Below are 54,740 nucleotides of genomic sequence, written 5' to 3'. Positions count from 1 at the left end.
ATGGACTGCGTGGATTCGAGCCCGGTCTCGCCCGGGTTGCCGTCGTAGAGGACGTGGGCGGCGTCGATGCGGTCGGCGCGGCGGGCCTTGATCTCGGTGATGATCTCGGCCGGGCTGATGAAGGGCTGGCGGGCGGCAACGGCGATGACGGCACGGCGGGCGTCGTCGACGTCGTATGGGGCGAGGATTTCGCCCCAGACGTCCGGGGTGAACTCGCCGAACTTCTGCGCGGGGCAGGCGGCAGCGACGTACTCGGCGATCTGGATCGCTTCTTCTTCGGTCACTGGGGTGCTCCTTCCTTGCGGGCGGCGGCGCGGGCCTTGGCGCGGGCGAAGAGATCACCGGGCTGTGGCGGGCTGGGGCGCTGCGGGGCCGAGGCGGCGTTCAGGACTTCGTTTACGACGCTGGCGAGCGTCGAGGGGTGGAGGCGCTTCGTCATCCAGAGCGCGATGCCGCGGCGGATGGTGTCGGGGTGGATGCGGTCCTCATCGAGGAGGACGCGGATCTCTCGGGACATCTGGCCGATGACGCGGGACGGCGGGCGGGCGTCGCACCGGTCAAGCCACTCGCCGACGATCGTCTGCGCGGTGACCGGCTCCGGCACCTCGTGCTCGTCGATCACTTCGGCGTCGATCACGTCGTCGGGTGCGGCTTGTGCGTCAGCCGATGACGACGGGTCGTGAGAAGAGAGAGGTCTTGTAGAGAGAGGAGAGAGAGTAGGCGTCTGGGATTCCCGGACACTGACGTCCGGTGTTTCCGGACACTGAGATTCGTCAGTGTCCGGATTCTGCGGACACTGGGCTTCCGGCTCAGTGTCCGGGAAATCCGGACTCTGAGACTGGTCAGTGTCCGGGAAATCCGGACTCTGAGAATCGGGGTCAGTGTCCGGGAACCCCGGAGACTGAGCGTCGTCAGTGTCCGCAGAATCCGGACCCTGGTCGCTGTCACCCGTGTCCGGAAGTTCCGGACACTGAAGCGGGAGAATCCGGTACTTCGCCGTGCCGTTCTTCTGGCCGGCCGAGACCTTCTCCAGACAGCCCTTCTTGATCAGGGCCTTGATCACTTCGTAGACCTGCGGACGCGACACCTGCGCCCGGCGCAAGATCTTCTCGGACTCGACACTGGACCAAGTGATCCGAGTCGTGTCTCGGGCGTCGTCTGCCAGCACCGAGAGCGCGAGCTTCTCGCGGTGCGTCAGCGTCGTCGGTGCATAGTCGAGCACCTCGACGTACAGGCGGCCGCCCACAGGTCTCCTTCGGGGTTGTGCGGGGTGCGGCCGGCCGGGGTGACCGGCCGCACCAGGGGGTAGATCAGCGGGACGTCGGGGCGCCGTTCAGCACGGCCATCGGAACGTCGGAGTCGATGAGAGTCCGGATATCGCCGAAGGCCGCGGTGAGAATGTCCTCGGGGCGCTCGATCTTGAAGCCGAGGCGGAGTTCGCCCTTCTGCCGGTCGAGGCGGTACCGGAACCGGGCGGTCACCCGGTACGGCTCGGCCCCCTCGAAGGGCCGCAGCGCGAGCGTCAGCGTGGCCGGGATGACGATGTCGCCCTTGTGGCCGGCCTTCGCCTGGACGTCCTCGACGTACGAGAACTTCCGCTGGCCAGAGTCGAGCCGCTGGCTGGACTGGAACTCGGCAGACGTGGTGGCCTCGAAGGACTGGGCGAGCTCCAGCATGGTGGCGGAGTCCGGCTCGACCAGGTCGACGAGGTTGTTCTCGATGAACTCGGCGAACGTGGCTTGCGTCATCAGCTGGTTGTCCGCGTCAGTCCAGGCCCGCCAAGCGGGGGTTGCCCGCAGGCGGAGCTCCAGGCGGTGGCTGGCCCAGCGGGCGCTCTCAGCAGTGTGGGCGTCCAGGACCGCGGTGATTGTGCGGGCGTCGGCGTCGGCGTACACCTCGGTGTTGTCGTCGCCGTGCTTGTCGAAGTACGCGAGGAAGCTGTCGACGTCGCGGACCAGGGTGGTGCCGGACTTCCGCGGCGGCTGGCCGGTGAACTCGGGTCCGGTCAGGTCGACGCGGTGCGCCCGGTTGTCCGGGGTGACGAGCGAGTACACCTTGCCGGGTGCCAGCTCGAAGGGCTGGGTCGCGCGGGTGGCCACGTTGATGATGGCCTGGGTACCGTCGGCCTTGCCCTCGATGACGGTTTCGAGCTTCTGGGTGTGCGAGGGGTACGACATCAGTTGGCGCTCCTGAGCTGGGTCTTCTGGGTGGTGGACTCGACCTCGCGGAGGCCCGTGATGACGGGCTGGCGCGGGTCGGTGCGCGAGAGGTTGCCGTCGTCCGTCGCGAAGAAGATGGACTTCGGGCGCTCGACCTTCGGGAGCCGGGCGGCGACGGCGTCCGTGACGGTGAGGGTCCGACCGTCCGTACCGGCGATCGGCTTGATGTCGATCTTCAGCGAGATCGATCCGGCCTTGCCGGTCTCACGGATCGCCTCGATCAACTCGTGCAACTTCGTGCTGAGCTCGTCGTGCAGCTGGCCGCCGGACTGCTCCTGAAGGAATGCGGCGAACGGCCGGACAACCTGCTCGTCGGGCTCGGCGGTGGACTTGTCGGTCATGACTTCCTTTCGCGGACTGCTTGCTGTGCTGCGCGGTAGACGTGGGGGGAGGACCGGCGCTTGCCGGACGCCACCGCGCGGTGGTCGAAGAGCGCAGACGCGCTCTGAGGGGATGGGGTGGACCATGCGGAGGCCGGCCAGCCCGGCCCAGGCGGCGGCTCCGGCAGGCCGCGGAGAGCAGCGGGTGTGTGGAGCGGGCACCGGAGGCCGGTCAGGTACGGACGGACCTCGTCGACGGCGCGGCAGTACCGGCGGTCAGCGCCGATCCAGTGCCTGCACTCGGGCGGAGTCTTCTCCGTCACCAGCGGTCCTCTCGGGGGTGGTGGGTGGTGGCCTGGTGCGCGGACGGTGTGGGGCGTCACGGCCGCGCACCAGGAGTCAGGCGGCGCGCTGCTGCTTCGGCTGCGCACCGGGACGGCGGGTCATCTCGTACCGCTGCCTCGGGGACTTGCCACCGCGGATCCCGAACCGGCTGGCCTCGCCCTGCCCTGCTCCTCGGCCAGTGCCGAGTCCAGGCAGCCGGGACGGATCGGGCACCGGGTGCAGGTCTCCTTGGCCTCGGCGCGGTCGGCGTTCGCCTCGGCGCTGAGGCCGGTGACGAACCACTTCTCGCGGTCGCAGCCGAGGCAGAGCGCCTTCGACCAGTTGACGTCGCTCATGCGGCCACCGCCGTCACTGAGTCGACCCAGGCCAGGGCCTCGCAATCGAGGACCTGGCGGGCACGGGTCACCGCGACGTACGCCAGGCGCCCCTCCTCTCGGGGCAGGAGGATGTGACCTGTGGTCGGATCCGGCTTCGGGGCCCGAAAGTCCGAGTGGATCCGGACAGTCGGCCACTCCCGGCCCTTCGCCTTGTGCGTGGTACTGACCACCAGCTCGGCCTGGTGCTCGGCTGCGAGGGCATCGGCTGCTTCGACGATTCGCTGAGTGCCGTGCTCATCGATGAGCTTCACAAGGACGTCGAGCGAGCCGTCTTCCTCCCGCGCGTACTCCCGCACCGCGTCCCACGACGGGAAGCCCATGAGCTCGGGGTGGTCGGTGGGCTGGCCAGACTGGAGTGCCTCGGCAGCCCAGGCGAGGGCCTTGATGTCGCCGCCACCACCGACGAGGGCGACCTTCCGGCCGGCGGCGAGGCCCTCCATCACGATCCCCATTGCGCCGGAGTTGGTGCGGCAGAGAATCGCGTCCGGCTCATCAACCGGGCCGATGCTGGACTCGGCCTGGTCGAAGCCGCGCAGGCGGAGCGGGGCGCCGATGACGTGCAGCCACCGGTTCGCCTCCTCGGCGATCGCCGGTCCGAACCGGAACGACTGGCTGAGCGTCAGCTCGGGGGCGCCGAGCGTGCGGACGAACTTCTGCAGGGCATCGTTCGCGCCGCGCCAGCTGTAGATCTGCTGCGCCGAGTCCCCGACCGCGATGCGCTGCGCGTGCTCTTGGTCCAGAAGCACCGCGCTGAGCACGTCGTTGGTGTCCTGGGCTTCGTCGAGGAGCACCACGTCGGTGGCGAGCTTCGGCCCGGACAGCGCCCACATCTTGAGGTAGTGGTCGTGGCTGAGCTTCAGCACACCGGTCTCGTCGGTCAGGTCGGCCCACGCCGCGAGCGCGACGGGCAGGACCAGGGCGAGGAGCGCGGTTCGCGGCCCCTCCTTGGTGAGGCCGTCGTACTGCGGCACGTGCTTGGCGCGGATCTCCGGGTCGGAGCTGTGGCACCACCGGGTGATGGTGTCGAGCGCCGCCCGCATGATCAGCTTCCCGGTCATCGCCTTCGGCGTACCGAGGTCGGTCGGGATGGCGGGGGTCGAGCCGATGATGCCGAGGATCTGCTTCACGCCGATGGCCTGGGACGCGGCGTGTGCGGTCTGGCGCGGCATGTTCAGGCGGGGCAGGTGCCGGGGGTCGAACGCGAGGGCGTGGCCGGTCTTGCAGAGCACGGTTCCGGGGAAGCTGCGCGATGCGTCGGCGGCGATCGCCTTGTTGTAGGCGACGTACGTCATCCGGCGGCGCGGGTCCGACTTCGCGATCATCTTCAGCGTCGAGCTCTTACCGCATCCGGCGCCGGCCTGGAGCACGAGGTCGATGCCGTCGCCGTACGTCGCGATGGCATCGAGCTGCTCGGGGGTGGGGTCCACCACTGTGGTGTCCTCCTCTCTGGGATGGTGCGGGCCCGGCCGGGGGGTGGCGGCCGGGCCCGCGGTCAGTGGTGGATCAGGCGGCGGTGAGCTGGTCTTCGAGGCCCTGGACCATGGCGGCGAACTCGTCTGCCGGGTTGTCGCGCTCGCCGAAGGCGCTGAGCGTGTCCAGGAGGGTCGCGGCCTCGTCGAAGGTGAGCTCGTTCGCGGTGGCGACCTGGCGGTCGATGATGAGGCCGATCGCGCGGAGCCGCTCCTCGCGCGCTTCCTTCGCGCCGAGGCCGACCTTGGCGAAGCAGGCGTGCATCATCCGCATCTGCGGAGCCGTTACTGGCGACGTCCCGGACGGGGCGTCAGGCTCCTGGGGCTTCCCTGCGGGAGCGGTGCTCAGCGCGGCCTCGGACGGTGCCGGGGCGGCGGGCTTCGGCTTGAGCGCGGTTCCGTACTCCGCGATCAGTGCGCCGATCGTCGTCGGCGTCGCGGTCTTCGGGTGCAGCTGCTCCGTCGCCAGCAGGCCCCGAGCCTTCGCCCGCGCATGCAGCGCGAGCGCACCGTCATAGGTGAGGTCTTCGGCCGCGAGCGCGTCCATCAGGACCTGGACCGGGTCGATGCCCTGCCCCAGCTGTTCGAGGATGATCTCCGCCAGGTCCTCGCCGGGGTGGTGGAGTGTCAGGCCCTCCAGCGGCTCGTACCGGGTCTTGGTCACCGTTCCGGTGCCCTCGACCATGTCGAGGATCAGGCCGAGCTCGTACTCGGCCCCCTCGCGCTGTACTGCTTTGACCCCGACCTTGGTGACCTTCTTGCCTTCGATCACGTAGTCGCCCTTGGTACGCATGGTGGCGATGACGTGGCCCGGGTAGTTCAAGAGCGCGTCCAACATGTCCTGTTCGATCGGGTTGCCCTCGCGCCAGCCACCGAAGGAACCGCCCGCGCCGGGCTTCCGGCCGGCCTCTTCCACGATGGTGAGGAGACCGCCTCGCCCGTTCCAGAAGTGGGACCAGGAGTCGACGATGAGGACAGCGATGCTGGCGGCGCGGGCGGCGGCGATGGCCTGGATGAGGTGTCGGGGGTCGTGGGTGTCCATCGGCATGTGGCCGAACTCGTGGCCGCCGAGCTCGGGCTTACCCGGGACGGGGGCGTAGGTGAGAGCAGAGCCGCGCTCGGTGTCGATGACGCCGATGGAGCCGCCCTGGGCGAGGCCCTCGGCGATGCGGAGGGCGGACTTGGTCTTGCCGGACCCGGCCGGGCCCTGGAGACCGATGCGGGCCTTGGCGGCTTCGCGGGTGGCGGGGGCGAAAGTGAACGTGCTCACGTGGTGCTCCGGTTGGTGCGCTGGTGCGGGGTGGTGGTGAGTCGGCCGGTGGCAGTCGCCTCGGCGATCCAGGCCGCTGCGTCTCGTACGGCTCCGAACCGGGCCGTGCGGCGGCGCTGCACCGAGTGGGAGTCGGTCGGCTTGGCGCCGTACCTCTCGGCGGACCGTGCGAGGAGGCCGGCGGACAGCTCTTCGCCGGTCTCGGAACGGAGCTCGGCGAGGAGGTTGGCGGCCTCGGTGGCGGACATACCGCCTGCGACGAGGCCCCGGTACGCCTTGGAGTACGCGCTCATCGGCTCTCGCCCCGCTTCGGCGGCTTGACGCCAGCGGCCTGGTACCACTCGTGGAACTCGCCCGACCCCATGCCCGGCTCGGAGCCGTCAACGGCGGCCTGCATGGCGGTCGCGGCGGTGAGGGCGAGCGTCGCGTGAACCTGCGCCTCGGCGGCGAGCGCGTGCCCGACGACCGGGTCGCCGCCGTCGCCGTAGGTGAAGTGGTGAGCGCGGTTGGCGAGGCGCTCGGCCTCGCGGTAGTGCTCGGGTCCGTTCATCAGGCACCGCCGACGCGGAGCTCGGCGAGCGCGGACCCGTACGCGGCGCAGTCCCAGGAGCAGAACAACCTCTTCGGCTCCGTGGACCCGACGACCTCGATCACGACCCAGCCGGTGATGCGGCGCACCCCGCCGGGCTGGGCACCGCAGCCGTCCGTCTTGCACCGGCTGGTCGTCTCGATCGTCCGGCCCGGTGTCGGAGTGCTGGTCTTCCCCTTGTTCCATTCCTTCTGCGTCTTCGTGGCAGCCATCAGGCACCGTCCTTCTGAGCGAGGAGGAAGTAACGGCCGTCGTCGGGGCCGTGGACCGTGAGGAGGCCGTGGGCGGCGAGCGCGTGCAGGTCCTCGCGGGCGTGGTGCCGTCGGCCACGCTTCGGGTAGCCGAGATCGGCGAAAACCTTCTCGGCCCGGCCGGTGGTCCACCGGGTGCCGGGAGCCTCCCGGACGTGCGCAAGCAGCTGCTGCGCGCGGTAACTGAGCTTTCCCGCTGCCGGTGCTGCTTCAGGCTTCGGGTCGAGCGGCGCGGGCAGCTTCCCGGTCTCGCGCAGCGTGTCCAGCCAGGTGGCCGGGTACCTCGCGTGCAGCCACTGGATCTTCATGAAGCGTCGCGGGCCGCCATACCCCTTCGTGTGGACCTCAACGTTCACGCCCTGGGTGACGTCGGGGATACCCGGCAGCTCGGCGCGCACCATGTGGTTGGTGCCGTGCTCGATCGAGGCCGGTGCCCAGCCCTCCGGCAGCCAGCCACCGATCTGGATGTAGCTGTGGCCGTAGTAGTCCGGGGCCAGCTCGACGAGGGACCAGTCGGTGAGGGTGACTGTTCCGTCGGCCAGCTCGACGGTGGCGGGCATCCGGGCGACGAGTTCGGCGCGCTCGTCGGCGGCGTCCGCGCACTGCACGCACAACCACCCATCGCCGCACCGCTCCCAGCCACGCTCGGCCGCCTTCGCCGACCACTCCCCGCGGGAACAACGAGGGGCGGAGCAACCGATGAACTCACCGAGTTCGGGAGTGGACTCGCCCTCACGGGTGTCCTTCTCCTGATCGATATCGAGGGCAGAGGCGATGCGGTCCGCGAGACCATCGGCCGTACCGGACCACGTGTCCCGCGCGCTGTACCCGACTCGGGACCGGGCGTACTCGATCGTCACCACAGTGGTGTCCGCTGTGGCGCCCGGCAGCGTCGCAAGGATCGCCGCCCGAATCCGATTGCTGAGGTTCGTCACGCGCGCTCACCAGCCTCGGCAAGGGAGACGACGGTGTCGGCTGCGGGCTTGCCTGCCTGGTCCCGGATCGGGAGCAGCGGGCCGACCAGGTCGACGACGGAGGCGAGCATGCACCGCTCGGGCCGGCCGTCCATCGACAGCAGCGGCATGCCCTCGGCGGTCTCCCCCTGGAAGTACCAGCGGTCTCCGGCGGTGTCCTCGTGCGGGAAGGCCAGGTCGTAGAGAATCCCGGCGTGCCGGTACGGGCGCCGGGCACGAGCCTTCTCAGCGAGCTGGAGCTCCGGTACGTCGTACGCGAGGACGCTGAGCGGGACTCCGTCCCAGGACGTCCGCCCGCACACCAGGTAGTCCAGACCGGTCAGCTGGTGCTCAGTGACACCGAGAGTGGACATCCACCCGGCCCAGCGCGACAGGTCGGTCACGTACAGGCTGACGACCACGGTGTCGCGGTCAGCCCGGACGCCAGCGACATCGGGCTCGGACGCGTACGTGGTGGCCATGACGGCGGCGAGCTGGCGGGCCCGGTCGCACGCGGCGTCCCAGTCGCTGGCCTGCTGCTCCAGCTCGGTCGGCGCGGCGGCCGGTGCGCACTGCGTGGCCGGCGCCACAGGGGCCCAGCCCTGCGGCGTTCGGCGGAGCACTGTGCCGTACGTACGCTCCGGGTCGACGAGCAGGCCCCGACGGTCGAGGGCGTGAGCAACCGCCAGCGCAACGTCGCCCGTACCGCCCAGCAACTCCCGGATCGTCGTGATCGCAGAGGGAAGATTCTTGTTCACGCCCCGGCCCTCGCGATCTCGCACCGCGCGAGGACCGTCCAGAGCCCCACCTGAACGTCGCCGAAGGGGATGGTCAGCTTCAAGATCTGCTGCGGCCTGGAGAAATCGCAGGTGACGTCGGCGATCGGGACGCCGAGGGCCTCCCGCCACGCCTCGAAGTCGGCCGGGCCATCCAGGAGCAGAGCGGTGTCGCCGCCAGCGGTGCAGGTGACGTATCCGCCCGGCAGGCCCGGGTGGCGCGTGGTCAGCGACAGAAGCGCCGCGAAGTGCGCGGCCTGGGTGCTGATCGGAGGAGAAGAGATCACGCTGCCACCGCCAAACGGGCCCGGAGCGAGACCATGGCGCGGAAGGTGAGGAGACGGACGGATCCGATCGTCCTTCCGGACACCGTCGCCGCCTCCTGGACCGACAGTCCGACCAGGTGCCGCAACTTCACGGCCTCGGCCTGCTGCGGCGTCAACGTCAGCAGCGCAGCACGGACGACCTCGTGGGCTTCGGCGGCCTCCAGATTCCTCAGCCCCGAGTCCTCGGCACTGGTCGTCACCTCGTCGGCGTCGAACATGTCACCCGAGGAGATCTCCAGCCGGGTGCGGCTGGCCTTGGCGTGGTCGATCACGAGGTTCCGGGCGATCCGCATGAGCCAGGCGCCGAAGGCGTTGCTGTCACCGGTCCGGAAGGTGTCGATCCGGCGCAGTGCACGGAGGAACGTCTCGCTGGTGAGGTCCTCCGCCGTCACCTTGTTCCTGACGCGGGCGGCAACGTACCGGTACACGGCCCGGTTGTGCTCGTTGTAGAGGAAGGCGAACGCCTCCCGGTCGCCGCTCCGGGCGCGAGCGAGGAGCTCCGGCTCCCGCTCCGCTCCCGGCGGGTTGCTGATCTTGGGGCTAGCCTGTGAGTTCACGGCCTGCCTCCTCTTCTCTGTGGTGAGGTGGGTCTCGGGGTCGTCCGGTACTTGGCGGTGCGGGCGACCCCGCGGTGCGTCAGGCGGAGATGCGTTCGCGCTGCTGCCGCATCCCGGCCAGGACGGCGCGCGGGTCGAAGCGCCGATTGCGGCCGACGTAGTGCAGGCCCGGCCACTCGGGGTTGGCCTTGATCTGCCCGTCGATCCAGCTCATCGACTTCCGCAGGAAGCGGGACAGCTCCCGCTGATCCATCAGCTGATCCGGCAGCGGATCGATGGCCGGGGCCGACTTCCCGAAAGCGCGAGTCTTCGATCTGCTTGTAGATGTAGATTCAATGAGCGTGAGAAAGACCGTCTCGAAGAGCGCGTTGACCTCCTGGTCGAGCGCCTTCGCGATCAGGTCAGCGGCCCGCTCGCTGCAGTCCTCGCGGGCAGTCTTGCCGTTCCCGGCGATGAAGCCGACGTATGCCGGTGAGAGGCCCTTGCCGGTCGGGTCGACTTCCTTCGTTCGGGCGGCGAGGTGCGGGATGTCCAGCCCGGCCGCCTTTATGGCGGCTCGGAGCGGGGCTCCGTGGTCCAGTCGTCGCATGGGGATCCTCCGGCGCATGGCCGAATAGGGGTCACGCGGGCCATTCTGACCTGCGATATCTACAGTCTGCATGTAGATGCAGATCGAGTCAAGGGGGCTCACTCGGGGTACGGGCAAGGCGGGTAGGGGCGCACGGCGGTTTTGTAGATGCACCAGAGCGCCGTCAAGCGCCGGTCAAGCTGCGCCGATCTACTTGCGCATGTAGATGTGGATGCAGGATCCTGCGGTGTGTGACTACAGGCCCGCACCACCCCGGCGACACCAACCCCGCCGCCGAGGACCCCGCCCCCGCCGGCGAGGACCTGGCAGCACTACTGACCCGCCTACTCGAAGAGGCGGGCCGGACGCAGAAAGAGCTGGCCGCCGAGGCCGGCATCAAGTACCCGACGCTCAACGCCTGGGTGAACCGCACTCGCGGCACCTCCCGCATCGACCCGAACGACCTGCGCGCGATGGTCAACATCCTTCGCCTGTGGCGAGTCGACGTGACGCCCGCCCAGATGTTCACGGCGGCTGGGCGCAAGGTCCCCGGCCCCAGCGATGAAGAGCGCGAACAGCGCCTCCTCCGCATCTACCGAGAACTCCCAACTGACTCTCAACGCGCGCTCATTCAAACGGCCGAGGCTATGCGGTCGGCCAGTCGTGCGCGATAAGGGTTGCCTAACCAGAAGGGAATAACTCCTTCCGAATGCATATGCCGAACCCCCTCCACAGATCCTTCACACGCAGGTAATCTCAGCCTTTCCGCTGTCCTCCCGTAGCGGCTCAACGCAATCGCGCATGCCCTGGGGGATATCTGTGTGCACTCTCATCGCCGTGGCCGACTCCCAGTCGGAGACCGCCATTTGGGACCCGGACGAAATCACCATCACCGTCCAAGGGGGCACCCACCCACACGACCTGATCAGAGACCTCGCGGCTCTCCTGGCCGACCTCGGCGCACCCACCACCGCCACCGGCGGCGGTCTCGTCTGCTTCTGCGGCGATCCCATCACCATCCCGCGAGAAGCGATCGCCGCCGGCACGCTCTGATCAGGAGTCCGCCGTGCAGAAGACGCAGACCAGCAACCCGCGCCCGAATCCCAGCATGAGGTGCGGCTGCCCGCCATGCCTCAAGAAGTACCCCGGCGACCGCCCGCCGGTCCCGGTCGAAGAGCACACCGGGTCGTGGGAGGCCCGGTACACCGACCCACAGGGGAAGGGTCGCAGCAAGAACTGGCCAACCGAGACCAAGGCCATCGAATTCCTGGAGCGGACCCGCACCGAAATCCGTCAACGCACGTGGCTCGACCCGGCCCGGTCCGAGATCACCCTGTGCGCCTGGCACCGACTGTGGTGGCCGACGCAGACCGGCGAGGAGACCACCCTTGACCGGGACGGCCGCAGCTACCGCAACCACATCGAGCCCCACTGGGGCGCGCTCAAGCTGTACGAGTTCAGCTGGCTTGGGATCCAGACCTGGGTCAATGGACTGCACGACGAGAACGGCGGGCCGCTCGCAGCGTCCTCCGTGGTGAAGGTCTTCCAGATCCTCGACCGGATGCTCGAAGCGGCGAAGCGCGACCGGCGCGTCCCCTTCAACCCGGCCGAGGGGGTCAAGCTGCCAAAGGTGAAGAAGAAGCACCCCGAGGACCGGCGGCCTCCGTCGTACGCACAGCTCTGGCTGATTCGCGCACACCTCCCCGACTACATGCACACCCTGCAGATCGTCGCCCAGGAGACCGGGCTTCGTTGGGGTGAGCTCGCCGGGCTGCGCTGGTGCAACGTCGACTTCGCCCGTCGCGTCATCCATGTCCGCGAGGTGCTGACCGAGGTGAGGGGGAAGATCAGGCGGAAGGTCTATCCCAAGTCGGACGCTGGCCTGCGGACCGTACCCATTACTGGCCTCGCGCTGCGCGTGCTCCGCGAGCTCCTGGCCGACGAACCCGACGCCAGCACCGAACGATCGGAACCCGAGGCAGGGCTCTGCGTGAACGAGCTCGTGTTTCACGGGAGGAACAAGGTCCGGCGCGGATCGAAGAAGACCGGCACCGCGGGCGAACCGTACCGGGCGCCGCTCCGCCGGAGTGCGTTCCGTCGGCTGTGGACGGACGCTCTCACCCACTCCGGTGTCGGCCGGAAGAAGACGCGGAAGGTCATGGTCGAGGAGAGGGATGCGGCGACCGGTCGCACGCGGAAGGTGGAGAAGGAGCGGACGGAGTGGTGGCCGGCCTTTCACGACCAGCGACACAGCTTCGCGTCGCGGCTGCACGATCGGGGCGTGCCGGAGGTCATCGCCCAGGAGATTCTCGGGCACGAGCGCGCGGGGAAGGTCACGTGGCTCTACACCCATGCCGCCGCCGATTATGCGGGCCAGGTCCTTGCGGCGCTGGAGGAGAAGAAGCCAGGCCGGAGCGGTGTAAAGAGGCCACTTCGCCTGGTCGCGTAATTTCCGAAACTGCTGTTGCGTGCATGAGTTGGCCTCTACGGTCCGACTCATGCACCTTGACGCTGAACACCTGGCACTCTCCTCGCGTAAGTGGATGAACGCAGCCTTCACAGCCTTCGCTGATGGGCCGTCGTCGGAAGGGATGGCGGTCCATCACGCTGGGGTGGCCACGGAGCATCTACTGAAGGCATTTCTGGCTCGGATCCACCCGTCGTTGATAGTCGACGGGAAGGACTTTCCGTCGCTCCTCTATGCGGCGGGCCAGGGCGAGCTAAGTCAGGTCAAAGGGTCTCAGGTCAAGACGATTCAGCTGGGTGAGGCGCACGAACGGGCGCGCAGTCTCTTGCCCAAGATCCCTGTGCGCCCAAAGGGCCGCGCCTGGCCACTCGCTGACGCGCGCAATGGTGTTGCTCACGCTGGGTACCACGAGAGGGGCGAGGTCATTGCGGTCTTCGTCAGCTGCATCAAGGTGATCGACCCTCTGCTTGTCGAGCTCGGCATTGGCGCTGACTACTGGCGGCCTCACGAAGCGATGCACGACAAGCTGCTTCAGGAGGAGGGAGAGGCGGCTCGGGTTCGGCTGGAGCGGGAGCTCGCCAGGGCCCGGCGAGTCTTCGAAGAACGGTATGGGCACTTCAGTGAGAGGGAGCGGGCGCTCGTGCTGAACACCGTCGGTCGCACGGTCACTCCAGGGTTCCTCGATGACATCTCGGCGTCCGCCATCTGTCCGGCGTGTTCGTCGCCGGGCTCCTTGATGGGTAGGAGCTACGTGGACACCGAGAAGTGGACCGTCATGCTGACGCCGCAGATCTTTCGGTGCTTCGTCTGCGAACTGCGTGTCGAGTCCGGAGAACTCGATCTCCTGGCAGAGCCTCTTGGAGGTGACATCGATCTGGAGATCCAGGTCGAGGACTACTACAGCGAGGCTGAACCCGACCCGGACTACGAGCACGATGGCGACGATGACGAGCCGGACGAGAGCGATTATGTGGACTCGCGACTCTGAGCGCCCTCATGGTCGGCAACGGCGGCGGAGTACCCCGTGGCTACCCCAGAACTACCCCAGCAGCCGAGCAAGCCGGACCGGGTTCTACGAATGCTTGAAGATGTAGATACGTGTAGGGCCAGGTGGAGCGGGTACTGGCGGTGACCTGGGGGTCTCCCCTATATAGGGCCGGGTCCTGATAAGGATGAGGCCACAGGTTCAAATCCTGTTAGCCCCACCAGTACGAAGACCCCCAACCGATCATGGTTGGGGGTCTTTGGCATCTCTGACCGACATCAGCCGATCATCGTATCTTCCAGGGGCTCGGCGAGCATGGGCTTCGGCCGTTGACCCGAGGCTCACGCCCATCGGGTTACTGCGGAGGCGCCATGACTGATCACGGTTGGTCCGACAGCAACGATGACGAAGATCCCTTCGAGCGCGGAAAGCTGGATTGGGCCTGCGGGTGCTGGATTCTCCTCGGGGGGTCTTTGATCGTGTTCTGCGGCGCGATGTGGGGCTCCTGGGCCTTCGCTCATCGGAGTCCGTAGATCGTCGGCGATCGTGACTCAGAGCCTGTCCGGGCGGCTCCCGCACCGGGAGCCGCAGGGCGGGGCCGGAGCGCACGAAGAAGCCCCCGTCCGGTGTGAACCGGACCCGGGGGCTCTGTGCGTCGATTGCGCCGCTCTCACGGCGGCAGGAGGGACACGTCCCCCGCCGGGGCCCCGTGGGTGGCGCGGGCGGTGCTTCTGGTGTCCATGGCGTTCGCCGTGTCCGTGGACGGATGCCGGGCGGCGGGAGAGGAGCCGTGTGCCTCGGCGCGGATGCGCTGCTTCATCGTGGGTGGCAGCGCCCTGTCACGCGGAAGGGTCCATCGCACCGACGGGGTGGTCGCGGTTGCCGCGGTCGCACCCGTGTGCCTCTGGTTCGTGGTGATCGGCTCCGGGGCGCTCTGCTCCGTGGCCGTCGCCGGGCTGCTCATGAGCCCCAGTGCGGCGAGGAGGGCGAAGAAGGCGGTGACGAAGGCGGTCCAGATGCTCTTGGGCTTGAAGGCGCTCATGGCCCCTCGCTTTCGGGTAGTCCGGTTTGCTTACCTTTCCGATGATGTGGATGTGGCTCGCGATTTCATGGACCGACGCCACGGATCGGTCGATCTTCAGATGAACACCACTCGTATGGTTCAACCGGCCTTGACGGGCCTGTCCTGTCCGGGGGGAACGGCGTGACCGCGCCCGCCGGCCGGAGCGACGCTCGCGGCGAGTCCGGGAGATCGCTCTTCTCCGGGGGCCAGTTGGGTCGCGGGCAGGTCACCGATCGATATCGGCCGGTGTGTATAGTCGGGCGGCAGAAGTCCCCTACGTCAAGGAAAGACGAGGTCGCGCGGTGAAGAAGCTTCTCCTGGTCGCACTGGCCGCCATCGGCGGGCTCCTCGTGTACCGCCAGATCCAGGCGGATCGCGCCGAGCAGGATCTGTGGACGGAGGCGACTGACTCCGTGCCCGCAGGTTCGGGTGTGTGAGACAGAACAGTCTGATTGCGGGCCCCGGTCGCTGAGCGGCCGGGGCTTCGTGCTGTTGCGGGACCGTGGCACCTGTGCTCGTGAGTTCACTTAAGCAAATCAATGGGTTGCGGAAGCAAAACGCCGGGTTCTCGGTCGAGGGGGCACGGGTGAAGGCACGGGACCACCATCGCCGCACCGCAGTCGTGGGGGCATGGATCGGCGGGGCGCTGCTCGCCCTGGTGGCGGGCGCGATGCCGGCCGTGGCGGTGGCGCCGGCGCCGGCCGCTTCCGGGGCGCCCGGCCGCGAATCGGGCGGCAGCCTGGTCATGGTGTTCGACTCGTCCGGCTCCATGGCGGACGACGACGGGTACGGGACGCACCCGGATGGAGAGTGCCCGTACGGCCGTCGGCACCGTCGTCGGCGGCCTTCCCGACGGGTATCCGACCGGGCTGCGGGTGTACGGCGCCGACCGTCCCCGGGGCTGCGCGGACACCAGGCTCGTCCAGCCGGCGCGCGGGCTCGACCGGGCGGCCGTGAAGCGGGCCGTGGCGGCCGCGGAACCCAAGGGCGACACCCCCATCGGATTGTCGCTGCGCAAGGCCGCCGAGGACCTTCCGCGGCCCGCGGGTGGTGCCATCGGCACGCGTACGATCCTGCTGATCTCCGACGGGGAGGACAACTGCGGTACGCGGCGGCCCTGCGAGGTCGCCGCGGAGCTCGGCAGCGAGGGGATCGGGCTGCGGACCGACACCGTCGGCTTCCAGGTGCGGGGTGAGGCCCGCCGACAGCTCGAATGCGTGGCCGCGGCGGGCAACGGCCGCTACTACGACGCGCCGGACGCCAGGTCGCCGGCCCGGCAGCTGCGACGGGCGTCGCGGCTCTCCGCGGACGGCGACCTGGCCGTCCGGGGCGAGCCGGTCGGGGGCGCGGCGACGGGTGCTGACGCGCCGGTGCTCGCACCCGGGCAGTACCTGGACACCATCGGGCCCGGTGAGCAGCGGTACTACGCCGTCGAGCTGGACGCCGTTTCGACGGTGGGCTTCTGGGCGACGGCGGTGCCACAGCCCGGGGCGGCCGTCGACACGTTCGACGCGCTGCGCACCAGCGTCACGTACGGCACCGACAGCTCCTGCGGGACGGAGACCGCGCACTTCCTCCAGAAGGAGGGCGCGACGCCCCTGACCTCGGCCCTGAGGGCTGTCCCGTATCCCCACGGAGCGCGGCACCCGTCTCTGCCACCGGCGGGCCGGTATCTGCTGGTGGTGGAGCGGGAGAGCAAGACGGGCTCCGACGCCGCGCGTTGGCCGCTGGAACTCCTTTACGCGGTGGAGGCGCCGCTGGGCAGGGATGTCACGCCCGCCGGCTCGCGGCCGGAGTACGGCGAGGGCGGCAAGGACGCGGTGCCGCCCGCCGGTGACCCCCGGGACGTGCGGGGCGGTACCGGCTTCAATGACGCCGAGGACATCGGACCGGGCGTGTCGCGCGGCCGGATCCTTCCGGGGCAGACCCTCTGGTACAAGGTTCCGGCCGGATGGGGCCAGCAGGTGCGCTACGACGTGGAGTTCGCGAACGAGCCCACGGTGGAAGGCGTCGCTTCCATGCACTCGTACGGCGTCACCCAGCTGTTCACCCCGGCTCGTTCCCCGCTCACCGGTGGCGGCGAGTTCACCCCGACGACCGTGTACGACGGCCGTCCGTCGGCGCTCAGGATGGGCGGCGTGCGGGTCGCGTGGACCAACCGCTACGAGTACCGCTCCCACGTCCGGCCCGTGCACGCCGCGGGCGACTTCTACGTCTCGGTGACGCTGGGGCGCATGCCGCCGATATCGCGGAGAACCCGCAGATCGGTGTGGTGCTGCGGGTGTCGGTGCTCGGCGACGAGCTGGCCGGACCCGAGCACAACGCTCCTGTCGCGGCCAAGAAGGTGGACAAGAGCGGCAATTCGATCAGGGCCGCAGACAGCGGCGGTACGGGCGGGGCAGGATGGACCGGCATCGCGGCCGCTGCCGGGGCGGGCGCCGTGGTGGTGGTGATCGCGGTGCTCGTGTTCCTACGCGGGCGTCGCGGGCGGGCCGCACAGACGACGAGGGGAAGCGCGTGATGAGGCAGCGCAACAGGGGCCGGGTGGCGCTGGCCGCGGCTGCGGTGATCTGCGCGGCGGCGGCGCTGCCGGGGCAGGCGTACGCGGCCGGGGAGCCCGCCGCGTACACCTTCGATCCCGGGGCGGAGCCGGTCGGCGGCGCGGAGGTCAGCACCGAGGCGACGGCGCTCACGCCCGGATCGGTCTACAAGAGCTCGATCGAGCAGGGCGAGAAGCTTTACTACCGCCTGAACCTGGACGCGAAGACCAACGCATACGTCTCTGCGGTGGCCGTGCCCAAGGGCGGCGGCCAGGTCGCCTACGGGGACGGCATCAAGGTCAGCATCAGGAACAGCACCGACCTGCAGTGCAGTTCGCAGGACGCACGGTTCGCGTCGGCGGAGTTCCCGCGTCCGATCGCGGCATACGCCTACCGGATCGCGGACAAGGACAGCAGTACCTGCCAGGAAGCCGGAACGTACAACGTCCTGATCGAGCGGGAGAGCAAGGCCACCTCGACGCCCGACGCGTGGGATCTGGAACTGCGCTACGAGTCGGAGCCGCAGCTGAAGCAGGGCGGTTCGACGCCGACCGAGGCGCCGGACAGCTGGCCGTCGGTGCTGCCCGCGCCGCCCACCGACGCCCCGCAGAATCGATCGGGCGGCACCAGCTACTACGACGCGACCAGCCTGCAGACCGGCGAGTGGCACGACGTCATCGCACCCGGGCAGACCCGCTTCTACCGGGTGCCGGTGGACTGGGGTCAGCAGATCTTCGCCACCGTCGACCTGGGCAACAACAACGCCTCGGACAAATTCATCGGCAGTGCGCTCGCGCTCTCCCTCGACAATCCGGCACACGGTCATGTCGACAGCGCGACGCCGCTGTCGTACTCCGGAAAGTCCGCGTCCGTATCGCTGGATCCGCTGCCGCCGGTGGCGTACGAGAACCGGTACGACTCCACCAGCAGCGTCAGCGCCATGCGATTCGCCGGCTGGTACTACTTGTCGGTCGCGCTCAGTCCGGAAGTCGCGAAGTCGTACGGCGACAAGGGGATCGGGATGATCCTCAAGGTCAAGGTGGAGGGTACGGCGGCGAGGTCGCCGTACACGGGTGACAGCGGCACCTTCTCGGTCACGCAGAACGACAAGGACATGGCGAGGAGCGGCAAGAGCGACCCCGAGGCGGCCAGGAGCGACACCATGAGGATGGTCGGGGTGGCCGGGATCGGCGCGGGAACGGTGCTGGTGCTCGGGCTGGGCGTGTGGACGCTGCTGGCGCGACGCCGCGCCGTGACCGCCCCGGCGGGTCCGGTCGGTTCGAACGGTCCGGCGGGTGCGGTCGCTTCGAGCGGTCCGGCGGGTCCGGTCGGTCCGCATGCCCCGGCGGGTGCGGCCGGTTCGAGTGGTCCGGCGGGTCCGGTCGCGGGAGGCCCGGCCGGGGGCGGGCAACCGCCGTACGGAGGCCCGACACAGACCTGGTGAACGGGCCGGAGCCGCTCCGCACACGGCGGGGGCTCCGGCCCCGCAGTGCTCGGCTCAGGGCAACGGCGCGGGCTCCCGCCCGCCGGCTCAGCTCTGGGTCAGCGCCCAGATGCCCACGGCGAAACAGATCAGCGCCAGCAGCAGGACCGGGACGGCCACCTTCGTGGGCGGTCCCGGACGCCTTTGCGGCGCCCGCGCCGGAACAGCGGCCGAGAGATGCGGGGAAACCCCTGGTCCGGGGGCCGGAATCTGCGGCTGCCCGGCGGTGTAGGCCCGGGTGAGGGCCGGTTCGTGCCGCACCGCGTCCGTGGGGACCTGCGAGGGATCCGGCGCCGGCGCGTGGAAGGGGGCGGCCGTATGCGCGGGGAGGGGAGTGGCAGGTGTGGACGGCGGCGTCGGCCGGGGTAGCGGTGTGGGCTGCTGCGGAGGCGGCGGGAGGTGGAAGCTGCCCGTCTCCGACATCGGCACCGGCGGCTGGGCGTAGGGCTGCTCCACGGGCTGCTGGGCTGCCTGGTCCGTCTGCGCCGACCGTGAGTCCTGCACGGCCGTACGGGGGGCCGTGAGCGGCCCGGCGGGGCCGAAGCCTTCGGGCAGCGGGCCGATTTGGTCGAAGACCTCCACCGGCTCGTCGTCGACGCCGGACTCGGGCAGCATGTCGACCGCGGCCGTCAGCGCCTTGCGCGCGCCTGTCGCCGTACGGAACCGGGCCTGGGGATCCGGCTGCAACAGCCCCGCGAGGACCTGCCACAGCGGTTCGGGAATCCCCTCCGGGGCGCCGGGAGTTCCGTACGAGGCGAAGTGCTCGACGAGGGCCTGCGCGTCCGGCTTCCTCCCCTGCAGCAGATAGAGCGCGACGAGACCGACCGCGAACAGGTCCGCGGGGAAATCCGGTTCCGCGCCCATCATCTGCTCGGGCGCGAAATAACCCGGCGTCCCCACCACGTAGTTGGTCTCGGTGAGACGCGGCTCCCCCTTGCGCATGGAGATACCGAAGTCGGACAGGCGCAGATGCGGCCGCCCGGTGCCGGTGGCCTCCATCAGGATGTTCGCGGGTTTGATGTCCCGGTGCACGACACCCTCCGCGTGCACCGTCGACAGACCGGACAGCAACTGGTCGAGCAGCGTGCAGACGAAACGGGGCGGCAGCGGCCCGTAATCGCCGATGACATGGGCCAGTGAGCCTCCGCTCACCAGATCCATGGTGAACAGGACCTTGTCGTCGTCCGCGGCCCAGCTGGCCGGGGCGAGCACATGCGGATGCTCGATCCGCAGCGCCTGTTCGCGGACGAAGCGCAGCAGCGTGTGTGCGTCGCTCTGCTGGAGGACCTTGGCCGCCACATAACGGCGGCGCCGGTGGTCCCAGGCGCGCCAGACGGCGCCGACTCCACCACGTCCGATCGGATCGATCAGTTCGTACCGACCGGCGAAGACCTCACCCATTGCGCTGCGCCCGCTCCAGTTCCTGTTTCGGCTCGTGCCCGGCTCTCGGAGGTAGTGCCCTGGGGCCTCTCGTTCGGATCATGCCGGGCTCGCAAGCTCCGGCACCGCGCCTCGCCGCGTCGGTCGCCACGACTTCGACATGACTTCCTCCTCCGCCTCGCGATCCACGGCACCGGGTTCCGCTCGCTGATCCGGCCTGATCCGAACGAGAGGCCCTACTGCTGTGACCGGAAAGGTGCACCGGCTCGCAGCGCCCGGCACGGCGCCTCGCCGCGTTGTCGCATCGCCCGAGTGCGTCCGGCACGAGGGCGATCCTCCGCCTTGCGACGCACCGCACCGGACGCCGCGAGCTTCCCGGCAAACCTTTCCGGCCACAGCACTAGCTCTGGTGTCCTTCGTAGTGCGCCACCGCGTCCGCGGTGCGCCCCGCGCCGTACACCTTGAGGAACTCTGCCAGTTCCGGGTGGGTCGGGGCGAGGGCGTCGGCGGCATCGATGATGTCGCCGGCGGCCGCGACCGACCGCAGCAGCGACTGGATCTCACGGACCACGCGCCGGACGGTGGGGCCGCCGCCGGTGTTGGAGGTCTGGTTGGTGCCGGTGAGGACGGAGCCGCCCTGGGACTTCTTGATCTCTTCCATGCGGTCGGTGGCCTCCCCCGCGCTGACGCTGCCGTCGGCGACCTGACCGGCCAGTTCCTGGAGCGCCTGGACGCGCTGGACGACCGCGGGGTTGCCGATCTTCGCCCGCTGGCCGCTCATCAGCTGGGAGAGCATGGGGGCGGACAGCCCGAGGACCGCGGCGAGCCGAGCCTGGTTCAGGCCGAGATCATCGATCAGCCGGCGGAAGAGCGCCCCGAGAGGTTCTCCGTACCAACTGCGCTGAAGCTCCCTGGCTCTTGCCGTTGCCTCTTGCTGAGCTGCATCCATGGCGTCTCCCCTTCGCTGCGGCTTCGCTGCTGCGAACCTCGACGAGCATCTTACGGAGAGTGGTCGCCCACCGGGAGCCCCATATTTTGCAGGATTCCGGGGGGTACCCGGTACTCTGGTCTGCGGCGGTTGCCAAGACGTCGAAGCGTCCGGTGCTGTCCCCTTTTCGGGGCCTTAGCTCAGTTGGTAGAGCGCTGCCTTTGCAAGGCAGATGTCAGGAGTTCGAATCTCCTAGGCTCCACAGAAGAAGAGAAGAAGAAGCGGGCGCCGGAAGACCGTGAGGTCCTCCGGCGCCCGCTTCCTTGTACGGGCCGGCTCAGCGCCCTTCGTCGAGATCGGTGCCGTCCACACCCTCCGGACCGTCCGTCCCCCCGGCCCCCCTGTCGGTCTGCCCGGAGGTGGGACCGCTGCCGTCCACCGAGGACAGGGGCGCGCGGTCGGACACCTCCGTGGGCGCGGGCGGCTCGACCAGCCAGTCCGGGTTGGCCTGCTTGTCCCACCACCGCCACGCGGCGTAGGCACCGCCCGCCACGATGCCGACCACGACGAGGCCCTTGAACAGCCGACCGGCCTTCGCCCGCCGCTCGTGCTTTCTGGCCAGCTGCCTGATCTCCTTCGCGGTGACCTGCCCGCGCAGTGCGGCCAGCGCGGCGGCGCTGCGCGCCGAGGCCTCCTCGGCCATGGGCTGGGCGACGGACATGGCGTGGCCGACGCGCGGGACGGTGTAGTCGGCGGCGGTACGGGCGGCCCGGCGGGTGCGGAGCGCGGCACGCTGGGCCGCCTCGTCGACCTTGGGGGGCACATGAGCACGGGCCAGTTCGAGACGTGGCGCGAGATGCGCGTCGTACTGGACGCGGGCCTGTCGGGCTGCCTTCGACATTTTCGGCGCGAGTCGCGTGCGGGCCTCGCACGCGAGATGCGCGGCCTGGTCCTTGGCTGTGTCGGCGTAGGGCGCCACCACTTCCGCGGCGTGCTGCACGCTGTCCTTGGCCGAGTCGGTTGCGGCGCGCACGCTGTCGATGCGGGTCACGGGATCCTCCTCCTTGGTGGCGGGTAGACACTCCGCCTTTCCACCCATTTCGAGATCATGCCTGCCGGAGACCCGTACGGCATGCGGGACGGGCATCCGGGTCATTCGGCCCATGAGTGATGCCTTGGGGCAATGCGGTGCAAGGGGAGCTTGCCGACGACAATGCCACGGTTCGGCTCAGCCCGCGCCGGGGCGTCACGCACTTGGCCGCATTTGTTCCTGCGGCAAGCGGACGGAAGGGTTTGGGGCAAGCCGCAGGCGAGCGGGGCGGAGCCGGCCTCCGCGCACGGTGCGCGGAATCCGGCAAGAAGGTGAGCGAGGCGCGTTCGGGGTGGCGGCCGGGCGCCGGAGCGGATGGGCCGTGCGAGGATCGGTGGACGGCATCGAAGACTTAACGTCACCGAGGACTTACGGAAGGCAGATCGTGGCTGAGCAGCTTTACGCCACCTTGAAGACCAACCAGGGCGACATCGAGATCCGGCTTCTGCCGAACCACGCGCCCAAGACGGTCAAGAACTTCGTGGAGCTCGCCAAGGGCGAGCGCGAGTGGACGCATCCCGAGACCGGCCAGAAGTCCACGGAACCGCTGTACGACGGCACCGTCTTCCACCGTGTCATCAGCGGCTTCATGATCCAGGGCGGCGACCCGCTGGGCAACGGCACCGGCGGCCCGGGGTACGAGTTCGGTGACGAGTTCCACCCCGACCTCAGTTTCAACAAGCCGTACCTGCTGGCCATGGCCAACGCCGGCCCGGGCACCAACGGCTCGCAGTTCTTCGTGACCGTTTCCCCGACCGCCTGGCTGACCGGCAAGCACACCATCTTCGGTGAGGTCGTCGACCCCGCCAGCCAGAAGGTCGTGGACGCCATCGCCGCCACCCAGACCAACGCCCGCACCGACCGTCCGCTGCAGGACGTCGTGATCGAGTCGGTCGTCATCGAGAACCGGTGATCACCAGTGGTCGGCGCATGATCACGCTCTGATTGTCCTTTCGGGGAACCAACAGCCCTGCTCGTCCGTACTGGTTACATAGCGGACGAGCAGGGCTGCGTTGTGCGTACTGCCGCCACGACGAGGACCGAAGGGGCCGGGAAGTGAGGGGACCGATGGACCAGCAGCCACCGGCAGACCGGGACCGGACCGCCGCCACGGACGGCTCGCTGAGCTGCTACCGCCATCCCGGCCGTGGGACGCACATCCGGTGCACCCGCTGCGACCGGCCGATCTGCCCCGAGTGCATGGTCAACGCCTCGGTCGGCTTCCAGTGCCCGGACTGCGTCCGCCAGGGATCCGGTACGGGACACGGCCCGGCCGCGAACGCGCCGCGCACCGTCGCGGGCGGCAGCATCACCGCCGATCCCCGGCTCATCACCAAGATCCTGCTCGGTATCAACGTCGCCGTGTACATCGCCGTGCTGGCGAAGGGCGACGCGCTGGTCAACGAGCTGGTGCTGCTCGGCCGTGCCACGACGCACTTCGGCGGCCCGCTGGAGGGCATCGCCGAGGGCCAGTGGTACCGGCTGGTGACGTCGATGTTCCTGCACCAGGAGATGTGGCACATCGTGTTCAACATGCTGGGGCTGTGGTGGCTCGGCGGCCCCCTGGAGGCGGCGCTCGGCCGTGCCCGCTACCTCGCGCTCTACATGCTCTCCGGCCTGGCGGGTGGCGCGCTCACCTACTGGCTCTCCGCACCCGTACAGGGTTCGCTCGGTGCCTCCGGGGCGATCTTCGGTCTGCTGGGTGCCACCGCCGTGCTCATGCGCCGACTCAACTACGACATGCGCCCGGTCTTCGTGCTTCTCGCGGTCAACCTGGTCATCACCTTCAACCCCTGGGGCGGGATCGCCTGGCAGGCGCATGTGGGCGGTCTGATCGCGGGCACGCTGATCGCGATCGGCATGGTGCATGCACCCCGAGAACGGCGCGCACTGGTGCAGTACGGCACCTGCGCCCTGGTCCTGGCGGCCGTGGTCGTCATCGTCCTCGCCAGAACGGCGGCGCTGACCTGAGCGAACGGGGCCGGGGCGCCACGCGTACCGACGCGGCGGCTGCGGACGCCGAAACGCTCACGGCTGCGGGCGCCGATGTGGACGCGGTGCGGACGCCGGTATCGACGTGGCCGCGGACGCCGATACGGACGTGACCGAGGGCGTCGATGTCCGGTTGTTCCCTCGGTCAGTTGTCCACAGCACCAGTTGTCCACAGCGCGTGCCGGATCTTGTGCATTCCGTGGGAACAACTGTGCCCCTTGTCACTGAGCTGGGTTTTTCCAGCAGGGACAAGGGGCGTGCCATCCCTGGATGAGGGAGGCTGCAGTCACATCGGCGTCAACAACCAGGGAGTTATCCACAGATCGTCTGACCTTTTCCCCCGCCTGTGGATAACGCTGTGGGTAACTCGGGGCAAGGCTTGCCGGACCGGGCCTCGCCGTGAGATCACCTGCTCCGCAGCGCTACTTCCACTGCGTGGAGACACCGAAGCCACCGGCGATGAAGCCGAAGCCGACGACGATGTTCCAGTTCCCCAGCGACTTGATCGGCAGATCGCCGTCGGTCACATAGAAGATGACGATCCAGGCCAGACCGATCAGGAAGAGCGCCAGCATCACCGGCGCCACCCAGCTGCGGCTGGTCAGCTTTATGTTGGTTGCCTGCTTCGCCGGAGGGGGCGTGAAGTCGGCCTTCTTGCGGATACGTGACTTCGGCACGAGGAACTCTCCTGTCGATGCGCTGCGTGACCGCGCAGGGAACTGTGGCTGGCGCCGGGGCAAGGACCCGAGGGGGAATGCTGCCTCCCCCGGGCGTCCGTTAGCGTAGTGCTTCCGTGGCGCCGTAAGGAGATAAGGGTACGTTGAGCAATTCTGCCGACTCCCCCCAAGGACCGGTCCGGCGCACCTTCCGGCACCCGGCCCGGGTGCTCACGGCTGCTGTCTTCGCCCTCGCCGGACTGATCTTCGTCACCAGCGCCAACACGGCCAAGGGCACCAATATCCGCACCGACTCCTCGCTGCTGAAGCTCTCCGACCTCATCCAGCAGCGCAGCGGCAAGAACGCGGAGCTCGACGAGACCACCGCATCCGTCCGCGAGGACATCGACTCCCTCGTCCGGCGCGACGACGGCAATACCAAGGCCGAGGACGCGCGGCTCAAGGCGCTGGAGCGCGCCGCGGGTACGGCAAAGCTCTCCGGGCGGTCCGTGGCCGTCACCCTCGACGACGCCCCGCCCAACGCCACCGCCAACCCCGGCTACCCCGACCCGCAGCCCAATGACCTGGTCATCCACCAGCAGGACCTCCAGGCAGTCGTCAACGCCCTCTGGCAGGGCGGCGCCCAGGGCATCCAGGTCATGGACCAGCGGCTGATCTCCACCAGCGCGGTCCGCTGCGTGGGCAACACCCTGATCCTCCAGGGCCGGGTCTACTCCCCGCCGTACAAGATCACCGCGGTCGGCGACCCGGGCAGGCTCAAGCAGGCGCTCAACGACTCCCAGGCGATCAGCAACTACCTGCTCTATGTGAAGGCGTACGGGCTCGGCTGGAAAGTCGACGAGCACGAGGCGGTGACTCTTCCCGGCTACTCGGGCACAGTGGATCTCCACCATGCGGAGCCGGTGCGGTAGCGAGCAGCAGTGGGGAGGCCGACACGGTGTCGGTGCGACTGGTCGTGAGGACGTTCAGTGAACTCTGCATCACCGTCGGTGCCTTGATCGTGCTCTTTGTGGTGTACGTGCTGTTCTGGACCGGGGTGAAGGCCGCCGACGCGACCGAGGGGCAGATCGACACTCTGCGCAACCAGTGGTCCCAGGGGCCGGTGACCGCGCCCGCACCGGACAAGTCTCCGAAGCCGACGGCGCCGCCGACCCCGGCGGCGTACCGGGACGGCAAGCCGTTCGCGATGCTCTACATACCGCGCTTCGGCAAGGGCTGGGAGTGGCCCGTTCTGGAGAACACCGAGGTCCGGACTCTGCAGAAGGGGCTCGGCCACTACAGCGGAACCGCCCGTCTCGGCGCGCGGGGAAATTTCGCGGTGGCCGGACACCGCCGCACGTACGGGGACCCGTTCAAGGACTTCCCGAAGCTGCGGCCGGGCGATCCGGTGGTGCTGACGGACGGGACGACGTGGTTCACGTACCGCATCGACAAGAAGCCCTACCGGACGGTGCCGAGCGACATCGGGGTCATCGACCCCGTACCCCGCACATCCGGCTTCGACGGGCCCGGCCGCTATCTGACGCTGACCACCTGCGACCCCGAATGGGGCAGCAGCCACCGGCTGATCGCCTGGGCGCACCTCGACGCGACCCAGCCTGTGACCGACGGCAAGCCGGCAGCTTTCCACAGCTGACCCACGCTTCTGCCCCGGCCCTCTAGTCTGGTTCCCGTACCGAATGGAGGGGACAGCATGTACGGCTGGATCTGGCGGCATCTGCCGGGCAACGCATGGGTGCGCGCGCTCATCTCGCTCGTGCTGGTGCTGGCCGTCGTCTACGCGCTTTTCCAGTACGTCTTCCCGTGGGCGGAGCCGCTGCTTCCGTTCGGCGATGTGACGGTCGACGGCTCGACCGGGACGGGGGCCGGCCAGTGAGTGCCCGCATCCTTGTCGTGGACAACTACGACAGTTTTGTTTTCAACCTCGTTCAGTACCTCTACCAGCTCGGCGCCGAGTGCGAAGTGCTGCGCAACGACGAGGTGACCACGGCACACGCCCAGGACGGCTTCGACGGTGTCCTGCTGTCGCCCGGTCCAGGGACCCCGGAGCAGGCGGGTGTCTGCGTCGAGATGGTCCGTCACTGCGCGGCCACGGGCGTCCCGGTCTTCGGGGTCTGCCTCGGAATGCAGTCGATGGCGGTGGCGTACGGCGGTGTGGTGGACCGGGCCCCCGAGTTGCTGCACGGCAAGACCTCACTGGTGACCCACGAGGGCACCGGCGTCTTCACCGGCCTGCCGTCCCCCTTCACCGCGACCCGCTACCACTCGCTCGCCGCCGAACCCGACACGGTTCCGCCGGAGCTGGAGGTGACGGCGCGCACCGCCGACGGCATCATCATGGGGCTGCGCCACCGTGAACTGGCGGTGGAGGGCGTGCAGTTCCATCCGGAGTCGGTGCTGACCGAGCACGGCCATCTGATGCTGGCCAACTGGCTGGCGCGGTGCGGCGACACAGAGGCCGTAGCGAGATCGGCGGGGCTCGCGCCGGTGGTGGGCAAGGCCGCCGCGTGACCGCACTCCGCCCCGAGCATGACGCCGGACAGAACGGCCCGTACGAGCAAGGAGCGTACGAGGCCGCGGGCGCGTTCGAGGCGGCGGTCGACGGACTGGCGGATCCGCTGAACGATCCGCTGCCGGGGCAGCATGCCTCGCCGTGGTTCCGGTCGGGCGGCATCCCGCCGGAGGCGGCGGGAGCAGGGCAGGAGAGGGGACGCGGGCGAGGGCAGCACCGCGCCCCGGATCAGCAGCCACGGGCGCAGACGCAAGCACAGGGACCGGCACCGGCTCCTCAGGGGGCGCGGAGCCCCGAGGAGACCCCGCGGGAGTGGTACGACCCCGAGGGGTTCGAACGGGACTGGTACGGGCAGCAGACGCCCGCGCCGACGCCTTCCCCGGCGCCCGAGGCGGAGCCCGTCTCTCCTTCCCTCGCGCCGCCCCCCATGTATGACGCGACGGTCGGTCTGCGGACGGCGGACCCCCGGAGCCCGGCCGGTCGGCCGGTGGCGCCCCGGCGGTCGACCCCCGGACCGGATTCCCGGTTCGGACCCGAGCCCGAGCCGGAGCGGGAACCGGGGGCGGCGAGCGACGCGGAGAGCTTCGCGGAACCGGGCGCCGGGGCCGAGGGGACCGATCCGGAACCGCGTACCGGAGGCCGTGCCGAGCGCCGACGTGCCGCGAAGGGGCGCGGCCGCCGACGTGTCGAACCGCGCCTGGGGACCACGGGGCCGACCACCGCGCCGGGCGGGAAGCCGATGTCGCGCGTCGAGGCACGGCGGGCGGCGCGCGCGGCCAAGGACAGCCCGGCCGTGGTCGCCAGCCGGGTCACCGGGGAGCTGTTCATCACCTTCGGTGTACTGATGCTGCTGTTCGTCACGTACCAGCTGTGGTGGACGAATGTGCGTGCCGACCAGTACGCCGGCAAGGAGACGCACAAGATCCAGGACGACTGGGCGAAGGGCGACCGCAATCCCGGTGTCTTCGAAGCGGGACAGGGATTCGCCATCATCCACATCCCCAAACTGGACGTGGTCGCTCCGATCGCCGAGGGCATCAGTAAGGAGAAGGTCCTCGACCGGGGCATGGTCGGCCACTACAGCGAGGGCACGCTGCGCACCGCGATGCCGTCGGCCAAGCAGGGCAACTTCGCGCTGGCGGGCCACCGCAACACGCACGGCGAGCCGTTCCGCTACATCAACCGGCTGCGCCCCGGTGACCTGATCGTGGTCGAGACGCAGGATGCGTACTACACGTACAAGGCGATGAAAACTCTTCCGCAGACATCTCCGTCCAATGTCTCGGTGATCGGCCCGGTACCGCCCGGTTCGGGGTTCACCGGGCCGGGCCGGTACATCACGCTGACGACCTGTACGCCGGAATTCACGAGTACGTACCGTTTGATCGTCTGGGGCAAGATGGTCGACGAACGACCGCGCAGCAAGGGGAAGCCCGACGCGCTCGTCGGCTGAAACATCATCACGACAGGGACGGGTGCGGTGACAGCGAGGACCGAGCACGAAGAGCCAGTCGGTGAAGCCGAGCCCCCGTCACGGCGCAGGGACCGCCATCCCGTCGCGACGGCGGTCAGCTTCTTCGGTGAACTGCTGATCACCGCGGGCCTGGTGCTCGGTCTCTTCGTCGTCTACTCCCTCTGGTGGACGAATGTGCTCGCCGACCGAGAGGCCACCAAGCAGGGGCACACCGTCCGCGACCGCTGGGCCGGTGGACCGGGCGCGCTGGACACCAAGGACGGCATCGGCTTCCTGCACGTCCCGTCGATGGAGAACGGCGAGGTGCTGGTCAAGAAGGGCACCGACACGGAGAACCTCAACGACGGCATCGCGGGCTACTACACGGACCCGGTGAAGTCGGCTCTCCCCTGGGACGAGAAGGGCAACTTCACCCTGGCGGCACACCGCGACGGGCACGGTGCCAAGTTCCACAACATCGACAAGGTGAAGACGGGGGACGCGGTCGTCTTCGAGACCCGGGACACCTGGTACATCTACAAGGTCTTCCAGGAGCTTCCCGAGACGTCGAAGTACAACGTCGACGTGTTGCAGGCGGTGCCGAAGGGTTCGGGAGCGAAGAAGCCCGGCCGCTACATCACGTTGACGACCTGTACACCGGTCTACACGTCGAAGTACCGCTACATCGTGTGGGGCGAGCTGGTGCGTACCGAAAAGGTGGACAAGCACCGTACGAAGCCGGCGGAGCTGCGTTAGCCGATACGACGAGTCGAGCCCGAAGTCGCAACCATTCCAGGCGACTTCGGGCTCTGTGTTGTCGTGGCCTGCCGGCCCGGCGGCTTGGACCGACCGGCACGTGGGGGGCGGCGTCGCGGGGCCGGGCACGCGCATCTGCGGCGTTGTCGTCCGTCGGTCGACGACTCCCCCATGGCCCGAAGGGCGTGGGAGGGGCTCCCTTCGTGTTGCCTCCCTCCTCCGCCTGGCAGCTGCACGCACCCGGCCCCGCTCCTTCTCCCACGCCCCGTGTGCCGGTCGGTCTTACTCGTCACGTGAGCGGCAAAGGGCCCCGGTCACCGTTGAGGTGCCGGGGCCCGATGGTGGTCGGTGCGGTTCGGGGTCAGTGCCGTCGGCCGGACGGACCGCCGAAGATGTTGCCGTCTCCACCACCTGGCATGGTCTGGACGGTGACGGCGCTGTTCTTGTCGACCTGCTCGTTCGCGTTGGGCTGGAAAGCGAAGACCTTCGCGTTGTCGTCGTTCGGGCCCGTCACCTGGCCGAGTTGCAGACCCGCCTCAGCAAGCAGGTTCTTCGCCTCCGCGAGGGTGCGGCCCTGCAGGTCGGGAACGGTGGCCTTCTCCGGCTGCTGCGGGCCCTTCGAGACCGTCAACACGATCTGGGCGGTCAGCGGCTGCATCGAGTCCGCAGGCGGGTTCTGGCTGATCACCTGGCCCGCGGGCTTATCCGAATCGACGTCGGTCCTGGAGACGTTCTTGAAGCCCACGCCGTTGAGCTGAGCCACCGCGGCGTCGTAGTCCCGTTCGACCACGGGCGGCACCTTCTGGGTGGCCTCCTTGGCTACCGTGATCGTGACCTCGGAGTTCTTCTCGGCCTTCGAGCCGCCGTCGGGGTCCTGCTTGACGACCGTACCCGCGGTCTTGTCGGACGACTCGACCGTGGTGACGTTCACAGTGAAGCCCTTGTCCTCAAGCTCCTTGCGGGCGGTGTCCTCCGTCTTCTCCACGACGCTCGGGACCTCGACCTTGGGGGCGCCGGTGGAGACGACGACCTCGACGGTGTCCTTCTGATCCATCTTGCCGTCGGGGGTCGGTGTCTGGCTGCAGATCTTGCCCTTGGGCTGATCCTCGCAGGGTTCGCGCGAGCCGACCTTGAGGACGACGTCGGAGGTGTCCGCGAGCTTCTGTGCTTCCTTCAGGGTCGAGCCGACCACGTTCGGAACATCGACCTTGCCGCTGCCGCCCTTGTTGTCACTGAACACCGCCCGGCCGATCAGGATCGCGCCGATCAGCACCAGGACGCCCGCGACGATCAGCAGGATCGTCGAGGTGTTGCTCTTCCTCTGGCGGCGCCGGTCCGGGCGGTCGTCGTAGCCGTAGCCGCCGTCGTCCGGGTTGACCGGGGGCAGCATGGACGTGGGCGCGCCGTTCTGGTCCGCGGCACGCAGCGCGGTGGTGGGCTGGTCGCTGCCGTATCCCTCGTAGCCGCCGTAACCGGGGGCGCCCATCGCCGCGGTGGCGGCGACCGGCCGGCCGTCAAGGTAGGCCTCGATGTCGGCGCGCATCTCGTCGGCCGACTGGTAGCGGTAGTCGGGGTCCTTGGTGAGGGCCTTCAACACGATCGCGTCCATCTCGGGCGTGATCTCGGGGTCGAAGTTGCTCGGCGGCTGCGGCTCCTCCCGTACGTGCTGGTAGGCCACCGCGACCGGTGAATCGCCGACGAACGGCGGCCGGACCGCCAGCAGCTCGTAGAGCAGGCAGCCGGTGGAATACAGGTCGGAGCGCGCGTCGACCTGCTCGCCCTTCGCCTGCTCCGGAGAGAGGTACTGGGCGGTGCCGATGACGGCCGCGGTCTGGGTCATCGTCATACCGGAGTCGCCCATGGCGCGGGCGATGCCGAAGTCCATGACCTTGACCTGGCCGGTGCGCGTCAGCATGACGTTCGCCGGCTTGATGTCACGGTGGACGATGCCCGCGCGGTGCGAGTACTCCAGCGCCTGGAGGATGCCGACGGTCATCTCCAGGGTGCGCTCGGGCAGCAGCTTGCGGCCGGAGTGCAGGAGTTCTCTGAGCGTCGACCCGTCGACGTACTCCATCACGATGTACGGGATGGAGACCCCGTCGACGTAGTCCTCGCCGGTGTCGTAGACCGCGACGATCGCCGGGTGGTTGAGCGAGGCGGCGGACTGGGCTTCACGGCGGAACCGGGCCTGGAAGGACGGATCGCGGGCCAGATCGGCCCGCAGTGTCTTCACAGCTACGGTGCGGCCGAGCCGGGTGTCGTGCGCGAGGTAGACCTCGGCCATGCCACCACGACCGAGCACGGAGCCCAGCTCGTACCGGCCGCCGAGGCGACGCGGCTCTTCCATAGCGGTAGACCTCTCCCTGAACCGTCCACGTACGGGTGCCTGGAATACGGTACCCGTCGAGGCAAATCAAACCCGGCGCTGTCCGGAGCCGATACGCGACCGGTACAAACGGTCCTGCTCGGCGAGCGATGGCGGGTGCGGGTCGTGTGACATCCGGACGGGCCGTGCAGCGGCGCCGACGTGTCAGTGCAGAGATGATGCGGCTTTCGGTGTGGTCTCGTTGTATGTGCGAAATTTGTTCAATTGGTTGGTATTTTCCCGGTTCGCACCGTTTTGGTAAGCTGTCTCCATTGCATACCGGATACCCATGACATTGAACTTCTGCTTGCATTCCACATCTGCTGTCGCGGTGGATGTCTCGGCAGCGGTCGGCGGCCCCGCGGCGGTGAATTCGTTCGCCGGATGCATGGGTATCTTGAAGTTGAAACCCTTTTCCTTCATGCACCCGGACCAGGAAGCACAAACCCTTTTGGAGCGTTGGTCGCCCATGGACCGTATGAAGCTTTCCTGGGGAAGGATCTGCGCGGCCATTCCATCGCCGATGTTCGGGGCGCCTTCCGTCGGCTTTCGTTCCGCCGCGCTCACACAGCCGCGGTCGGAGTTTCCGAGACTGGTTGCCTTCGGACGCTTCTGCCGGCTTGAGCCCGGTGAGCACCTTGAATGCCTTGTCCAAGAGCCTCCCGTTCTCGGACGGCGGCTTCTTCTGAGCGCTCGGACCACGTTCTGGCGGGAACCGGTACCCGTACGTGGCGGCGATTTTTGCGTCAGCGCTTCCGCAGCACAGCTCGTTTCCGAGTGGTCCGGCTGCGGGGATGGGCCTTTCGGGAACATGGCCGAATCCCTGCTCCGGCATGCATTTCTGCTTCAGCTCTTCGGTTGCCAGGAAAAATGCGCCGGGACCGGGCACCGTCGATCACGTAGGCGTCGAGAGACAGTTTCAGGTCGCGTGCCACAGAGTTTTTGGGGATGTCCCGTACCGGTGCGGGATCCGTCTCTTCGACGACCGATGAGGCATTCCTCGTGGGGTGGGCCGGGCTCTCCGCGTCGCCGCTGCTGCCGCAGGCCGCCGCACCGACCATGAGAACGAGGGTTGTGGCGATCCCGCCGGGTGACGGCCGGACGCACGGCGGACCATCCTGCTGGAGCTGAGCGTGGTATTTCCGATTCGTGTCCCGGTCGTTGGGTGGGAACGACGAGTTGCCGCCGAGGCCGGGCAACTCGCCGACGGGCATTACGAAACGTACTGGGCGGACGCGTTGTTGCTCTTCAGCGTGCTGTTGAGCGGGCCGGCGTAGGAGCTGCTGAACACCTTGCCGAACGTCTGGTAGGCACCCCGATAGTTCGAGGTGCAGTAAATTTTGGCGCTACTGGGGTTGTTCCAGTTCACGACGTGCGCCGCGTTGTTCTTTATGGTCTGGGTGTAGCCACTGCGGTTGCCCCGGCATGTGAAGTAGTCGTCACAGAAGCCGGGGTCGTTCCAGGCCCACCCCTGCCATGCGCTGCTCTTGTTCGAGTTGAAGTAGAGCTCATAGCCGCCCTTCTCTGCTCCGGACATGTAGGTGTCGGCGCCGGCCGGGGTGGCCGTCGTAATGGTGACGGCCACGGTCGCGGGAACGCCGGCTATCAGCAGGGAAAATGCCTTCTTCATAGGGGTACCCCTGCCCGAACTGGCCAGTTCATGGAAAAGGGCCGACCGTTTGGTGAACGGGCGGCCCTTCGCTGTGTCCTCTCAACCGGCTGATCTCGGGGGCGTAACCAGCCCGACCTCGAAGGGTAAGGAGGCCGCAACCGGTGTGACGGAGATCATGTGCGCACACGCTCGCACCCGGCCGTACGCGTACGACGACCGGGTGCGAGTGGGCGAGCGAGGTGCGGAAGGCTTAGCTGTTGCGTGCCAGGACGGCCTTCATCACCTCACGGGCGATCGGCGCGGCCAGGCCACCACCCGAGATGTCATCGCTGACCGCGGCGCCGTCCTCCACCACGACGGCCACGGCGACGGGAGATCCCGTCTTGGTCTTGGCGTAGCTGATGAACCAGGCGTACGGCTTCTCGCTGTTGTTGAGGCCGTGCTGGGCGGTACCGGTCTTGCCGCCGACCGTGACGTTGGGGATCTGCGCCTTGGTGCCTGTGCCGTTCTGGACCACGGTCTCCATCATCTGCTGGAGCTTCTGAGCGTTCTCGGCCGAGAGCGGCTGGCTGAACTGCTCCTTCTCGTGGGTGTAGATGTCGTCCACACTGGGTGCCTGGCGTTTGGCGACCATGTACGGCTGCATCAGCTTGCCGTCATTGGCGACCGCTGCGGCGACCATGGCCATCTGGAGCGGGGTGGCACGGTTGGAGGCCTGGCCGATGCCCGCCATGGCGTTCTGCGGCCGGTTGTCCTTCGGGTAGATGCTCGCGACGGCGCGGACCGGAGTGAAGATCTCCTTGTTGAAGCCGAACTTGCTCGCTTCCTCGATCATCTTGTCGTTGCCGAGGTCGTCGCTCATCTTGCCGAAGACGGTGTTGCAGGACCACCGGAGCGCCTCGCGGAGCGAAGCGTCCTTGCACGGGATGTTGCCCTCGTTGTCGAGGTTGGAGGTGGACAGCGGCAGTCGCCAGGGCAGCGGGGAGTCCGTCTTGGCGTCGATGTCGGAATGGAGGCCGTTCTCCAGGGCCGCGGCGGCCGTCACGACCTTGAAGGTCGAACCGGGCGGGTAGGTTTCGCGCAATGCCCGGTTGAGCATCGGCTTGTCCTTGTCGTCCAGGAGCACCTGCCGCGCCTTGCTGTCCTTGTTGGAGTTGCCCGCGAAGACCGAGGGGTCGTACGAGGGGGTGCTGGCGAGGGCGAGGATCGCGCCGGTCCGAGGATCGAGGGCGACCACCGCTCCCTTCTTCTCGCCGAGCCCCTTGAAGGCGGCTTTCTGGGCATCGCCGTTGAGGGTGGTGACGACGTTGCCGCCCTGCTTCTTCTCACCGGTGAACATCGACATCGTTCGGTTGAAGAAGAGCTGGTCGTCATTGCCGGTGAGGATGCCGTCCTCGATCTTTTCGAGCTGTGTCGCGTCGAAGGCCTGCGAGGAGTAACCGGTGACAGGGGCCCACATGGGGCCGTTCTTCCAGACCCGCTTGTACTTGAAGTCGCTGCCCTTGGTCTCGACGGAACCCGTGACGGCGTTGCCGTCGACGATGATGTTGCCGCGCTCGTGCGCGTAACGCTCGATGCGGACGCGGCGGTTCTCGTCGCGGCTGTTCAGTTCGTCGGCGCGGACGTACTGCAGGTAGTTGGTCCGCACGAGCAGGGCGAGGATGAGGACGCCGCAGAAGATCGCGATCCGGCGGAGAGGCTTGTTCACGGTCGGACCACCTGGGTCATCTCGGCGTCGGAGGACGGGGCGGGGGCCGGGGCGGGCCGACGGGCGGTGTCGCTGATCCGGATCAGAATGGCGATCAACGCCCAGTTGGCCAGCACGGACGAGCCGCCGGCTGCGAGGAACGGCATGGTCATACCGGTCAGCGGGATGAGCCCCATGACACCGCCGGCGACGACGAAGACCTGAATGGCGAAGGCGCCGGAGAGGCCGATCGCGAGGAGCTTGCCGAACGGGTCTCGGGCGGCGAGGGCGGTGCGTACGCCGCGCTCGACGATCAGACCGTAGATCAGCAGGACGGCCATCATTCCGGCGAGACCGAGTTCTTCACCGACGGTGGAGAGGATGAAGTCGGCGTTGGCGGCGAAGCCGATCAGGTCGGAGTGGCCCTGGCCCAAGCCGGTGCCGAGCGTGCCGCCCGATCCGAAGGACATGATGGCGTTGGCGATCTGCTCGCAGGCGCCGCTCGCGTCGGTCGTGTAGCAGGCGAACGGGTCGGCCCAGGCGGTCACACGCGACTGGACATGCGGCTCGAAGGTGGCGACACCGACCGCGCCGGCCGCGGACATCAGCAGACCGAAGACGATCCAGCTGGTCCGTTCCGTCGCGACGTACAGCATGATGACGAAAAGGCCGAAGAACAGCAGCGACGTGCCGAGGTCGGTCTCGAAGACCAGGATCAGGATCGACAGCGCCCAGATGACCAGAATCGGTCCGAGGTCACGGCCACGCGGCAGGTACAGACCCATGAAACGGCGGCTGGCGAGAGCCAGCGCGTCGCGTTTCACCATGAGATAGCCAGCGAAGAAGATCGCAATGATGATCTTGGCGAACTCTCCCGGCTGGATCGAGAAACCGGCGATCGTGATCCAGATCTTGGCGCCGAACTTGCCGGGGAAGAACATCGGCAGGATCAGCAGGATCAGTGCCGCGACCATGGAGATGTACGTGTAGCGCTGCAGGATGCGGTGGTCCTTGAGCACGAGCAACACGGCGACGAACAGCGCGACGCCGATCGCGGAGTACATCAGCTGCCTGGGCGCGGAAGGGGTGAAGACGCCGTACTGGTACTTGGCCAGCGAGATCAGCCGATTCGACTGGTCCAGCCGCCAGATCAGCACCAGCCCCAGGCCGTTGAGCAGGGTCGCCAGCGGAAGCAGCAGCGGGTCCGCGTACGGCGCGAATTTGCGTACCACGAGGTGGCTGACGCCGCCGAGCAGGATGAGCCCGCCTCCGTATCCGAACATGCCGGACGGGAGCTTGCCGTCGATGGCGAGTCCGACGTTGGCGTACGCGAACACCGAGATGGCGATGGCGAAGACCATCAGTCCCAGTTCGGTGTTGCGGCGGCTCGGTGCGTCGATCGCGCCGATCGTGGTCGTATTGGTGACAACGCTCATGGTGCTGAAGGCCCCCTACGGCTTTACTGCTTACCGCACTGCGGGACCAGCTTTTTCTCTTCCTCCGAGAGGCTGGGACCAGGAGTGGGAGTCGCTGCGGTCGGCTTGGTCTTGGTGGTGTCGGAGGTGCCGGACGTCTTGGCGGCGCCGGAGTCCGTGCCACTGGCTTGGCCCTCGTCGGAGCCGGCCTTCGCGGCCGCGCGTCGCTGGGCGTCCTTCTCGCAGGCGGATGCCTGGACGGCGAGTTCGCTGATTTTCTCGCGTGCGGAGGCGAGGTTGCCCTCGGCGATGGTCGCCTTGACCTGCTTGCGCTGGTAGGGCGGGAGGTACTTGAGTTCGATCTCGGGGTGGTCCTTCTCGATCTCCGAGAGCGAGACCCACGCCAGGTCCTGGCTGATGCCGCGGAACAGCGCCACGTGTTCGTTCTTCGCACCGACGTAGAACTGGTTCTGCGTCCATCGGTACCCGCCGTAGAGACCGCCGCCGACGACGGCGAGCGCGAGCACGACGTAGAAGGACCTCTTGAGCCACTTGCGGCCGCCGCCGGGCTTGACGAAGTCGTCGTCGGTGTAGGCGTCGAAGGAGCCGTCCGGCATCCCGTCGTAGCCGACGCCGTCACCGCTTCCGGGCGGACCGAAGCCGCCTGCGGGCGGCGGGACGGGGCGGCCGAGGCCGGCCGCTCGTCCGGCGGGGGTCTGCATGGCGCTGCCGTCGTTCAGCTGGGCGGCCTGGTTCTCGGCGACCGCGCCGACGATGACCGGGGTGTCGTTGAGCTGTCCGGCCAGGGTGTCGTTGCTGTCGACGTCGAGGACGTCGGCGACGATGCAGGTGATGTTGTCCGGGCCGCCGCCGCGCAGAGCGAGCTGGATCAGCTCCTGGATGGTCTCCTGGGGGCCTTGGTAGCTGGCGAGGGTCTCTTCCATCGTCTGGTGGGAGACGACGCCGGAGAGCCCGTCGGAGCAGATCAGGTAGCGGTCGCCGACCCGGACCTCACGGATGGAGAGATCGGGTTCGACATGGTCCCCACTGCCCAGCGCACGCATCAGCAGGGCGCGCTGCGGGTGGGTGGTGGCCTCTTCCTCGGTGATCCGGCCCTCGTCCACCAACCGCTGCACCCAGGTGTGGTCTTGGGTGATCTGGGTGAGTACGCCGTCGCGCAGCAAGTACGCGCGGGAGTCGCCGACGTGGACGAGGCCGAGGCGCTGGCCGGTCCAGAGCAGGGCGGTGAGCGTGGTGCCCATGCCTTCGAGCTGGGGGTCCTCCTCGACCATCATGCGCAGCTGGTCGTTGGCACGCTGGACCGCCGTGGCGAGGGAAGTGAGGATGTCCGAGCCCGGGACGTCGTCGTCGAGCTGGACGAGTGTGGAGATCACCTCGGAGCTGGCGACCTCGCCGGCTGCCTGGCCGCCCATGCCGTCGGCGATGGCGAGAAGGCGCGGACCGGCGTAGCCGGAGTCCTCGTTGCCTTCCCGGATCATGCCCTTGTGCGATCCGGCGGCGAAGCGCAGGGAAAGACTCATACGCACCTCGCCCGTCGGCTCGGGGTACAGCCGGTCTCGAGCCACACTGCCCACCCTCCGGTCGGGAGCCGGGCCGGGTCCGTTGCCCGGGCCGCCGCGACTCGCTCGCTCCGCTCGCTCATTGTCGTACTACTTCCGCAGCTCGATGACGGTCTTGCCGATCCGGATCGGCGCGCCAAGCGGAACAGGTGTCGGGGTGGTGAGTCGGGTCCGGTCGAGATACGTGCCGTTGGTGGACCCGAGATCCTCGACGATCCACTGGCCGTCACGGTCGGGGTAGATCCTGGCATGCCTGCTGGACGCGTAGTCGTCGTCCAGGACGATCGTTGAATCGTGGGCCCGGCCCAGCGTGATGGTCTGTCCCTGGAGCGCCACCGTGGTTCCGGTGAGGGTGCCCTCGGAGACGACCAGCTTTGTGGGTGCCCCCCGGCGCTGGCGGCCGGGCTGTTGGCGCTGCGGTGGTGGTGCCGCGGCATTCTGACGCGTCTGTTGCGGTCGTGTGTCGGTCGCGGTGCGGCGTGAGCCGCGCTGCGTGACGCGCGTTCCGAACAGATCGCTGCGGATGACCTGGACGGCCACGATCACGAACAGCCACAGAACAGCCAGGAAACCTAGCCGCATGACCGTCAGGGTCAGCTCTGACATTGCCCCCGCTTCACCCTTCGGCTTGCCGGTAAACGATGGTGGTGCTGCCCACGACGATCCGCGAGCCGTCGCGGAGCGTAGCGCGGGTTGTGTGCTGCCCGTCCACCACGATGCCGTTGGTGGACCCGAGATCCTGGATCGTCGAGGGCGTTCCGGTCCGGATCTCACAGTGCCGACGCGATACGCCGGGGTCGTCGATCCGCACGTCGGCTTCGGTGCTGCGTCCCAGCACCAGCGTCGGGCGGGAGATCTGATGGCGGGTGCCGTTGATCTCGATCCAGCGCCGCACCTGCGCGTTCGGCAGGGGGCTGGGTCCGGCCGGCGGGTGCCGGTCGGTACTGGGCGTTCCGGGCCTGCCGGCGCCCGGCGGCGGGGCCGCGGGCATGGGCGGGGCGGAGCTGGGTGGGTAGCCGTAGCCACCGGTGGGCTGCGGGGTACGCCCCGGGCCCGGAGACGGGGGCTGGCCGTGCTGTCCTGGCCGGCCCTGGGGCTCCTGCTGCTGTGACGAACTCGACGCCAAGGTGCGGCTGCGTACCCGGTAGAGCCCGGTGTCGAGGTCGTCGGCCTTCTCCAGATGGACCTTGATAGGGCCCATGAAGGTGTACCGCTGCTGCTTGGCGTAGTCGCGGACCAGGCCGGAGAGTTCGTCGCCCAACTGGCCGGAGTACGGGCTGAGTCGCTCGTAGTCGGGGGTGCTGAGCTCGACGATGAAGTCGTTCGGGACGACGGTTCGCTCGCGGTTCCAGATCGTTGCGTTGTTGTCGCACTCGCGCTGGAGGGCTCCCGCGATCTCGACCGGCTGGACCTCGGACTTGAAGACCTTGGCGAAGGTGCCGTTGACCAGACCTTCGAGACGCTGCTCGAAACGCTTCATGACTCCCATGGGGCACCTCCTCCGTCGTAGTCGTCCCTGTACTGCTTACTGATCGTATCCACGCGTCGGGAAATCGGCTGGTTCCCCTTGTCTGCCCTGTGGATGAGTGTCACCTCTCACACGGATCGTAGAGGCGGCCTCCTGACAGTGTCCCGCACTAGGGGTGCACTGAGGAGGAGTGGGGGCGGCCGCTCGGCGTTCCCGGTTCCCGCCAGGCGTTCGGTGAAACAACGGATGTGAATCCACCCTGTCCAGCGTGCTAATCTTCCGGATGTCGCCAGGCGCTCGCACCAAACGGTGAGAGAAACTGGAAACACCACTCTTGCGCGAGTGGCGGAACGGCAGACGCGCTGGCTTCAGGTGCCAGTGTCCTTAGGGACGTGGGGGTTCAAATCCCCCCTCGCGCACAAGAGAGAAGCCCCACAGAGCCAACGGCCTGTGGGGCTTCTTCGTTCCCTGGCGGACTCTGATATTTCGTCGATGGTTGGCGACGTTCATCGGTGCCGGGTGCCGGGTGCCGGGTGCCGGGTACTGGGCGCTGGGTGCCGACTGGCGTTCGTCGATGCGTGGTGGCGTTCGGCGGTGCTCCTGGGTGTCCCAGGGGTTTCTGTACGGCGGGCAGGGGCTCAGCGGGGTGCGGGCGACTTTCGTTGCGGGTGGGTGCGACGAAAGTGGGGCGTCGTGAGCGTGCGGGGCTGCCTAGGGTGCGGGGTGTGTACGCGATATCGAAGCTCCGGGCCGGGTGGCAGTGGTGTGCGGTGCCCGAGCTGTGGTCCCGGCGCAGGACGGCTGGAGAGGCCGTGCTGGCCGTGGTGCTCGGGCTGCTCGCGGCCGGGACGGAAGAGCTGCTGCGCAGTGGTGAGCTGAGACTTTGGACGGTCTCGGCCCTGGTCGTGGTGCTGTCCCTGATGAGGCGACGGCTGCCGGTGACCGTGCTGGTGGCCACGGCCGCCCTGGCCGGGCTCTCCGATGGCTTCGCGCCGCTGCTGATGGTGGTGGCGTGGAGTTCCGGGCGCAGGATCGCCGGAGCCGGGCGGGCTCTGGGGGCCTTTACCGCTGCTTACGCGCTCTACGTGGGTCTGGCCGTCGTGGTGAACTGGGCCGCATTGCGGCCGCTGACCCAGGTGCTGTTCACCACCCTCTACTTCCTGGCGACGACACTCGTGCCCGGCCTCGCCAGCCGCTACTGGACGCAGCGCCGGACCCTGCTGCACGCCCTGCAGGAACGCAATGCCCAGCTCGTCCGGGAGCGGGTCATGATCGTGGGGCAGGCGCGGCTCATGGAGCGCCAGCGGATCGCCCAGGACATGCACGACAGCCTCGGCCACCGGCTGGCACTGATTTCTGTCCATACAGGCGCGCTGGAGGTCGACCGTGAGTTGACGGCGCGACAGCGGGAAGTGGTCGGAGTGCTGCGGGACGCCTCGGTCCATGCGATGCACGAGCTGCGCGAGGTCGTCGGCATTCTCCGTGACGGTGTCGAGGGGCCGTCGCAGGGCGGCGAGGGCGGGCAGTCGACGGCGCGGGGCATCGCAGGCATCGAGGAGCTGACCGCGACGGCGCGGGCTGCCGGCAGCGAGGTCGAGCTTCGTCGTACAGGAACGGTCCGGACGCTTGCGGCGGCCTCGGACCACGCGGCGTACCGGATCGTCCAGGAGGCGTTGACCAACGCGTACAAGCACGCGCCGGGTGCGGAGATCAAGGTCGAGCTGCGCTACGAGCCCGATTCCTTCGTCGTCGAGATCGTCAATGGTCCACAGCGGCAAGTGCGGCCGGTGGGTGAGGTGGTCAGCGGCGGCCAGGGGCTGCCCGGTCTGCATGAGCGGGCCAGGCTGGTCGGCGGCATGGTGCACACCGGCCGGATCGAGGGCGGCGGCTTTCGGGTGGCCGGGGTGCTTCCGTACGGCGCCGACGGCATGCCCGGCGGGAAGTCGGTCGCGCCGATGGTTGACGCGGAGGACGACTTCCGGCAGCAGTCCCAGCGGGTCCTGTGGGGGAACGGTGGTCCGGTCATGGGCGGGACAGTTTCCGAGCGGGAGTTGGCGATGAGCGGTAGCGGAAGGAAGACGGGCGGCGGGGTCGCGCTGGGCTGTGGGATAGCGGCGGGAGCCCTGGTGCTATTGGTGTTGGGCTGTGGCTTCGGTCTGTACCTCTTGGTGAAGGAGGTGGACAAGGCGGTGATCGGGCCGAGTCAGTACCAGTCGATCAAGATCGGCACGGCGGAGGACGAGGTGCGGGAAGAGCTGCCTGCCGGGGATACATTCATGACGGCTGGGCTGGACGGCGGAGGGCCCAAGAAGCCGGCCGCGTCACGGTGTCTGGTCCTGATGTCCTCGGAGACGGGCGGGAACATCAACACCGAGCCGGTGTTCCGGTTCTGCTTCCGGGACGGCAAGCTGATCGAGAAGAGGTCCTACGAGATTGCCAGTAGGTGAGGCGTCCGGGACGAGCACGGGGGTACGAGTGACGGATCGGCGGATCAGAGTCGTCATCGCTGACGACGAGCCCCTCATCAGGGCCGGGATACGCATGATCCTCACCTCGGACCGATCCATCGAGGTCGTCGCGGAAGCGACGAACGGGCGGGAAGCCATCGAGCTGGTCCGCGCCCATGCGGCGGACGTGGTGCTGCTCGACATCCAGATGCCGGTGATGGACGGGCTCACGGCGCTGGCGGAACTCCGAACGGCGGCGCCGGCGGCGCGCGTGATCGTGCTCACAACGTTCGGCGAGCGGGAGAACGTCCTGCGTGCGCTGGAACAGGGGGGTGCCGGATTCCTGCTCAAGGACACCGCCCCGACCGAACTGATCCAGGCGGTGCGGGCAGCGGCTGCCGGGGATGCCTACCTTTCGCCCGGTGCCACCCGTCATGTGGTGGATCAGCTGACCCTGGGGCGGGCGGCGGTCCGGGGGGAAGAGGCGCGGCTGCGGGTGGCGGCGCTGAGCGGGCGCGAGTGCGAGGTGCTGGCGCTGCTCGGGGAGGGGCTCTCCAACGCGGAAGCGGGACGGCGGCTGCACATGAGCGAGGCGACGGTGAAGACGTATGTGAGCCGGATCCTGGCGAAGCTGGGGTGCGAGAACCGGGTGCAGGCCGCGTTGCTGGCGAGGGATGCGGGGCTTTAGGGGGCCGCAGGGTGGGCTCGGGATGGTTGGGCTGTGTTTCACGTGAAACACCCGGTTGGAAACGTTCCCGCGTATACGAGGAGGGCCGGGGCGCGGGGTGGTTGACCGCCGGGCCCCGCCCCTTCGCACACGGTTCAGGCGGCGAGGCGGATGGCGAGAGCCTTGGCCTTCTCCGCGGCTGCGGCGAACGCCTTGGCGCGGGAGACGTCGGCGAGCGGAATGAGGTCGGCCATCTCGGGCTTGGACCGGGCCAGCGTCAGTTCCGGAACGATGAAGTCGACCTCGGCGCCGAACATGCTCGTCAGTAGCTTCTCCAGGTAGTTCTGGACGAACTCGGCGTCCTCGCGCGGGGTGCCGGCGGCGTACGAGCCGCCACGGCTGGCCACGACAGTGATCGGGGTGCCCGCCACGGGGCCGTCCGGGCCCGCGTTGTGGCCGACGATGATCACCTGGTCGAGCCAGGCCTTCAGTGTGGACGGAATGCTGAAGTTGTACATCGGAGCGCCGATCAGGACGGCGTCCGCCGCCGCCAGTTCGTCTGCGAGCTCGCGGCGCAACGGGTCCTCGGCGCCGGCGGCGACGGCCGCGGCGTCCAGGTGGGGCAGCGGGGTGGCGGCGAGATCGCGGTAGACGACCTGCCCGTCGGGGTGCTGCTCCCGCCAGGCCTGCACGAAGGCGGCGCTGACGTCGCGTGATGCGGAGCCCTCGGGGAAGACGGCGGAATCGAGATGCAGGAGTGTGGCCATGGGGGTCTCCACGGATGTCTGGGAATGGCGGCGGACCGATGAGGTGGGCCTCTTTTTCGTGCGTACCTAGTAATAACACAGGTACTTACTATTCGTAAGCCGCGCACTGTGGCGCAGTACCCTGGGTGTATGGCGGAGCACAGCGAGCAGGCGTGTCGGCGGGTCGATGTGGGCATCACCCGCGTGTTCGAGCTGTTCGGCAAGCGGTGGACGGGGCCGATCGTCTCCGTGCTGATGCAGCAGCCGGTGCACTTCGCGGATCTGCGGCGGGCGATTCCGGGCATCAGTGAGCGCATGCTCTCGGACCGGCTCTCGGAACTGGGTGCGGCCGGTCTGGTGGTCCGAGAGGTCGACGAGGGGCCGCCGCTGCGGGTCTCGTACCGCCTGACCCGGGCGGGTGCCGCGATGGAGCCCGCGCTCAAGGAGCTTGCTCACTGGTCCAGGACGTATCTGACCTCCGATGGCCACTGTTGAGGCGCGCCTGGACGGCGAGGGGGCACCGTAAGGGTGTGGGTGCGCCGGGGGCGAGTGGTTCGCGCGCCGTTCTGCCGGGTCAGCTCTTCGGCGTCTGTGGGGCGGTCGCGCTCGTGTCGCCCGCCGAGTTGTAGCGCAGCAGGTACTCGGCGAACCTGGCGAGATCGTCCGCCGTCCAGTCCGCGAGGCGTTCTTGGTAGGCGGCTCGGCGGCTGGCCTGCGTCGAGGCGAGCGCCTGGGTGCCTGCCTTGGTGGGGTGCAGTACCTGGATGCGGTGGTCGTCCGGGTCGGGGTGGCGCTCGACCAGCCCCAGTTTCTCCAGAGCGCCGATCTGTCGGCTGACTGTTGATTTGTCCAGCATGTAGTGCGCGGCCAGATCCGTTGCGCGGCAGCCGTGCCGGTCGTCGATGTGGGCCAGCAGTGTGTACGAGACCAGGGGCAGCTCCGGGTGGAGGCGGGCCGCTGCGGCCCGCGCGCGCCGCGCGAAGGCGGTGAGCTCGCGCTGGATGACGTCCAGTGATTCTTCGCGTTCTCCGGGGGTGCCTGGCACTGGTTCGCCTTCCTTCGCTTTCCTTGGAATTTAAGTTGTATAGTACAACGGATTGAGAGTTGTAAAAGCCAACTATTGGAGTGTTCCGCATGCCCTCAGGCCCGAGTGCCGCCGCCGGCTCCACCGCCGCCGCTCTGCGTCATGTGCTGAGCCATCTCGTCACACCACTGCTGATGTGCGTCGGTATGGGGCTTGCCTACCTCGGGGCGTTCCACGCCCCCGAGCCGCATGATCTGCGGGTGGACGTAGTCGGATCAGGGCCGAGCGTGCGGGTACTCGCGCAGACACTGCAGGACAAGGGGGACGGGGCGCTGAGCGTGCGCACGGTCCCCGATCGCGCGGCCGCCGAGAACCACCTGAGGAACCAGGCGAGTTACGGCGCCTACCTGCCGGGGAAGCACCCCGAGCTGCTGGTGGCGAGCGCGTCCTCCGACACCAGCGCCACGGTTGTCGAGAAGGTCTTCACCAAGGTCGCGGCCGAGCAGGGGCACCCGCTGAAGATGACCGACACCGCACCGACGGCCGCAGGTGATCCGACCGGCCAGGGCATCTTCTTCCTGCTGGTCGCGGTGAGCATCGGCTCCTACGCGTCGGTCGCGGTGATCGGCGGCGCGGGCGCGGTGCTGGGGCTGCGGATCAGGGCCGCACTGACGATCGCCGCATCCCTGGTGGTGAGCGTGATCGGGGCGGTGTTCGCCGGCCCGATGTTCGGCCTCGTGGATCACGGGCTCGGCGGTCTGTGGGCGATGGCCTGGCTCTACTCGGCGGGCATTCTGTTGATAGGTGTCGGGCTGCACACCTTCCTCAAGCGGTGGACGACGCTCGGCGTGATGGTGCTCTTCGTGATGCTCAACTTCACCAGCTCGGGCGGCATCTTCCGGCCCGAGCTGCAGCCCGGGTTCTTCGGTGCGCTGCACTCCTTCTGGAACGGTGCGGGCTTCGTCGAGGGGGTACGCAGCCATGTGTACTTCGGCGGACACGCGCTCGGCCGGCAGGTGCTGGTGCTCGCGCTCTGGTTCGTGGTGGGTCTGGCAGTGATGGGTCTGGCGGGGCTGGCCGAGGCGCATCGGCGGAAGGCCGCAGCGGAGAGGGCTCCAGCCGTCGCCGTCGCCGGATCCGTCGAGGCCGGGGGAGTGCAGGGACGGGGACGGCACGTCAGGGCCGAAGCCCCGACCGGGGCGGATGGCGCGGAAGAGCTGGAGGAAGAGCTGGAAGCGGCCATCGGCGTCTGACCAGGGCGGAGAGTTGTCCGCGGCATGTTGTCCACAGGCCGGTCGGCGAGTTGTCCACAGGGGCGGACGGCCTTCGGCGGACGGCGGTACCTTCGTCGCAATTGATCTGCGACAAGGCGTCGGGCCTGTAGCGCAGGACGAGGACGGGGGAGGCCGCGCGCCATGGGCGAAATCGAAGCGACAGTGCCTGTTCAGCGGGCTGTTACAGGGGGTCCGCGCATTCCGGTCGTGCCCGGATTCGCGCGGCGGGCGGCTGCAGCGAGCAGGAGCGCGCCGCAGTCACCCAAGGAGGCGGGCAAGGCGCTGCGGGAGAGGGTGCGTCGGGCCTCGCACTCCTCCCTGGTCCTCCCGGCAGGCCGGCCCGATGCCGTGCGGGCGGTCGAGGAGTCGAGCCGGGGCAGGTTGCCCGCTCTCGCCCCGATCCGGGTGGGGCGGATGGCGGCTACACCGTTCGCCTTTCTGCGCGGCTCGGCCGGGCTGATGGCCCATGACCTGACGGGAACACCGGTCAGCGGGGTGGGCGCGCAGCTCTGCGGCGATGCGCACGCGGCGAATTTCGGGCTGTACGGCGATGCGCGGGGCAGCCTGGTCATCGATCTGAACGACTTCGACGAGACCGTCTTCGGCCCCTGGGAATGGGACCTCAAGCGGCTCGCGGCCTCGCTGGTGCTTGCCGGCCGGGAGGCCGGGGCGGACGAGGACACCTGCCGCCGGGGCGCGTACGACACGGTGGGTGCGTACCGGCGGACGATGCGGCTGCTGGCCGAACTGCCCGCGCTCGACGCCTGGAACGCCATCGCGGACGAGGAGTTGGTCTCGCACACGGACGCACGGGATCTGCTCGGCACCCTGGAGCGGGTCTCGGAGAAGGCCCGCAACAACACCAGCGCCCGTTTCGCGGCCAAGTCCACCGAGGACTCCGGGGACGGCGGACGCCGCTTCGTCGAGGCGCCGCCGGTGCTGCGGCGGGTGCCGGACGAGGAGGCCGCGGCGGTGGCGGTGGGGCTCGGCGACTACCTGGGCACGATCTCCGAGGACCGGGTGCCGCTCCTCGCCAGGTACGCGATCCACGATGTGGCTTTCCGGGTGGTCGGCACGGGGAGCGTCGGCACCCGGTCGTATGTGGTGCTCCTGCTCGATCACCGAGGTGAGCCCTTGGTCCTGCAGGTGAAGGAGGCACGGCCCTCCGTGCTGGCTCCGTATCTGCCGGCTGTCGGGTTCGATGTGCCGGAGGTGGCGCACGAGGGGCGCCGGGTGGTGCTCGGGCAGAAGCGTATGCAGGTCGTCAGCGACATCCTGCTGGGTTGGGCCACCGTCGGCGGGCGGCACTTCCAGGTGCGGCAGTTCAGGAACCGCAAGGGCAGTGTGGATCCGGCGGCTCTGGCGGTCGACCAGGTCGACGACTACGGTCGGATGACCGGTGCGCTGCTGGCGCGGGCCCATGCGCACAGCGCAGACCCACGGCTGATAGCGGGCTACTGCGGCAAGAACGACGAACTGGACGAAGCGGTGGCGGCGTTCGCGGTGATGTACGCGGACCGTACCGAGGCGGACCACGCGGAGCTGGTGCGGGCCGTCGGAGCAGGGCGAATAGCCGCCGAAGCGGGCGTGTGAGGGACCTTGGGCCGACCATGTGTCCTCAGGGCGTGGGTGGTGGCCATACGCTGGACGGGTGACCCACGAAGCCGCCGGGGTGCCGACCACCCGGAACGACGAAGACCGGCAGGACAACGACCGGCAGCACGAGCACCACGAGCAGGATGCGCACGATGTCCGGCCGGACGGTGCTGGTGCCGGTTCCGAAGCAGGCGCTGCCGCTGAGACCGCTGAGGAGACGGGCGGTGCTGCCGAGGAGGCCGGTGGGGCTGCCGGCGGGACTGCCGAGGAGACCGGCGGGTCTGCTGAGGGGGCCCGGCCCGAGGCTCGGCTCGCCAAGGCTGTGCGGGCCGCGGAGCAGGCGCTGATCGAATTCGAGATCGCGGTGGAGACCTTCCGGGTCGAGGTCGAGAATTTCTCCCGGTTGCACCACCAGAAGCTCGGGCCGATGTACGCCCGCCTCGACGAGCTCGATGCCCAGATCGCGGAGGCCCGCGCTGCCCGGACCGGCGACCCCGAGGATCTCCGCAAGGCGCAGGAGGCGCGGGCGATCGTGATGCCGATGCCGGGCGTCGACGAGTTGTTCCACGACTGGATCGACTCGGACGGGCTGTCCCCCGAGGCGGCGGCGATGCTGACCGAGCAGCCGGTCCGGCCGCCCAAGCGGGTCCGGCCGACCGAAGAGGCGCGCAAGCTCTACCGCGAGCTGGCGCGCAAGGCTCACCCGGACCTGGCACAGGACGAGAGGGAGCGGGCACGCCGGGAGGAGTTCATCACTCGCGTCAACGCCGCCTATGGGCGTGGGGACGAGGCGCTTCTGATGGAGCTGGCGCAGGAGTGGGCGGAGGGGCCGGTGGTGCCGGAGGCGGAGCTGAGCGAGAGCGAGGAGCTCTACGCCCGGCTGAACTGGCTGACCCAGCGCAAGGAACTCCTCACGGTGCTCGCCCAGGAGCTTGAGGAGAGTGCCATCGGAGCCATGCTGAGGATGGCGCCCGATGATCCGGACCGGCTGCTCGACGAGATCGCCGATCAGCTGCTGGGCGAGGTCTCTCAGCGAGAGGCGGAGCTGGCAGGTCTGGTGCAGTAGCGTTCTGATGACTCTGGAGCGTACGTACGAGAGAAGGCATGACCCATGAATTTCTCCCCGCTGCCCTCGGTGGACGTCGCGGCGGTACCGTCGGACGGCTTTGTGCTGGACGTCCGGGAGGACGACGAATGGGCGGCCGGGCACGTCGAGGGAGCCCTGCACATCCCGATGAGCGACTTCGTGGGGCGCTTCGGCGAGCTGACCGGGGCCGCTGAGGACGGTCGGCGCGTGCATGTGATGTGCCGGGTCGGTGGCCGGTCCGCCCAGGTCACCCAGTACCTGGTGCAGCAGGGCATCGACGCCGTGAACATCGACGGCGGGATGCTCGCCTGGGACGGTGCCGGACGTCCGATGGTCACCGACAACGGCTCCGCTGCCTTCGTCCTCTGAGCCCGGGTGGCTGTCCGGCCGCCGGGGCCCCGGTACTCACGGCGGGTGTCGGCCGAGGTCACGGCAGACGGTGTCGGTCGAGGTCCTGGTCGGACTCAGCCGAGGAGGTGCGCGGCCAGTAGGTCGCCCAGCGCTTCCTCGTGCGCCGCTGCCGGACCGAGGGAGAGTTCGATCTGCTTCGCCCAGGCATGGAAGCGGTGCAGCGGATAGTCGGTGTCCGCGCCGAAGCCGCCGTGCAGATGCTGTGCCGTCTGTACGACCCGGCGGACACCGTCCGAGGCCCAGATCTTCGCCACGGCGATGTCGCCCTCGGCGGGAAGCGCGCCGTCGGTCCCGGTGGAGATCCGCCAGGCCGCCTGCCAGAGCGTCACTTCCATGGCTCGCAGGTCGATGTATCGGTCGGCGGCTTGTACGGCGACGGACTGGAAGGTCGCGACCGGGAAGCCGAACTGCTCGCGCTTGCCGGTGTATTCACTCGTCATGGCGAGCACGGCCTCCCCCACACCGAGCGCCAGCGCGCAGGTCCCCGTGGTGAGCAGGGCGCGTAGCCAGTCCCAGGCCCCGGCGGCGTCCATCAACGCACGATTGTCGATCCGCACCGAGTCCAGTCGGACCTCGGCGAACAGCTCGCCACTGGTGGAGACCTGCTCGGCCAGGGTGACGCCGTCGTGGGTGGGCCGGATCAGGGCGACAACGGCTCGGCCCTCGCCCGTGTGGGCGGGAACCGCGATCCAGTCCGCGGCCTGCGCCCAGGGCACCCCTGACTGCACGCCGTCGAGCACCCAGTCCGCGGCGTCATTGACGCTATCCCCGGGGGCCTCACCAGATACCTCGCGCAGTCCCTCGCCGGACGGATCGTTCGTCGCGGGAACGACCCGGCGGGCGGTGACCGCGAGTTCGGCCGGATCGTGGCCGGAGCGGCCGTTGGCCCCGACGGTGAGGACCAACTCGCCCCGGCCGACCCGGGGGAGCAACTCGGCGGCCAGCCCATGGTCGCCGTAGCGCTGGAGCACCATCGCGACCGCACACGTCTCCAGCAGCGGCACCCGTGCGAGCACCTTGGCGGACTCGCGCAGCACCAGACAGAGCGCGACGAGATCGAGTCCGGCACCGCCGTGTTGCGGCGACAGTGTCAGGCCCAGCAGGTCGCCCGCCGCGAGCCCGGCCCACAGGGGCCGGTCGATGTCCTCGGCCACCGCACCCGGTACGAGCGCGGGGCTGGGCACCCCGTCGGGCGCAACGCCCGAGAAGACCGCTCTCGCCGCCTCCGTGGCTGCCTGCTGTTCCTCGGTGAAGGTGAAGTCCACTGCCCTGGCCTCCCGCGAACCGCTGCCCCCGTGTCCGGATCTGACGATGCGTCAAGATAGAACAGGTTCTACGAGAAGGGAACAGGCAGGGGCATGGGCTGTGAGGGGAAGGAGCGGGGTGGCGGTGAGGTCAGCGGTCGAAGTCGAGCTCCACCTCCCGAGTGACCGGATGGGACTGGCACGCCAGCACATAGCCGGCGCCGGTCTCTTCGGGTTCCAGTGCGAAGTTGCGGTCCATCCGTACCTCGCCCGAGACCAGGAACGCCCGGCAGGTCCCGCACACACCACCCTTGCAGGCGTACGGTGCGTCGGATCGGCTGCGCAGCACGGTTTCCAGCAGTGATTCGCCGTCCTGCACCGGCCAGGTGCCGGAGCGGCCGTCCAGGGTCGCGGTGAGTCTGCTGTGAGCCGGTGTCTCGGCCAGGGTGCGAGCAGGTGCGTTCGGGCCGTCGTCCACATGGAAGATCTCCTGGTGGACACGGGTCCGGTCCACGCCCAGGCCGTGCAGTGCGCTTTCGGCCGCCCGGACCAGCCCGAACGGCCCGCACAGATACCAGCCGTCCACCTCTGCCACCGGAAGCAGCGAGGGCAGCAGTCCGGTGAGCCGGTCCCGGTCCAGCCGACCGGACGGAAGACCTGCCTGCTGTTCCTCCCGGGAGAGGGCCGTCACCAGCTGGAGCCGGTCGGGGTAGCGGTCCTTGAGGTCGGCGACCTCGTCCAGGAACATCGTCGAGACCGCGGTCCGGTCGCTGCGGATCAGACAGAAACTGGCGCCGGGCTCCCGTGCCAGCAGTGTCGCCGCGATCGACAGCACCGGTGTGATCCCGCTGCCTCCGACGATCGCCGCGAAACGTCCGGCACGGGGTGTGAGTACGAAGCGACCCATCGGAGGCATCGCCTCCACCAGGTCACCGACGGCGAGTTCCTTCAGTGCGTAGGTGGAGAACACGCCACCGTCGACAAGCCGAATTCCCACCCGCAGTACCGGATCGGCTGGTTCCTCGACGGCCGGGGAACAGATCGAGTACGAGCGGCGGATCTCGTCGTCGTCGACGGTGTAGCGCACATTGAGGTGCTGTCCCGGCTTGTGGCGGAAGGTCTCGCGCAGCTCGGGCGGCACGGCGAGGGTGACGGCCACCGAATCGTCCGTGAGCCGTTCGATCGCGCGGACCCGGAGCGGATGGAACATCTACAACTCCTTGAAATGGTCGAACGGTTCGCGGCACGTCACACATCGGCGCAGTGCCTTGCAGGCGGTGGAGGAGAACCGGCTCAACAGCTCCGTATCGGTCGAGCCGCAGTGCGGGCAGCGCACCGAGAGCGTGAGCGGCACCGGGGCGCCCGCGGGGACCCCGACGCCGTGCGGGCGCGGGGGCGCGATGCCGAACTCGGCCAGCTTGCGCCGCCCTTCCGCGCTGATGTCGTCGGTGGACCAGGCCGGCGAGAGCACCGTGACCACGGAGACCTCCGGTATGCCGTGGTCGTGCAGCACCCGCTCGATGTCGGCGGACATGGCCTCGATCGCCGGGCAGCCGGTGTAGGTCGGGGTGAGACGCACGGTCACCTTGCCGGGTGCGAGCACGTCCACCCCCCGGAGCACGCCCAGCTCGTCCAGGGTCAGCACCGGCAGCTCCGGATCGGGCACGGATCCTGCGATCCGGTGCAGCTCCTCCTCCAGGAGAGTCTCGGTCACCATGACGCCCCCGGGTGGCTGCGATGCAGATGCTGCATCTCGGCGATCATCCGGCCGAAGGGTTTGGTGTGGATGCCCTGACGGCCCGCGCCAGCCGACCACGCTCCGGACTGCGGACCGTCCGGCACGGCCAGCGTGGCCTGCCCCAGCACTGTGGTGACGGACTCCAGCCAGCCGCTGTGCAGCGACTGCCAGTCGATCTCCATACCTTCGACGGGCTGGAACAACTCGCCGGTGAACCGCCACAGCGCGTCCACCGCGCGTTGCATCCGCTCGTGGCTTTCGGCCGTGCCGTCGCCGAGCCGCAGCGTCCAGTGCTCCGCGTGGTCCTGGTGGTACGCGACCTCCTTGACCGCCTTCGCCGCCAGCCCGGCGAACGGGCCGTCACCGGCCGACAGCTGCTCGTACAGCAGTCGCTGGTAGCCGGAGAAGTAGAGCTGGCGGGCGATGGTGTGGGCGAAGTCGCCGTTCGGCTGCTCGACCAGTTGGACATTGCGAAAGGCGCGTTCCTCACGCAGATACGCCAGCTCGTCCTCGTCCCCGACGAGGGAGAGCAGCAATCGGGCCTGTCCCAGCAGGTCCAGGGCTATGTTGGCCAGGGCCACTTCCTCTTCCAGCACGGGGGCGTGTCCGGCCCACTCCCCCAGCCGGTGCGAGAGCACCAGCGCGTCGTCGCCCAGGGCGAGAGCCGCGGTCACAGGTGCTTCACCCCTTCGGGGATCTCGTAGAACGTCGGGTGCCGGTAGGGCTTGTCACCGGCCGGCTCGAAGAAGGAGTCCTTCTCGTCCGGCGAGGAGGCCGTGACCTGCGCGGACGGGATCACCCAGATGGAGACGCCTTCGGAGCGGCGCGTGTACAGATCGCGCGCGTTGCGCAGGGCCATTTCCGCGTCCGGGGCGTGCAGGCTGCCCGCGTGGGTGTGGGACAGCCCGCGGCGCGAACGCACGAACACCTCCCACAGCGGCCATTCGGTCGAGCTGTTCATGCCGTCGCCTCCCCGTTCCTCAGTGCTGTGTGCTTCTCGGCGTACGCGATCGCCGCGTCCCGGACCCAGGCCCCCTCCTCGTGCGCCCGGCGGCGCTGGTTGAGGCGCTGCTCGTTGCACGGGCCGTTGCCCTTGAGGACTTCCTGGAATTCCTTCCAGTCGATCGCTCCGAAGTCGTGCTGCGCGCGCTCCTCGTTCCACCGGAGATCCGGGTCCGGCAGGGTGAGCCCCAGCGCTTCGGCCTGTGGGACACAGATGTCCACGAAGCGCTGTCGCAGCTCGTCGTTGGAGTGCCGCTTGATCTTCCAGGTCATCGACTGCGCAGAGTGGGCCGATGCGCCGTCCGGCGGACCGAACATCATCAGGGACGGCCACCACCAGCGGTTCACCGCGTCCTGCGCCATTTCGTGCTGCGCCGGAGTGCCGCGACTGAGGGTGAGCAGCAGCTCGTACCCCTGACGCTGGTGGAAGGACTCCTCCTTGCAGATGCGGACCATCGCCCGGGCGTACGGGCCGTAGGAGCAACGGCAGAGCGGTACCTGATTGGTGATCGCGGCGCCGTCCACCAGCCAGCCGATCGCTCCGACGTCCGCCCAGGTCAGCGTGGGGTAATTGAAGATTGACGAATACCTCTGGCGGCCCGCGTGGAGCTTGTCGAGCAGTTCCTCACGGCTGGCGCCGAGCGTTTCCGTGGCGCTGTACAGATACAGCCCGTGTCCGGCCTCGTCCTGGACCTTGGCTATGAGAATGGCCTTGCGGCGCAGTGAGGGCGCCCGCGAGATCCAGTTGGCCTCCGGCTGCATTCCGATGATTTCGGAATGGGCGTGCTGGGCCATTTGCCTGACCAGCGAGGCGCGGTAGGCATCCGGCATCCAGTCACGGGGCTCGATGCGCTCGTCCGCCGCGACCGCGGCGTCGAAGCCGGCCTCCAGGGCCTCGTCCGCCCCTTTGGGCCTGCCTGCTCCCGCCTGCGCCGCCTGGCTCGCAGTCACTGCCGTCATCCCGGACTCCCTACCGACCGACCGATCGTTCGGTTCAATGTCTTCAATGGTGAGTCGGCGGCCCGTAGGGTGTCAACCCTGTGGATGACGGACCGGGGATCGACGGGGATCGGGGCGGGATGGATTCGTACGACGACAGGGGCGTCGAAAGCGGGAACAGGAGCGCCGGGCCAGGGCCGGGCCGGGGTGAGAACACGGCGTCCGACGTCGTTCAGGGGCCGGGTGCGGGGCCGGGTGCCCGCGGCGGCATGGCCGCCCTGTCGCTTCCGTACCAGATCGCTGCCGCCATCGCGCTGTCCGTCATCGGGCTGGTCGCCTGCGTTCAGCTGGCCATGGTGTTCCTCCATGTCGCACCCTCCAACACGCTGACGAAGCAGCACGGCGAGGCGGTCGACGAATGGATCTACCCCGAGTTCGAACAGAACTGGAAGCTCTTCGCTCCGAATCCGCTTCAGCAGAACGTGGCCGTTCATGTACGGGCCGAGATAGTCGGCGCCGACGGCCGCCGCACCACACCCTGGATGAGCCTTTCCGCCGAGGACGGCCGCGCGATACGCGGCAATCTGCTCCCCAGCCACATCCACCAGAACGAACTGCGTCGCGGCTGGGACTTCTACGTCGGCTCCCACGACAACGAGAACCGGGCAAACGGCCTGCGCGGTGAGCTGTCCGAGCGCTACCTCCGCCGAATAGCGATGGCGCGCCTGGGCGAGCACGACTACGGCGGCACCGTCGAGCGCATCCAGATCCGTTCCGAGACGCGGTCGGTCGGGGCCCCCGGCTGGAGCGAGGAGAAGATCAGTACGAAGCCGTCCTACCGAGTGCTGCCCTGGTGGACCGTAACCTCCGCCGACCTCCCCGAGAACGCCGAGGGGGCGGACAAGTGAGTACGTTCACCTTCGATCGCAAGCTCGCCCGCGGCATCCAGCGCATCACCTCCTCGGCCCTCGGCCCGTACCAGAGCGCCGTCATCCGGATCGGATTCTCCGCCACCTATCTGCTGTTCCTGCTGCGCGAACTGCCACATCGCCACGCGATGTACGGCCCCGACGGCCCGTGGGGCTGGGACAT

At 68.7% G+C, this 54,740-nt stretch carries 59 protein-coding genes, 2 tRNA genes and 1 pseudogene (2 of these 62 only partly in view); 26 read left to right on the top strand and 36 right to left on the bottom strand.

From position 1 onward, the window contains the following. From ACZ68L_RS21145 to ACZ68L_RS21075, 15 genes are all read right to left on the bottom strand, one after another. Window positions 1-284, bottom strand: the 5' portion of a protein-coding gene (locus ACZ68L_RS21145) for a zinc finger domain-containing protein (RefSeq protein WP_469579103.1). 406 nt of this gene lie to the left of the window's left edge; 284 of the gene's 690 nt are visible here — the first part of the coding sequence; the start codon lies at window positions 282-284; the stop codon falls past the left edge of the window. Continuing rightward, the gene (locus ACZ68L_RS21140; protein ID WP_469579101.1) at window positions 281-1,246 is read right to left on the bottom strand and encodes a hypothetical protein; all 966 of its coding nucleotides are present in this window, start codon (window positions 1,244-1,246) and stop codon (window positions 281-283) included. Before ACZ68L_RS21140 ends, ACZ68L_RS21145 begins: the two co-directional genes overlap by 4 nt. Window positions 1,247-1,310: 64 nt before the next feature. Next, on the bottom strand, window positions 1,311-2,177 hold the full coding sequence (locus tag ACZ68L_RS21135) for a DUF2303 family protein (protein WP_469579099.1): 867 nt from the start codon (window positions 2,175-2,177) through the stop codon (window positions 1,311-1,313). Beyond that, the gene (locus ACZ68L_RS21130; RefSeq protein WP_469579097.1) at window positions 2,177-2,560 is read right to left on the bottom strand and encodes a hypothetical protein; all 384 of its coding nucleotides are present in this window, start codon (window positions 2,558-2,560) and stop codon (window positions 2,177-2,179) included. Before ACZ68L_RS21130 ends, ACZ68L_RS21135 begins: the two co-directional genes overlap by 1 nt. Window positions 2,561-2,982: 422 nt before the next feature. After that, the gene (locus tag ACZ68L_RS21125) at window positions 2,983-3,219 is read right to left on the bottom strand and encodes a WhiB family transcriptional regulator (protein ID WP_469579095.1); all 237 of its coding nucleotides are present in this window, start codon (window positions 3,217-3,219) and stop codon (window positions 2,983-2,985) included. Next, a complete protein-coding gene (locus tag ACZ68L_RS21120) occupies window positions 3,216-4,691 on the bottom strand; it encodes a UvrD-helicase domain-containing protein (protein WP_469579093.1) in 1,476 nt (491 codons plus the stop codon). The genes ACZ68L_RS21125 and ACZ68L_RS21120 overlap by 4 nt, the downstream gene beginning before the upstream one ends. A 73-nt stretch (window positions 4,692-4,764) precedes the next feature. Beyond that, window positions 4,765-6,000 carry an AAA family ATPase gene (locus ACZ68L_RS21115; RefSeq protein WP_469579092.1) on the bottom strand — a complete coding sequence of 412 codons (1,236 nt, stop codon included), beginning with the start codon at window positions 5,998-6,000 and terminating at the stop codon, window positions 4,765-4,767. After that, a complete protein-coding gene (locus tag ACZ68L_RS21110) occupies window positions 5,997-6,293 on the bottom strand; it encodes a hypothetical protein (protein ID WP_469579090.1) in 297 nt (98 codons plus the stop codon). The genes ACZ68L_RS21115 and ACZ68L_RS21110 overlap by 4 nt, the downstream gene beginning before the upstream one ends. Continuing rightward, on the bottom strand, window positions 6,290-6,550 hold the full coding sequence (locus tag ACZ68L_RS21105) for a hypothetical protein (RefSeq protein WP_469579087.1): 261 nt from the start codon (window positions 6,548-6,550) through the stop codon (window positions 6,290-6,292). The genes ACZ68L_RS21110 and ACZ68L_RS21105 overlap by 4 nt, the downstream gene beginning before the upstream one ends. Beyond that, complete coding sequence (locus ACZ68L_RS21100; RefSeq protein WP_469579086.1) at window positions 6,550-6,801, bottom strand: hypothetical protein; 252 nt, start codon at window positions 6,799-6,801, stop codon at window positions 6,550-6,552. Before ACZ68L_RS21100 ends, ACZ68L_RS21105 begins: the two co-directional genes overlap by 1 nt. After that, window positions 6,801-7,775 carry a hypothetical protein gene (locus ACZ68L_RS21095; RefSeq protein ID WP_469579084.1) on the bottom strand — a complete coding sequence of 325 codons (975 nt, stop codon included), beginning with the start codon at window positions 7,773-7,775 and terminating at the stop codon, window positions 6,801-6,803. The genes ACZ68L_RS21100 and ACZ68L_RS21095 overlap by 1 nt, the downstream gene beginning before the upstream one ends. Continuing rightward, window positions 7,772-8,551, bottom strand: coding sequence for a BN159_2729 family protein (locus ACZ68L_RS21090; RefSeq protein WP_469579082.1), 780 nt, complete (start codon window positions 8,549-8,551; stop codon window positions 7,772-7,774). Before ACZ68L_RS21090 ends, ACZ68L_RS21095 begins: the two co-directional genes overlap by 4 nt. After that, entirely contained in the window at window positions 8,548-8,856 is a 309-nt protein-coding gene (locus ACZ68L_RS21085) for a hypothetical protein (RefSeq protein ID WP_469579080.1), read from the bottom strand. Before ACZ68L_RS21085 ends, ACZ68L_RS21090 begins: the two co-directional genes overlap by 4 nt. After that, entirely contained in the window at window positions 8,853-9,452 is a 600-nt protein-coding gene (locus tag ACZ68L_RS21080) for a sigma-70 family RNA polymerase sigma factor (protein ID WP_469579078.1), read from the bottom strand. The genes ACZ68L_RS21085 and ACZ68L_RS21080 overlap by 4 nt, the downstream gene beginning before the upstream one ends. Window positions 9,453-9,531: 79 nt before the next feature. Next, window positions 9,532-10,041: a hypothetical protein gene (locus tag ACZ68L_RS21075; protein ID WP_469579075.1), complete on the bottom strand. Its 510-nt coding sequence runs from the start codon at window positions 10,039-10,041 to the stop codon at window positions 9,532-9,534. A gap of 230 nt (window positions 10,042-10,271) precedes the next feature. On the opposite strand from ACZ68L_RS21075, the gene ACZ68L_RS21070 reads away from it, so the two are divergent. From ACZ68L_RS21070 to ACZ68L_RS21055, 4 genes are all read left to right on the top strand, one after another. Continuing rightward, window positions 10,272-10,694, top strand: a complete 423-nt coding sequence (locus tag ACZ68L_RS21070) for a helix-turn-helix domain-containing protein (RefSeq protein ID WP_469579071.1) — start codon at window positions 10,272-10,274, stop codon at window positions 10,692-10,694. A 163-nt stretch (window positions 10,695-10,857) separates the two neighbouring features. Then, window positions 10,858-11,073, top strand: coding sequence for a hypothetical protein (locus ACZ68L_RS21065; protein WP_351072054.1), 216 nt, complete (start codon window positions 10,858-10,860; stop codon window positions 11,071-11,073). 13 nt (window positions 11,074-11,086) lie between these two features. Beyond that, entirely contained in the window at window positions 11,087-12,469 is a 1,383-nt protein-coding gene (locus ACZ68L_RS21060) for a tyrosine-type recombinase/integrase (RefSeq protein ID WP_469579068.1), read from the top strand. A 49-nt stretch (window positions 12,470-12,518) separates the two neighbouring features. Continuing rightward, the gene (locus tag ACZ68L_RS21055) at window positions 12,519-13,475 is read left to right on the top strand and encodes a hypothetical protein (protein ID WP_469579065.1); all 957 of its coding nucleotides are present in this window, start codon (window positions 12,519-12,521) and stop codon (window positions 13,473-13,475) included. A 667-nt stretch (window positions 13,476-14,142) separates the two neighbouring features. On the opposite strand, the gene ACZ68L_RS21050 is transcribed toward ACZ68L_RS21055, so the two are convergent. Beyond that, complete coding sequence (locus ACZ68L_RS21050; RefSeq protein WP_469579063.1) at window positions 14,143-14,514, bottom strand: DUF6344 domain-containing protein; 372 nt, start codon at window positions 14,512-14,514, stop codon at window positions 14,143-14,145. A gap of 323 nt (window positions 14,515-14,837) precedes the next feature. On the opposite strand from ACZ68L_RS21050, the gene ACZ68L_RS21045 reads away from it, so the two are divergent. The 3 genes and pseudogenes from ACZ68L_RS21045 to ACZ68L_RS21035 all read left to right on the top strand — a co-directional run bounded on the left by ACZ68L_RS21045 (window position 14,838) and on the right by ACZ68L_RS21035 (window position 18,519). Beyond that, window positions 14,838-14,972 carry a DLW-39 family protein gene (locus tag ACZ68L_RS21045; RefSeq protein ID WP_003958712.1) on the top strand — a complete coding sequence of 45 codons (135 nt, stop codon included), beginning with the start codon at window positions 14,838-14,840 and terminating at the stop codon, window positions 14,970-14,972. A 233-nt stretch (window positions 14,973-15,205) separates the two neighbouring features. Beyond that, window positions 15,206-17,056, top strand: a pseudogene (locus ACZ68L_RS21040) (vWA domain-containing protein). Beyond that, window positions 17,056-18,519 carry a hypothetical protein gene (locus ACZ68L_RS21035; protein WP_469579061.1) on the top strand — a complete coding sequence of 488 codons (1,464 nt, stop codon included), beginning with the start codon at window positions 17,056-17,058 and terminating at the stop codon, window positions 18,517-18,519. The pseudogene ACZ68L_RS21040 and the gene ACZ68L_RS21035 overlap by 1 nt, the downstream one beginning before the upstream one ends. A gap of 87 nt (window positions 18,520-18,606) precedes the next feature. On the opposite strand, the gene ACZ68L_RS21030 is transcribed toward ACZ68L_RS21035, so the two are convergent. Then, the gene (locus ACZ68L_RS21030; protein WP_469579058.1) at window positions 18,607-19,959 is read right to left on the bottom strand and encodes a serine/threonine protein kinase; all 1,353 of its coding nucleotides are present in this window, start codon (window positions 19,957-19,959) and stop codon (window positions 18,607-18,609) included. Between the two features lie 379 nt (window positions 19,960-20,338). After that, window positions 20,339-20,887 (bottom strand): helix-turn-helix domain-containing protein, encoded by a 549-nt coding sequence (locus tag ACZ68L_RS21025; RefSeq protein WP_469579054.1) that lies wholly within the window; start codon window positions 20,885-20,887, stop codon window positions 20,339-20,341. A gap of 168 nt (window positions 20,888-21,055) precedes the next feature. On the opposite strand from ACZ68L_RS21025, the gene ACZ68L_RS21020 reads away from it, so the two are divergent. Next, a tRNA-Ala gene (locus ACZ68L_RS21020) sits at window positions 21,056-21,128 on the top strand. 75 nt (window positions 21,129-21,203) lie between these two features. On the opposite strand, the gene ACZ68L_RS21015 is transcribed toward ACZ68L_RS21020, so the two are convergent. Then, on the bottom strand, window positions 21,204-21,917 hold the full coding sequence (locus tag ACZ68L_RS21015) for a DUF5324 family protein (protein WP_469579050.1): 714 nt from the start codon (window positions 21,915-21,917) through the stop codon (window positions 21,204-21,206). Window positions 21,918-22,341: 424 nt separating this feature from the next. Here ACZ68L_RS21015 and ACZ68L_RS21010 point away from each other — a divergent pair, with 424 nt between their 5' ends. Both ACZ68L_RS21010 and ACZ68L_RS21005 read left to right on the top strand, forming a co-directional pair. Next, complete coding sequence (locus ACZ68L_RS21010; protein WP_469579048.1) at window positions 22,342-22,869, top strand: peptidylprolyl isomerase; 528 nt, start codon at window positions 22,342-22,344, stop codon at window positions 22,867-22,869. A 155-nt stretch (window positions 22,870-23,024) separates the two neighbouring features. Continuing rightward, window positions 23,025-23,927 carry a rhomboid family intramembrane serine protease gene (locus ACZ68L_RS21005; RefSeq protein ID WP_469579047.1) on the top strand — a complete coding sequence of 301 codons (903 nt, stop codon included), beginning with the start codon at window positions 23,025-23,027 and terminating at the stop codon, window positions 23,925-23,927. Between the two features lie 443 nt (window positions 23,928-24,370). Here the strand turns inward: ACZ68L_RS21005 and crgA are convergent, their stop codons facing one another. Continuing rightward, the gene (gene crgA / locus ACZ68L_RS21000) at window positions 24,371-24,625 is read right to left on the bottom strand and encodes a cell division protein CrgA (protein WP_469579045.1); all 255 of its coding nucleotides are present in this window, start codon (window positions 24,623-24,625) and stop codon (window positions 24,371-24,373) included. Window positions 24,626-24,768: 143 nt separating this feature from the next. On the opposite strand from crgA, the gene ACZ68L_RS20995 reads away from it, so the two are divergent. Genes ACZ68L_RS20995 through ACZ68L_RS20970 form a run of 6 tightly spaced genes read left to right on the top strand, consistent with a single transcriptional unit; the run spans window position 24,769 to window position 29,346 of the window. Next, on the top strand, window positions 24,769-25,536 hold the full coding sequence (locus tag ACZ68L_RS20995) for a DUF881 domain-containing protein (protein WP_469579043.1): 768 nt from the start codon (window positions 24,769-24,771) through the stop codon (window positions 25,534-25,536). A 26-nt stretch (window positions 25,537-25,562) separates the two neighbouring features. Then, complete coding sequence (locus tag ACZ68L_RS20990) at window positions 25,563-26,261, top strand: class E sortase (RefSeq protein WP_469579041.1); 699 nt, start codon at window positions 25,563-25,565, stop codon at window positions 26,259-26,261. Window positions 26,262-26,318: 57 nt separating this feature from the next. After that, window positions 26,319-26,501 (top strand): hypothetical protein, encoded by a 183-nt coding sequence (locus ACZ68L_RS20985; RefSeq protein ID WP_351072028.1) that lies wholly within the window; start codon window positions 26,319-26,321, stop codon window positions 26,499-26,501. Then, window positions 26,498-27,136 carry an aminodeoxychorismate/anthranilate synthase component II gene (locus tag ACZ68L_RS20980; RefSeq protein ID WP_376274372.1) on the top strand — a complete coding sequence of 213 codons (639 nt, stop codon included), beginning with the start codon at window positions 26,498-26,500 and terminating at the stop codon, window positions 27,134-27,136. Before ACZ68L_RS20985 ends, ACZ68L_RS20980 begins: the two co-directional genes overlap by 4 nt. Continuing rightward, window positions 27,133-28,590 carry a class E sortase gene (locus tag ACZ68L_RS20975; RefSeq protein WP_469579038.1) on the top strand — a complete coding sequence of 486 codons (1,458 nt, stop codon included), beginning with the start codon at window positions 27,133-27,135 and terminating at the stop codon, window positions 28,588-28,590. Before ACZ68L_RS20980 ends, ACZ68L_RS20975 begins: the two co-directional genes overlap by 4 nt. 27 nt (window positions 28,591-28,617) lie before the next feature. Beyond that, the gene (locus ACZ68L_RS20970; RefSeq protein ID WP_469579036.1) at window positions 28,618-29,346 is read left to right on the top strand and encodes a class E sortase; all 729 of its coding nucleotides are present in this window, start codon (window positions 28,618-28,620) and stop codon (window positions 29,344-29,346) included. A gap of 361 nt (window positions 29,347-29,707) precedes the next feature. Here the strand turns inward: ACZ68L_RS20970 and pknB are convergent, their stop codons facing one another. From pknB to ACZ68L_RS20930, 8 genes are all read right to left on the bottom strand, one after another. Continuing rightward, a complete protein-coding gene (pknB, locus tag ACZ68L_RS20965; RefSeq protein WP_469579034.1) occupies window positions 29,708-31,693 on the bottom strand; it encodes a Stk1 family PASTA domain-containing Ser/Thr kinase in 1,986 nt (661 codons plus the stop codon). 183 nt (window positions 31,694-31,876) lie between these two features. Then, on the bottom strand, window positions 31,877-32,278 hold the full coding sequence (locus ACZ68L_RS20960; protein ID WP_469579032.1) for a hypothetical protein: 402 nt from the start codon (window positions 32,276-32,278) through the stop codon (window positions 31,877-31,879). 646 nt (window positions 32,279-32,924) lie between these two features. Further along, window positions 32,925-33,341: a hypothetical protein gene (locus ACZ68L_RS20955; protein WP_469579030.1), complete on the bottom strand. Its 417-nt coding sequence runs from the start codon at window positions 33,339-33,341 to the stop codon at window positions 32,925-32,927. Window positions 33,342-33,573: 232 nt separating this feature from the next. Beyond that, window positions 33,574-35,031: a peptidoglycan D,D-transpeptidase FtsI family protein gene (locus tag ACZ68L_RS20950; RefSeq protein ID WP_469579028.1), complete on the bottom strand. Its 1,458-nt coding sequence runs from the start codon at window positions 35,029-35,031 to the stop codon at window positions 33,574-33,576. Further along, the gene (locus ACZ68L_RS20945) at window positions 35,028-36,446 is read right to left on the bottom strand and encodes an FtsW/RodA/SpoVE family cell cycle protein (RefSeq protein WP_469579026.1); all 1,419 of its coding nucleotides are present in this window, start codon (window positions 36,444-36,446) and stop codon (window positions 35,028-35,030) included. The genes ACZ68L_RS20950 and ACZ68L_RS20945 overlap by 4 nt, the downstream gene beginning before the upstream one ends. A gap of 23 nt (window positions 36,447-36,469) precedes the next feature. After that, window positions 36,470-37,966 carry a Stp1/IreP family PP2C-type Ser/Thr phosphatase gene (locus ACZ68L_RS20940; protein ID WP_469579024.1) on the bottom strand — a complete coding sequence of 499 codons (1,497 nt, stop codon included), beginning with the start codon at window positions 37,964-37,966 and terminating at the stop codon, window positions 36,470-36,472. Window positions 37,967-38,095: 129 nt separating this feature from the next. Continuing rightward, window positions 38,096-38,611: an FHA domain-containing protein FhaB/FipA gene (locus ACZ68L_RS20935; protein WP_469579022.1), complete on the bottom strand. Its 516-nt coding sequence runs from the start codon at window positions 38,609-38,611 to the stop codon at window positions 38,096-38,098. A gap of 10 nt (window positions 38,612-38,621) precedes the next feature. Then, window positions 38,622-39,494, bottom strand: coding sequence for an FhaA domain-containing protein (locus tag ACZ68L_RS20930; protein WP_469579020.1), 873 nt, complete (start codon window positions 39,492-39,494; stop codon window positions 38,622-38,624). 315 nt (window positions 39,495-39,809) lie between these two features. Between ACZ68L_RS20930 and ACZ68L_RS20925 the strand changes: the two genes are divergently transcribed. The 3 genes from ACZ68L_RS20925 to ACZ68L_RS20915 all read left to right on the top strand — a co-directional run bounded on the left by ACZ68L_RS20925 (window position 39,810) and on the right by ACZ68L_RS20915 (window position 42,608). Continuing rightward, window positions 39,810-39,892, top strand: a tRNA-Leu gene (locus ACZ68L_RS20925). A gap of 306 nt (window positions 39,893-40,198) precedes the next feature. Continuing rightward, window positions 40,199-41,920, top strand: a complete 1,722-nt coding sequence (locus ACZ68L_RS20920) for a sensor histidine kinase (RefSeq protein WP_469579018.1) — start codon at window positions 40,199-40,201, stop codon at window positions 41,918-41,920. A gap of 28 nt (window positions 41,921-41,948) precedes the next feature. Beyond that, window positions 41,949-42,608 (top strand): response regulator, encoded by a 660-nt coding sequence (locus ACZ68L_RS20915; RefSeq protein WP_469579016.1) that lies wholly within the window; start codon window positions 41,949-41,951, stop codon window positions 42,606-42,608. A 134-nt stretch (window positions 42,609-42,742) separates the two neighbouring features. On the opposite strand, the gene ACZ68L_RS20910 is transcribed toward ACZ68L_RS20915, so the two are convergent. Next, window positions 42,743-43,354, bottom strand: coding sequence for an FMN-dependent NADH-azoreductase (locus ACZ68L_RS20910; RefSeq protein ID WP_469579014.1), 612 nt, complete (start codon window positions 43,352-43,354; stop codon window positions 42,743-42,745). A gap of 129 nt (window positions 43,355-43,483) precedes the next feature. Between ACZ68L_RS20910 and ACZ68L_RS20905 the strand changes: the two genes are divergently transcribed. Further along, the gene (locus tag ACZ68L_RS20905; RefSeq protein WP_469579012.1) at window positions 43,484-43,828 is read left to right on the top strand and encodes a winged helix-turn-helix transcriptional regulator; all 345 of its coding nucleotides are present in this window, start codon (window positions 43,484-43,486) and stop codon (window positions 43,826-43,828) included. 79 nt (window positions 43,829-43,907) lie between these two features. Here ACZ68L_RS20905 and ACZ68L_RS20900 read toward each other — a convergent pair whose 3' ends face one another. Continuing rightward, window positions 43,908-44,378, bottom strand: coding sequence for a MarR family winged helix-turn-helix transcriptional regulator (locus ACZ68L_RS20900; RefSeq protein WP_469579010.1), 471 nt, complete (start codon window positions 44,376-44,378; stop codon window positions 43,908-43,910). 89 nt (window positions 44,379-44,467) lie between these two features. On the opposite strand from ACZ68L_RS20900, the gene ACZ68L_RS20895 reads away from it, so the two are divergent. The 4 genes from ACZ68L_RS20895 to ACZ68L_RS20880 all read left to right on the top strand — a co-directional run bounded on the left by ACZ68L_RS20895 (window position 44,468) and on the right by ACZ68L_RS20880 (window position 48,683). Continuing rightward, on the top strand, window positions 44,468-45,610 hold the full coding sequence (locus ACZ68L_RS20895) for an ABC-2 transporter permease (RefSeq protein ID WP_469579008.1): 1,143 nt from the start codon (window positions 44,468-44,470) through the stop codon (window positions 45,608-45,610). A 162-nt stretch (window positions 45,611-45,772) separates the two neighbouring features. After that, window positions 45,773-47,224 carry a DUF2252 domain-containing protein gene (locus tag ACZ68L_RS20890; RefSeq protein ID WP_469579006.1) on the top strand — a complete coding sequence of 484 codons (1,452 nt, stop codon included), beginning with the start codon at window positions 45,773-45,775 and terminating at the stop codon, window positions 47,222-47,224. A gap of 58 nt (window positions 47,225-47,282) precedes the next feature. Further along, the gene (locus ACZ68L_RS20885; RefSeq protein ID WP_469579003.1) at window positions 47,283-48,293 is read left to right on the top strand and encodes a hypothetical protein; all 1,011 of its coding nucleotides are present in this window, start codon (window positions 47,283-47,285) and stop codon (window positions 48,291-48,293) included. Window positions 48,294-48,338: 45 nt separating this feature from the next. Beyond that, entirely contained in the window at window positions 48,339-48,683 is a 345-nt protein-coding gene (locus tag ACZ68L_RS20880) for a rhodanese-like domain-containing protein (protein ID WP_469579000.1), read from the top strand. Between the two features lie 95 nt (window positions 48,684-48,778). On the opposite strand, the gene ACZ68L_RS20875 is transcribed toward ACZ68L_RS20880, so the two are convergent. The 6 genes from ACZ68L_RS20875 to paaA all read right to left on the bottom strand — a co-directional run bounded on the left by ACZ68L_RS20875 (window position 48,779) and on the right by paaA (window position 53,669). Further along, entirely contained in the window at window positions 48,779-49,990 is a 1,212-nt protein-coding gene (locus tag ACZ68L_RS20875; protein ID WP_469578998.1) for an acyl-CoA dehydrogenase family protein, read from the bottom strand. Between the two features lie 130 nt (window positions 49,991-50,120). Further along, complete coding sequence (locus ACZ68L_RS20870) at window positions 50,121-51,179, bottom strand: 2Fe-2S iron-sulfur cluster-binding protein (RefSeq protein WP_469578995.1); 1,059 nt, start codon at window positions 51,177-51,179, stop codon at window positions 50,121-50,123. Continuing rightward, window positions 51,180-51,686, bottom strand: a complete 507-nt coding sequence (gene paaD, locus ACZ68L_RS20865) for a 1,2-phenylacetyl-CoA epoxidase subunit PaaD (protein ID WP_469578993.1) — start codon at window positions 51,684-51,686, stop codon at window positions 51,180-51,182. Continuing rightward, complete coding sequence (paaC, locus tag ACZ68L_RS20860; RefSeq protein WP_469578991.1) at window positions 51,680-52,381, bottom strand: 1,2-phenylacetyl-CoA epoxidase subunit PaaC; 702 nt, start codon at window positions 52,379-52,381, stop codon at window positions 51,680-51,682. The genes paaD and paaC overlap by 7 nt, the downstream gene beginning before the upstream one ends. Continuing rightward, window positions 52,378-52,668, bottom strand: a complete 291-nt coding sequence (paaB, locus tag ACZ68L_RS20855) for a 1,2-phenylacetyl-CoA epoxidase subunit PaaB (protein ID WP_469578989.1) — start codon at window positions 52,666-52,668, stop codon at window positions 52,378-52,380. The genes paaC and paaB overlap by 4 nt, the downstream gene beginning before the upstream one ends. Beyond that, a complete protein-coding gene (gene paaA / locus ACZ68L_RS20850) occupies window positions 52,665-53,669 on the bottom strand; it encodes a 1,2-phenylacetyl-CoA epoxidase subunit PaaA (RefSeq protein ID WP_469578987.1) in 1,005 nt (334 codons plus the stop codon). The genes paaB and paaA overlap by 4 nt, the downstream gene beginning before the upstream one ends. A 119-nt stretch (window positions 53,670-53,788) precedes the next feature. Here paaA and ACZ68L_RS20845 point away from each other — a divergent pair, with 119 nt between their 5' ends. Both ACZ68L_RS20845 and ACZ68L_RS20840 read left to right on the top strand, forming a co-directional pair. Next, window positions 53,789-54,556, top strand: a complete 768-nt coding sequence (locus tag ACZ68L_RS20845) for a DUF5819 family protein (protein WP_469578985.1) — start codon at window positions 53,789-53,791, stop codon at window positions 54,554-54,556. Further along, window positions 54,553-54,740, top strand: partial view of an HTTM domain-containing protein gene (locus ACZ68L_RS20840; protein ID WP_469578983.1) — the start only. The gene runs 1,096 nt beyond the window's last position; 188 of the gene's 1,284 nt are visible here — the first part of the coding sequence; it begins with the start codon at window positions 54,553-54,555; its stop codon lies beyond the right edge, outside the window. The genes ACZ68L_RS20845 and ACZ68L_RS20840 overlap by 4 nt, the downstream gene beginning before the upstream one ends.

The sequence above is a fragment of the Streptomyces sp. NPDC104309 genome, from assembly GCF_055584025.1.
This window is presented reverse-complemented; position numbering and strand designations above follow the sequence as displayed.

Excerpts from the sequence above, each read along its gene's own strand:
- ACZ68L_RS21135 (WP_469579099.1), bottom strand. The coding sequence starts at position 2,177 with ATGTCGTACCCCTCGCACACCCAGAAGCTCGAAACCGTCATCGAGGGC.
- ACZ68L_RS21130 (WP_469579097.1), bottom strand. The coding sequence starts at position 2,560 with ATGACCGACAAGTCCACCGCCGAGCCCGACGAGCAGGTTGTCCGGCCG.
- ACZ68L_RS21125 (WP_469579095.1), bottom strand. The coding sequence starts at position 3,219 with ATGAGCGACGTCAACTGGTCGAAGGCGCTCTGCCTCGGCTGCGACCGC.
- ACZ68L_RS21110 (WP_469579090.1), bottom strand. The coding sequence starts at position 6,293 with ATGAGCGCGTACTCCAAGGCGTACCGGGGCCTCGTCGCAGGCGGTATG.
- ACZ68L_RS21105 (WP_469579087.1), bottom strand. The coding sequence starts at position 6,550 with ATGAACGGACCCGAGCACTACCGCGAGGCCGAGCGCCTCGCCAACCGC.
- ACZ68L_RS21100 (WP_469579086.1), bottom strand. The coding sequence starts at position 6,801 with ATGGCTGCCACGAAGACGCAGAAGGAATGGAACAAGGGGAAGACCAGC.
- ACZ68L_RS21075 (WP_469579075.1), bottom strand. The coding sequence starts at position 10,041 with ATGCGACGACTGGACCACGGAGCCCCGCTCCGAGCCGCCATAAAGGCG.
- ACZ68L_RS21055 (WP_469579065.1), top strand. The coding sequence starts at position 12,519 with ATGCACCTTGACGCTGAACACCTGGCACTCTCCTCGCGTAAGTGGATG.
- ACZ68L_RS21050 (WP_469579063.1), bottom strand. The coding sequence starts at position 14,514 with ATGAGCGCCTTCAAGCCCAAGAGCATCTGGACCGCCTTCGTCACCGCC.
- ACZ68L_RS21035 (WP_469579061.1), top strand. The coding sequence starts at position 17,056 with ATGAGGCAGCGCAACAGGGGCCGGGTGGCGCTGGCCGCGGCTGCGGTG.
- ACZ68L_RS21030 (WP_469579058.1), bottom strand. The coding sequence starts at position 19,959 with ATGGGTGAGGTCTTCGCCGGTCGGTACGAACTGATCGATCCGATCGGA.
- ACZ68L_RS21025 (WP_469579054.1), bottom strand. The coding sequence starts at position 20,887 with ATGGATGCAGCTCAGCAAGAGGCAACGGCAAGAGCCAGGGAGCTTCAG.
- ACZ68L_RS21005 (WP_469579047.1), top strand. The coding sequence starts at position 23,025 with ATGGACCAGCAGCCACCGGCAGACCGGGACCGGACCGCCGCCACGGAC.
- ACZ68L_RS20985 (WP_351072028.1), top strand. The coding sequence starts at position 26,319 with ATGTACGGCTGGATCTGGCGGCATCTGCCGGGCAACGCATGGGTGCGC.
- pknB (WP_469579034.1), bottom strand. The coding sequence starts at position 31,693 with ATGGAAGAGCCGCGTCGCCTCGGCGGCCGGTACGAGCTGGGCTCCGTG.
- ACZ68L_RS20955 (WP_469579030.1), bottom strand. The coding sequence starts at position 33,341 with ATGAAGAAGGCATTTTCCCTGCTGATAGCCGGCGTTCCCGCGACCGTG.
- ACZ68L_RS20945 (WP_469579026.1), bottom strand. The coding sequence starts at position 36,446 with ATGAGCGTTGTCACCAATACGACCACGATCGGCGCGATCGACGCACCG.
- ACZ68L_RS20940 (WP_469579024.1), bottom strand. The coding sequence starts at position 37,966 with ATGAGTCTTTCCCTGCGCTTCGCCGCCGGATCGCACAAGGGCATGATC.
- ACZ68L_RS20935 (WP_469579022.1), bottom strand. The coding sequence starts at position 38,611 with ATGTCAGAGCTGACCCTGACGGTCATGCGGCTAGGTTTCCTGGCTGTT.
- ACZ68L_RS20930 (WP_469579020.1), bottom strand. The coding sequence starts at position 39,494 with ATGGGAGTCATGAAGCGTTTCGAGCAGCGTCTCGAAGGTCTGGTCAAC.
- ACZ68L_RS20910 (WP_469579014.1), bottom strand. The coding sequence starts at position 43,354 with ATGGCCACACTCCTGCATCTCGATTCCGCCGTCTTCCCCGAGGGCTCC.
- ACZ68L_RS20905 (WP_469579012.1), top strand. The coding sequence starts at position 43,484 with ATGGCGGAGCACAGCGAGCAGGCGTGTCGGCGGGTCGATGTGGGCATC.
- ACZ68L_RS20895 (WP_469579008.1), top strand. The coding sequence starts at position 44,468 with ATGCCCTCAGGCCCGAGTGCCGCCGCCGGCTCCACCGCCGCCGCTCTG.
- ACZ68L_RS20890 (WP_469579006.1), top strand. The coding sequence starts at position 45,773 with ATGGGCGAAATCGAAGCGACAGTGCCTGTTCAGCGGGCTGTTACAGGG.
- ACZ68L_RS20880 (WP_469579000.1), top strand. The coding sequence starts at position 48,339 with ATGAATTTCTCCCCGCTGCCCTCGGTGGACGTCGCGGCGGTACCGTCG.
- ACZ68L_RS20870 (WP_469578995.1), bottom strand. The coding sequence starts at position 51,179 with ATGTTCCATCCGCTCCGGGTCCGCGCGATCGAACGGCTCACGGACGAT.
- paaD (WP_469578993.1), bottom strand. The coding sequence starts at position 51,686 with ATGGTGACCGAGACTCTCCTGGAGGAGGAGCTGCACCGGATCGCAGGA.
- paaB (WP_469578989.1), bottom strand. The coding sequence starts at position 52,668 with ATGAACAGCTCGACCGAATGGCCGCTGTGGGAGGTGTTCGTGCGTTCG.
- paaA (WP_469578987.1), bottom strand. The coding sequence starts at position 53,669 with ATGACGGCAGTGACTGCGAGCCAGGCGGCGCAGGCGGGAGCAGGCAGG.
- ACZ68L_RS20845 (WP_469578985.1), top strand. The coding sequence starts at position 53,789 with ATGGATTCGTACGACGACAGGGGCGTCGAAAGCGGGAACAGGAGCGCC.